General features: G+C 71.6%; 53 protein-coding genes (2 of these 53 only partly in view). 29 read left to right on the plus strand and 24 right to left on the minus strand.

Annotated features, from left to right (window positions below; translation table 11 throughout):
* Positions 1-182 carry the end of a YobF C-terminal domain-containing protein gene (locus J5X75_RS07990; protein WP_307797976.1) on the plus strand. 733 nt of this gene lie to the left of the window's left edge, so the window shows 182 of its 915 coding nt (coding positions 734-915); its start codon lies beyond the left edge, outside the window; it ends in the stop codon at positions 180-182.
* A gap of 7 nt (positions 183-189) precedes the next feature.
* On the opposite strand, the gene J5X75_RS07995 is transcribed toward J5X75_RS07990, so the two are convergent.
* From J5X75_RS07995 to J5X75_RS08040, 10 genes are all read right to left on the minus strand, one after another.
* Positions 190-1,026, minus strand: coding sequence for an LLM class flavin-dependent oxidoreductase (locus tag J5X75_RS07995; protein ID WP_208466667.1), 837 nt, complete (start codon positions 1,024-1,026; stop codon positions 190-192).
* Positions 1,027-1,144: 118 nt separating this feature from the next.
* Entirely contained in the window at positions 1,145-1,489 is a 345-nt protein-coding gene (locus J5X75_RS08000) for a VOC family protein (protein WP_208466668.1), read from the minus strand.
* Positions 1,489-2,268 (minus strand): MerR family transcriptional regulator, encoded by a 780-nt coding sequence (locus tag J5X75_RS08005; protein WP_208466669.1) that lies wholly within the window; start codon positions 2,266-2,268, stop codon positions 1,489-1,491. Before J5X75_RS08005 ends, J5X75_RS08000 begins: the two co-directional genes overlap by 1 nt.
* Positions 2,269-2,325: 57 nt before the next feature.
* Positions 2,326-3,042, minus strand: a complete 717-nt coding sequence (locus tag J5X75_RS08010) for an ABC transporter ATP-binding protein (protein WP_208466670.1) — start codon at positions 3,040-3,042, stop codon at positions 2,326-2,328.
* The gene (locus tag J5X75_RS08015; RefSeq protein ID WP_208466671.1) at positions 3,015-3,836 is read right to left on the minus strand and encodes an ABC transporter permease; all 822 of its coding nucleotides are present in this window, start codon (positions 3,834-3,836) and stop codon (positions 3,015-3,017) included. The genes J5X75_RS08010 and J5X75_RS08015 overlap by 28 nt, the downstream gene beginning before the upstream one ends.
* A complete protein-coding gene (locus tag J5X75_RS08020) occupies positions 3,833-4,783 on the minus strand; it encodes an aliphatic sulfonate ABC transporter substrate-binding protein (RefSeq protein ID WP_208466672.1) in 951 nt (316 codons plus the stop codon). Before J5X75_RS08020 ends, J5X75_RS08015 begins: the two co-directional genes overlap by 4 nt.
* 15 nt (positions 4,784-4,798) lie before the next feature.
* A complete protein-coding gene (locus tag J5X75_RS08025; protein ID WP_208466673.1) occupies positions 4,799-5,308 on the minus strand; it encodes a flavin reductase family protein in 510 nt (169 codons plus the stop codon).
* Complete coding sequence (locus J5X75_RS08030; RefSeq protein WP_208466674.1) at positions 5,305-6,459, minus strand: LLM class flavin-dependent oxidoreductase; 1,155 nt, start codon at positions 6,457-6,459, stop codon at positions 5,305-5,307. Before J5X75_RS08030 ends, J5X75_RS08025 begins: the two co-directional genes overlap by 4 nt.
* Before the next feature lie 92 nt (positions 6,460-6,551).
* On the minus strand, positions 6,552-7,448 hold the full coding sequence (locus tag J5X75_RS08035; protein WP_307797977.1) for a LysR family transcriptional regulator: 897 nt from the start codon (positions 7,446-7,448) through the stop codon (positions 6,552-6,554).
* A gap of 65 nt (positions 7,449-7,513) precedes the next feature.
* Positions 7,514-9,013 carry a M1 family metallopeptidase gene (locus J5X75_RS08040; protein WP_208466675.1) on the minus strand — a complete coding sequence of 500 codons (1,500 nt, stop codon included), beginning with the start codon at positions 9,011-9,013 and terminating at the stop codon, positions 7,514-7,516.
* A gap of 134 nt (positions 9,014-9,147) precedes the next feature.
* Between J5X75_RS08040 and J5X75_RS08045 the strand changes: the two genes are divergently transcribed.
* The 3 genes from J5X75_RS08045 (at position 9,148) to J5X75_RS08055 (ending at position 13,384) form a co-directional block, all read left to right on the plus strand.
* Positions 9,148-10,908, plus strand: a complete 1,761-nt coding sequence (locus J5X75_RS08045) for a hypothetical protein (protein WP_307797978.1) — start codon at positions 9,148-9,150, stop codon at positions 10,906-10,908.
* Between the two features lie 9 nt (positions 10,909-10,917).
* Entirely contained in the window at positions 10,918-11,973 is a 1,056-nt protein-coding gene (locus J5X75_RS08050; protein WP_208466676.1) for an NYN domain-containing protein, read from the plus strand.
* Between the two features lie 187 nt (positions 11,974-12,160).
* Entirely contained in the window at positions 12,161-13,384 is a 1,224-nt protein-coding gene (locus tag J5X75_RS08055) for a sensor domain-containing phosphodiesterase (protein ID WP_208466677.1), read from the plus strand.
* On the opposite strand, the gene J5X75_RS08060 is transcribed toward J5X75_RS08055, so the two are convergent.
* Both J5X75_RS08060 and J5X75_RS08065 read right to left on the minus strand, forming a co-directional pair.
* Entirely contained in the window at positions 13,324-15,132 is a 1,809-nt protein-coding gene (locus tag J5X75_RS08060) for an amino acid adenylation domain-containing protein (RefSeq protein ID WP_208466678.1), read from the minus strand. The two genes, J5X75_RS08055 and J5X75_RS08060, sit on opposite strands and share 61 nt — an antisense overlap.
* A gap of 256 nt (positions 15,133-15,388) precedes the next feature.
* Positions 15,389-16,582, minus strand: a complete 1,194-nt coding sequence (locus J5X75_RS08065; protein WP_238487520.1) for a right-handed parallel beta-helix repeat-containing protein — start codon at positions 16,580-16,582, stop codon at positions 15,389-15,391.
* A 283-nt stretch (positions 16,583-16,865) separates the two neighbouring features.
* On the opposite strand from J5X75_RS08065, the gene J5X75_RS08070 reads away from it, so the two are divergent.
* Genes J5X75_RS08070 through J5X75_RS08085 form a run of 4 tightly spaced genes read left to right on the plus strand, consistent with a single transcriptional unit; the run spans position 16,866 to position 20,796 of the window.
* A complete protein-coding gene (locus J5X75_RS08070; protein ID WP_208466679.1) occupies positions 16,866-18,416 on the plus strand; it encodes a pectate lyase family protein in 1,551 nt (516 codons plus the stop codon).
* Positions 18,416-19,336: a pectate lyase family protein gene (locus J5X75_RS08075; protein WP_208466680.1), complete on the plus strand. Its 921-nt coding sequence runs from the start codon at positions 18,416-18,418 to the stop codon at positions 19,334-19,336. The genes J5X75_RS08070 and J5X75_RS08075 overlap by 1 nt, the downstream gene beginning before the upstream one ends.
* A complete protein-coding gene (locus J5X75_RS08080; protein ID WP_208466681.1) occupies positions 19,336-20,256 on the plus strand; it encodes a pectate lyase family protein in 921 nt (306 codons plus the stop codon). Before J5X75_RS08075 ends, J5X75_RS08080 begins: the two co-directional genes overlap by 1 nt.
* Positions 20,257-20,265: 9 nt before the next feature.
* Positions 20,266-20,796 carry a hypothetical protein gene (locus J5X75_RS08085; protein ID WP_208466682.1) on the plus strand — a complete coding sequence of 177 codons (531 nt, stop codon included), beginning with the start codon at positions 20,266-20,268 and terminating at the stop codon, positions 20,794-20,796.
* Positions 20,797-20,803: 7 nt separating this feature from the next.
* Here the strand turns inward: J5X75_RS08085 and J5X75_RS08090 are convergent, their stop codons facing one another.
* Positions 20,804-21,460, minus strand: a complete 657-nt coding sequence (locus J5X75_RS08090) for a class I SAM-dependent DNA methyltransferase (protein ID WP_307797979.1) — start codon at positions 21,458-21,460, stop codon at positions 20,804-20,806.
* Between the two features lie 210 nt (positions 21,461-21,670).
* Here J5X75_RS08090 and J5X75_RS08095 point away from each other — a divergent pair, with 210 nt between their 5' ends.
* Complete coding sequence (locus J5X75_RS08095; RefSeq protein WP_208466683.1) at positions 21,671-23,326, plus strand: HEAT repeat domain-containing protein; 1,656 nt, start codon at positions 21,671-21,673, stop codon at positions 23,324-23,326.
* Positions 23,327-23,342: 16 nt separating this feature from the next.
* Here J5X75_RS08095 and J5X75_RS08100 read toward each other — a convergent pair whose 3' ends face one another.
* Both J5X75_RS08100 and J5X75_RS45895 read right to left on the minus strand, forming a co-directional pair.
* Positions 23,343-24,995 (minus strand): tetratricopeptide repeat protein, encoded by a 1,653-nt coding sequence (locus J5X75_RS08100; protein WP_208466684.1) that lies wholly within the window; start codon positions 24,993-24,995, stop codon positions 23,343-23,345.
* A gap of 7 nt (positions 24,996-25,002) precedes the next feature.
* Positions 25,003-27,201: a DUF4132 domain-containing protein gene (locus tag J5X75_RS45895; RefSeq protein WP_208466685.1), complete on the minus strand. Its 2,199-nt coding sequence runs from the start codon at positions 27,199-27,201 to the stop codon at positions 25,003-25,005.
* A gap of 355 nt (positions 27,202-27,556) precedes the next feature.
* Here J5X75_RS45895 and J5X75_RS08110 point away from each other — a divergent pair, with 355 nt between their 5' ends.
* The 4 genes from J5X75_RS08110 (at position 27,557) to J5X75_RS08125 (ending at position 30,020) form a co-directional block, all read left to right on the plus strand.
* A complete protein-coding gene (locus J5X75_RS08110; RefSeq protein WP_208466686.1) occupies positions 27,557-28,303 on the plus strand; it encodes a class I SAM-dependent methyltransferase in 747 nt (248 codons plus the stop codon).
* Positions 28,304-28,310: 7 nt separating this feature from the next.
* Positions 28,311-28,859: a hypothetical protein gene (locus J5X75_RS08115; protein ID WP_208466687.1), complete on the plus strand. Its 549-nt coding sequence runs from the start codon at positions 28,311-28,313 to the stop codon at positions 28,857-28,859.
* A gap of 146 nt (positions 28,860-29,005) precedes the next feature.
* The gene (locus J5X75_RS08120; protein ID WP_208466688.1) at positions 29,006-29,449 is read left to right on the plus strand and encodes a hypothetical protein; all 444 of its coding nucleotides are present in this window, start codon (positions 29,006-29,008) and stop codon (positions 29,447-29,449) included.
* A 175-nt stretch (positions 29,450-29,624) separates the two neighbouring features.
* A complete protein-coding gene (locus J5X75_RS08125) occupies positions 29,625-30,020 on the plus strand; it encodes a DUF6188 family protein (RefSeq protein ID WP_208466689.1) in 396 nt (131 codons plus the stop codon).
* A 31-nt stretch (positions 30,021-30,051) separates the two neighbouring features.
* Here the strand turns inward: J5X75_RS08125 and J5X75_RS08130 are convergent, their stop codons facing one another.
* The 5 genes from J5X75_RS08130 to J5X75_RS08150 all read right to left on the minus strand — a co-directional run bounded on the left by J5X75_RS08130 (position 30,052) and on the right by J5X75_RS08150 (position 34,536).
* Entirely contained in the window at positions 30,052-31,023 is a 972-nt protein-coding gene (locus J5X75_RS08130) for an NAD-dependent epimerase/dehydratase family protein (protein ID WP_307797980.1), read from the minus strand.
* Entirely contained in the window at positions 31,014-31,484 is a 471-nt protein-coding gene (locus tag J5X75_RS08135; protein WP_208466691.1) for a hypothetical protein, read from the minus strand. Before J5X75_RS08135 ends, J5X75_RS08130 begins: the two co-directional genes overlap by 10 nt.
* Complete coding sequence (locus tag J5X75_RS08140; RefSeq protein WP_208466692.1) at positions 31,471-32,694, minus strand: multidrug effflux MFS transporter; 1,224 nt, start codon at positions 32,692-32,694, stop codon at positions 31,471-31,473. Before J5X75_RS08140 ends, J5X75_RS08135 begins: the two co-directional genes overlap by 14 nt.
* 195 nt (positions 32,695-32,889) lie before the next feature.
* Positions 32,890-33,084 carry a hypothetical protein gene (locus tag J5X75_RS08145; RefSeq protein WP_208466693.1) on the minus strand — a complete coding sequence of 65 codons (195 nt, stop codon included), beginning with the start codon at positions 33,082-33,084 and terminating at the stop codon, positions 32,890-32,892.
* A 93-nt stretch (positions 33,085-33,177) separates the two neighbouring features.
* The gene (locus J5X75_RS08150) at positions 33,178-34,536 is read right to left on the minus strand and encodes a PQQ-dependent sugar dehydrogenase (protein ID WP_208466694.1); all 1,359 of its coding nucleotides are present in this window, start codon (positions 34,534-34,536) and stop codon (positions 33,178-33,180) included.
* Between the two features lie 195 nt (positions 34,537-34,731).
* Here J5X75_RS08150 and J5X75_RS08155 point away from each other — a divergent pair, with 195 nt between their 5' ends.
* Positions 34,732-35,154, plus strand: coding sequence for a hypothetical protein (locus J5X75_RS08155; RefSeq protein WP_208466695.1), 423 nt, complete (start codon positions 34,732-34,734; stop codon positions 35,152-35,154).
* Positions 35,155-35,203: 49 nt separating this feature from the next.
* Here J5X75_RS08155 and J5X75_RS08160 read toward each other — a convergent pair whose 3' ends face one another.
* Positions 35,204-35,449 carry a hypothetical protein gene (locus J5X75_RS08160; RefSeq protein WP_208466696.1) on the minus strand — a complete coding sequence of 82 codons (246 nt, stop codon included), beginning with the start codon at positions 35,447-35,449 and terminating at the stop codon, positions 35,204-35,206.
* A gap of 105 nt (positions 35,450-35,554) precedes the next feature.
* Positions 35,555-36,739, minus strand: coding sequence for a cytochrome P450 (locus J5X75_RS08165; RefSeq protein WP_208466697.1), 1,185 nt, complete (start codon positions 36,737-36,739; stop codon positions 35,555-35,557).
* A 119-nt stretch (positions 36,740-36,858) separates the two neighbouring features.
* On the opposite strand from J5X75_RS08165, the gene J5X75_RS08170 reads away from it, so the two are divergent.
* The 8 genes from J5X75_RS08170 (at position 36,859) to J5X75_RS08205 (ending at position 44,754) form a co-directional block, all read left to right on the plus strand.
* Positions 36,859-39,162 carry a hypothetical protein gene (locus J5X75_RS08170; protein ID WP_208466698.1) on the plus strand — a complete coding sequence of 768 codons (2,304 nt, stop codon included), beginning with the start codon at positions 36,859-36,861 and terminating at the stop codon, positions 39,160-39,162.
* A 57-nt stretch (positions 39,163-39,219) separates the two neighbouring features.
* Positions 39,220-39,789: a hypothetical protein gene (locus J5X75_RS08175; RefSeq protein WP_208466699.1), complete on the plus strand. Its 570-nt coding sequence runs from the start codon at positions 39,220-39,222 to the stop codon at positions 39,787-39,789.
* 23 nt (positions 39,790-39,812) lie between these two features.
* On the plus strand, positions 39,813-41,135 hold the full coding sequence (locus J5X75_RS08180; RefSeq protein WP_208466700.1) for an SMI1/KNR4 family protein: 1,323 nt from the start codon (positions 39,813-39,815) through the stop codon (positions 41,133-41,135).
* Positions 41,136-41,322: 187 nt separating this feature from the next.
* Positions 41,323-42,090 carry an SDR family oxidoreductase gene (locus J5X75_RS08185; RefSeq protein WP_307797981.1) on the plus strand — a complete coding sequence of 256 codons (768 nt, stop codon included), beginning with the start codon at positions 41,323-41,325 and terminating at the stop codon, positions 42,088-42,090.
* Between the two features lie 5 nt (positions 42,091-42,095).
* Positions 42,096-42,365: a hypothetical protein gene (locus J5X75_RS08190; protein ID WP_208466701.1), complete on the plus strand. Its 270-nt coding sequence runs from the start codon at positions 42,096-42,098 to the stop codon at positions 42,363-42,365.
* 88 nt (positions 42,366-42,453) lie between these two features.
* On the plus strand, positions 42,454-43,068 hold the full coding sequence (locus J5X75_RS08195) for a DUF2306 domain-containing protein (protein WP_208466702.1): 615 nt from the start codon (positions 42,454-42,456) through the stop codon (positions 43,066-43,068).
* A 49-nt stretch (positions 43,069-43,117) separates the two neighbouring features.
* On the plus strand, positions 43,118-44,029 hold the full coding sequence (locus tag J5X75_RS08200) for an SRPBCC family protein (RefSeq protein WP_238487521.1): 912 nt from the start codon (positions 43,118-43,120) through the stop codon (positions 44,027-44,029).
* Positions 44,026-44,754, plus strand: a complete 729-nt coding sequence (locus J5X75_RS08205) for a DUF4166 domain-containing protein (RefSeq protein ID WP_208466703.1) — start codon at positions 44,026-44,028, stop codon at positions 44,752-44,754. The genes J5X75_RS08200 and J5X75_RS08205 overlap by 4 nt, the downstream gene beginning before the upstream one ends.
* A gap of 112 nt (positions 44,755-44,866) precedes the next feature.
* Here the strand turns inward: J5X75_RS08205 and J5X75_RS08210 are convergent, their stop codons facing one another.
* Positions 44,867-46,954: an MMPL family transporter gene (locus J5X75_RS08210; protein ID WP_307797982.1), complete on the minus strand. Its 2,088-nt coding sequence runs from the start codon at positions 46,952-46,954 to the stop codon at positions 44,867-44,869.
* A gap of 219 nt (positions 46,955-47,173) precedes the next feature.
* Here J5X75_RS08210 and J5X75_RS08215 point away from each other — a divergent pair, with 219 nt between their 5' ends.
* Entirely contained in the window at positions 47,174-50,632 is a 3,459-nt protein-coding gene (locus J5X75_RS08215) for a PQQ-dependent sugar dehydrogenase (protein WP_208466705.1), read from the plus strand.
* A gap of 31 nt (positions 50,633-50,663) precedes the next feature.
* Positions 50,664-50,861 (plus strand): LuxR C-terminal-related transcriptional regulator, encoded by a 198-nt coding sequence (locus J5X75_RS08220; RefSeq protein ID WP_208466706.1) that lies wholly within the window; start codon positions 50,664-50,666, stop codon positions 50,859-50,861.
* Positions 50,862-50,993: 132 nt separating this feature from the next.
* On the opposite strand, the gene J5X75_RS08225 is transcribed toward J5X75_RS08220, so the two are convergent.
* Positions 50,994-51,350, minus strand: coding sequence for a hypothetical protein (locus J5X75_RS08225; RefSeq protein WP_208466707.1), 357 nt, complete (start codon positions 51,348-51,350; stop codon positions 50,994-50,996).
* Between the two features lie 16 nt (positions 51,351-51,366).
* Here J5X75_RS08225 and J5X75_RS08230 point away from each other — a divergent pair, with 16 nt between their 5' ends.
* The 5 genes from J5X75_RS08230 to J5X75_RS08250 form a co-directional block, all read left to right on the plus strand.
* On the plus strand, positions 51,367-51,726 hold the full coding sequence (locus tag J5X75_RS08230) for a GAF domain-containing protein (RefSeq protein ID WP_208466708.1): 360 nt from the start codon (positions 51,367-51,369) through the stop codon (positions 51,724-51,726).
* Positions 51,727-52,127: 401 nt separating this feature from the next.
* On the plus strand, positions 52,128-55,115 hold the full coding sequence (locus J5X75_RS08235) for an AfsR/SARP family transcriptional regulator (RefSeq protein ID WP_208466709.1): 2,988 nt from the start codon (positions 52,128-52,130) through the stop codon (positions 55,113-55,115).
* Positions 55,116-55,137: 22 nt separating this feature from the next.
* On the plus strand, positions 55,138-56,007 hold the full coding sequence (locus J5X75_RS08240) for an NAD-dependent epimerase/dehydratase family protein (RefSeq protein WP_208466710.1): 870 nt from the start codon (positions 55,138-55,140) through the stop codon (positions 56,005-56,007).
* The gene (locus J5X75_RS08245) at positions 56,000-57,136 is read left to right on the plus strand and encodes a glycosyltransferase family 4 protein (protein WP_307797983.1); all 1,137 of its coding nucleotides are present in this window, start codon (positions 56,000-56,002) and stop codon (positions 57,134-57,136) included. The genes J5X75_RS08240 and J5X75_RS08245 overlap by 8 nt, the downstream gene beginning before the upstream one ends.
* Before the next feature lie 13 nt (positions 57,137-57,149).
* Positions 57,150-57,433: the beginning of a hypothetical protein gene (locus tag J5X75_RS08250; RefSeq protein ID WP_208466711.1), read on the plus strand. Its footprint extends 421 nt past the window's final position; 284 of the gene's 705 nt are visible here — the first part of the coding sequence; its start codon is at positions 57,150-57,152; its stop codon lies off the right edge, out of view.

Here is a 57,433-nt window from a genome sequence, read left to right on the forward strand (position 1 = left end):
CCGATGCGGCCGCCGTGCTCACCCGGCTCGGCCACCCCGCGGCCGCCGCGGTCGCCACCCGGCAGGCGCGGCTGGTCGGAGCGCTCCAGCGGGACATCGTGGCCGGCGACATGAAGCCCGCCGCCGCGACGTTGCGGCTGCTGGCGCCGACCTATGCGGAGCTGGCCGAGGCGTTGTCCTGACCGGGCGTCAGAACACGATGCCGGCCAGGGCCTCCACCTGGGCGGGATCCTCGCCGTAGCAGTAGAACACCAGCTCGTCGGCGCCGAAGTCGCGGTAGGCGGCCACCGTGTCGGCGATCTGGGCCGGATCGGAGAGCGGCCGCCCCCAGTCGGAGCGGCCGGTGAAGGCGTAGTAGCCGGCGATGGCCCGGCTCGCCTGTTCGACGGTGGCGGCCGGGCCGACGGCCACGTTGATCTGGCAGACCAGACGTGGCCGGCCGGCCCGGCCGGCCGCCTCCCATTCCTCGTTGACCGCCTCCACGAGCGGGCCCGCCCAGGTGAGCGGGGCGGCGCAGAGGAAGCCGTCGGCGTGTGCCGCGATGCGCCGCAGCGCGGGACGGGCGAAGCCGCCGATGAGGATCTGCGGGCCGGTCGGGGTGAGCGGGCGCGGCCCGATGGGCGAGCCGCCGTACGGCTGACCCTGCCAGATGCGGCGGAGGGCGGGCAGCTGTTCGTCGAGTGCCCGCCCGCGCCGGTTCAGCGGGGTGCCGGCGGCCAGGTGGTCGTCCTCCCGCCCGCCGACACCGATGCCGAGCACGAACCGCCCACCGGACATCCGGTCGAGGGTGGCGACCTGCTTGGCCAGCAGGGCGGTCTGCCGCAGCGGGCCGAGCAGCACCTCGGTCTGCAACCGGATGCGGGTGGTCGCGCCGGCCAGGGCGGCCAGCGTGATCAGCGGTTCGGGATTGTCGAAGGTGAGACGGTCCAGCAGGGCGAGGCTGTCGAAGCGGTGGGCTTCCGCCGACCGGGCCCAGTCGAGCAGGCGGGCCGGTGCGCTGATGGGAAGGCCGAGGCCGAAATCCATGGAACTCTCCGTGCGGTAGGCAGCGAACATCGAGTCGCCACCTCCTCCCCGCGCTTCGGGCGGAGTCCCTGGCCCGTCTGCGACGTGTCTCCTGGGCCGGGAAGCGGAGTTCCGGTGACTATACCCTGGCCACGCAGAACTCGTTGCCCGACGGATCACGCAGCACCGTCCAGCGGACGCCGTACTCGTCGTGGTCGCCCTCGTGGGTCGCGCCGAGATCGAGCAACCGCTTGACCTCCGCCTCGTGGTCGTCCGAGGAGAAGTCGAGATGGCAGCGGTTCTTCGCCGCCTTCGATTCGCCGACCTGCAAGAACATCAGAGTGGGGCCGGCGTCCGCGGACCCGATGGTGGCGTGGAACCGGTTGGCGCCGTCGTCGACCGGCCGGTCCAGCGCGCGCGACCAGAATCCGGCCAGCTCGGCGGCGTCGGCGCAGTCGAATGTGATGTTCTCCAGCTTGAGCATCATTCCTCCGTCAGGTGTAGTGGCCAGCAGATCTCGGTGCGATAGGCGTCCTCGGTCACCCCGTCGCCCGGCCCGAGCAGGTAGGACTCCCGGACCGGCCCGGCGATGGCCAGCCCGGTCCCGGCCAGCCAGGCGCCCAGCGACCGGTAGCCGGTGACCATCTCCCGGTACGGGCCGGTGAACTCGGTGACCGCGAACCGTCCGCCCGGCAGCAGGGTCGGCCCGTCCGCGGCGGGCATGTAGGCGGTCACCGGCACCGGCTCGTCCCGGTACTCGGCCGGGAACACGGCGCCCGGCGGCCCCACCGCGGTGACGGCCGTGAGCTGCCGGTACGCCTCGCCGAGGAACCCGGCGAAGTCGTTCTCGGCCACCTCCCGGGTGATGGTGAACGCGCGGACCGGCGGCAGGATCCGCTCGGTGACCGCCGCCGGGGTCACCATCTCCGGCGCGTCCAACAGCTCACCGGTGGTGCGCAGCACCCGTTCCACGTGGGCCGCCCGGTCCAGCATCCGGTCCCGGTGCTCGGCCAGCAGCCGCCGGGTGACCTCCGGATCCCGGGCGGCCAGGATCTCCCGGATCGCGGCCAGCGGCACATCCAGCTCCCGCAGGTGCCGGATCACCGCCGCGTCCCCGAACTGGGCGACCCGGTAGCCGCGGTACCCGGTGCGCGGGTCGACCACGGCCGGTTCCAACAGCCCCGACTCGTGGTAGGCCCGCAGTGTGTTAGCCGAGATCAGCGTCGCCCGGGAGAACGCGCCGATCGGCAGGAGTCCGTCCATGCCGCCCAGTCTCGACCTTCACCCGGGGCGAAGGTCAAACACCGGAGAAGGCGGCTTTCAGACGGCCGGCACGCCGAGCCGGTCGAGCAGGTGCCGCCGCAGCCCGCCGAAGCCGGGATCGTCCTGGTGGCGCGGGCGGGGAAGGCCGATCGGCAGCTCCTCGGCGATCCGCCCGCCCTCGAGGACGAGGGCCCGGTCGGCCAGCAGCAGCGCCTCGTCCACGTCGTGGGTGACCAGCAGGGCGGCGAAACCGTGCCGGTCCCGCAGGCGTTGCAGCAGCTGTTGCATCCGCAGCCGGGTCAGCGCGTCGAGGGCGCCGAACGGCTCGTCCAGCAGCAGCAGTTCCGGCTCGCGGACCAGGGCGCGGGCGACCGCCACCCGCTGGGACTGGCCGCCGGACAGTTCGGCCGGCCAGGCGTCACCGCGGTCGCCGAGGCCCACCTCGGTGAGGGCGGCGAGCGCACGGGCCCGGGCGCCCGCGCCGGGCAGGCCGAGCGCCACGTTGTCGGCGACCCGTTTCCACGGCAGCAGCCGGTGTTCCTGGAAGACGACGCCGTAGTGGTCGGGGACGACGATGTCGCCGGTGGCCTCCGGATCGAGGCCGGCCAGTGCGCGCAGCAGGGTGCTCTTGCCGGAGCCGCTGCCGCCGAGCAGCGCGACCACCTCGCCGCGGCCGACGGTGAGGTCGGCGCCGTCCAGGACGACCGCGTCGCCGAAGGCCCGGCGCAGGCCGGTGACCCGTACCGTCAGGTCGCCTGCAGGCCGCGTCGCCATGCGAGGGTCCTCCGTTCCGCGATCCGGATCAGGGTGTCGGAGAGCAGGCCGAGAACCGCGTAGACGAGCAGGCCGAAGACGACCACGTCGGTCTGCGCGAACTCGCGGGCCTCCATCATCAGGAAGCCGATGCCGGTCTGGGCGTTGACCTGCTCGCCGACGACCAGGCTGAGCCATCCGGCGCCGATCGCCAGCCGCAGCCCGAGGAACAGCGACGGCAGGGCGCCGGGCAGGACCACGTGCCGCAGCCGCTCCCACTGGTTGAGCCCACAGGTCTTGGCGGCCTCGACGAGTCGCTGGTCGATGTCGCGGATCCCGGCGTACGTGTTGAAGTAGAGCGGGAAGAAGCTGCCCAGCGCGACCAGGCTGATCTTCAGCTCCTCGCCGATGCCGACCCAGATGATCAGCAGTGGCACGAGTCCGAGGTGAGGCAGCATTCTGGCCATCTGCACGGGCGGGTCGATGGCGTTGTCGCCGACGCGCAGCAGGGCGGCGGTGGCGGCCAGCGCCACGGCCAGGGTGCCGCCGATCAGCAGTCCGACGGCGGCCCGGGTCAGCGAGTCGAGCAGGTGTTCGCTGAGCTGTCCCTCGGTGGCCAGCCGCCAGCCGGTTCGCGCGACCAGGCTGGGGGCGGGCACCTTCTCCTCGGGCAGGACGCCGGTGCGGGCGGCGGTCTCCCAGACCGCCAGCAGCACGAGCGGACTGATCAGCCGGTGCCAGCGCCGCGGCCCGCGGGTGCGCCGCCGCAGCGGTGTCCGGCTGCGCAGGGCGGGCGGGTCGGCGACCGCGGTCACAGCAGGGCCTCGTTGAACTGCTCGTCGATGCGTTCGGCGATCTTGACCTGGACCGGGATGAGGCCGAGCTTGGTGAAACCGTCGGCGATGGCCTGGAGCTCGGCGCCGATCTCCGGGGTGATCGGGGCGAGCGGTTTGGCGCTGCGGGCCAGGGCGCGGGTGGTGGTCGGTTCGTCGATCTTCAGCTCGGGGGAGAGGATCTTCGCGCGTTCGGCCGGGTTGGCGATGCCCCAGTCGGTGGTGGCCCGGTATTTGGCGAGGAACGTGCGGATCAGGTCGGTCTTGCCGGTGACCGCCTCCGGGGCGGCCAGCAGGTATTCGCGGTTGTTGGCGAGGTTGGTGGCGTCCGCCAGGATCTGGACACCGGGCTGTTCGGCGAGCGCGAAGTACGGGTCCCAGATGATCCACGCGTCGACCTGACCGGCGTCGAAGGCGGGGCGGCCCTCGGCGGGTTTCAGGTACTTCACGTTGATGTCGTCGATCGTCAGGTTGGCCTGTTCGAGCAACTTGACGAGTAGCCAGTTCACGTTGGAACCCTTGTTGAGCGCCACCGTCTTGCCCTTGAGGTCGGCGAACGTCTTGTACCCCTTGTCGGCCTTGACCAGCACGGCTTCACCCTGGGGGACCGGCTCGCTGGTACCGATGATCTTGAAGTTGATCTTGCCGGCGGCGGCGAAGATGGGCGGCGCCTCGCCGGTCTGGCCGATGTCGATGGCGCCGGCCTTGAGCGCCTCGGTGAGCGCCGGCCCGCTCTCGAACAGTGACCATTCCGCGTCGGGTGCGTCCCCGCGCGCCTTGGACAGGCTCAGCCCGCCGAAACGCTGGTAGCCGATGCGCAGCTTCCCGGGGGCGCTGTCGGCGCTCGCGCCGGATTCCGTCCCGCCGCAGCCGGCGAGAAACGCGGCGCCGGCGGCGCCGATCAGGAGACGACGGCGAGAGGTGGGCATGGGGAGATCTCCTTTTCAGCGGTACGGGGAAACGCGCCCGAATCCGGAACGGTGGAACACGAGTGGCCCGCCGTTCTGGTCCGTGCTGTGGTCGGCGGCGTGCAGGCGCAGAAGCACGATGGTGTGGTCGCCGGCCGTCACCTCGCGGTAGATGGAGCAGTCGAACCGGGCGAGCCCGTCGTCGATGGTCACCGCGCCGGTGCCGGTGGCCGACACGGCCGCGCCGTCGAACCGGTGCTCGACCGGCCCGGCGAGCCGCCGGCACAGCTCGCCGTGGTGGGCCGCCAGCACGGTGACCCCGAGGTGGCCCGCCCGGCGCAGGTCGGGCCACGTCTTCGAGGAGTTGGCGATGGACACCGACACCAGTGGCGGCTCCAGGCTCACCGAGGTGAACGAGCTGGCGGCCAGGCCCACCAGGATCCCGTCGACGGCCGCGGCAACGGCCACCACGCCACTGGGGAAGACCCCGAACGCCTGACGTAGGCGTACCGGATCGAGGTCCTGATCGGTGGTGAAGGAGGTCACCGCACGGCTCGTCCCACGGCGGCGAACGGCACGGTGGGGCTGCTGCGGCGGCGTGGCCGTTCGTCCTTCCACAGCCCGCGTTCGGCCAGGATCGGCAGGACGCCCTCGCCGAACCAGTAGGCGCCCTCCAGATGCGGGTACGCCGACAGCACGAACTCCTCGATGCCGAGCGCCGCGTATTCGGCGATCCGGTCGGCGACCTGCTCGTGGCTGCCGACCAGGGCGGTGCCGGCGCCGCCGCGGACCAGGCCGACCCCGGCCCACACGTTGGGGTAGATCTCCAGGTCGGTGGTCGTGCCGTCATGCAGGTCCAGCATCCGTTTCTGGCCCTCCGACTCGGACAGCCGCAGCCCGGCCTGGACCTTGGCGATCGTCTCCGGCGAGATCCCGGCGAGCAGCCGGGCGGCCTCGGCCCACGCCTCCTCGGCGGTGTCGCGGGTGATGGTGTGCATCCGGATGCCGAACCGGACCGTCCGGCCCTGCTCGGCGGCCAGACCGCGAATCCAGGCGATCTTCTCGGCCACCGCGGCGGGCGGCTCACCCCAGGTGAGGTAGACGTCGGCGTGTTTGGCCGCGACGATCCCGGCGGCCGGCGACGAACCGCCGAAGTAGATGTCCGGAACCGGATCGGGGATCTGGCTGAGGGTGGCCGCGTCGACCGACAGGTGCTCGCCCCGGAAATCGACGGTCTCACCGGCCCACAGCCGGCGCACGATCGTCAGGAACTCGTCGCAGCGGCGGTAGCGGGCGTCCTTGTCCAGGAAGTCGCCGTACATCCGCTGCTCGTGACTCTCCCCGCCGGTGACGACGTTGAGCAGCAACCGGCCGCCGGACATGTTCTGGAAGGTTCCGGCCATCTGCGCGGCCAGGAACGGGGAGACCACGCCGGGCCGGAAGGCGACCAGGAACTTGAGGCGCTCGGTGGTCTGGCTGAGCATCGCGGTGCTCAGCCAGGCGTCCTCGCACCAGGCGCCGGTCGGGGTGAGGGCGGCGGTGAAGCCGTTGTCCTCGGCGGCGCGGGCCACCTGGGTGAGGTAGGCGACGTCGGCGGGACGGCCGGAGCCGCCGGCGGCCACGCCGTGGCCGCCGCCGACGACATGCCGTCCGTCGCCGCCGTTGGTGGGCAGGAACCAGTGGAACGTGAGAGACATGCGAGCCCTTTCAACGCAATACCTATAGGCTCGCTAGATTTTGTGGGTCAGGCAAGTCCGGCGGTGACCGGAGACGCCGAACACCCCTTCGGCTACGTCGAACGGGCGAGCCGCACGATGGTCTCCTCGAAGTCCAGGATCGCCGGCGGCACCCGGTCGAACCGGCGCCGCAACAGCACCATCGTCACCGGCGGCACCTCCTCGGCCAGCGGCCGCAGGGTGATCAGCCCGGCCTGTTCGAGGGGGTCGCCGGCGATGCTGTAGTCCGGCAGGATGGCCGGGCCGGTGCCGCTGGCCACCAGCGACTTGCCCATCTCGGCGCCGTCCGCCGAATAGGTCTCCGGCGGCGGATCGCCATCGAACAGCCGCTGCGCGAGCCGGTGCATCAGATATCCCGGCCGCATCCCCACGAAGGCGCGGGCACGCAGGTCGTCGACGCTGATCCGGGCCTTGGCGGCGAGCGGGTCGTCGGTGCGGCAGCAGACCGCCGGCGTCCCGTGCAGCAGCGTCGTCCGGTGTAGGGCCGCCGGGAGGTCGTCACCCGGGAAGACGTTCACCAGGCCGACGTCGAGGCGGCCCTCCAGCAGGCCCTCCTCGATCTCCGGCTGGAACATCGTGGCGACGTCCACCGACGTGTTCGGGTGCCCGGCGCCGAACTCGCGGACCGTCGGCACCAGCAGCACCGACGTGCCGGCGTTGACCGTGCCGACCCGGATCGCCCGGCTGGTCCGTGCGTGATCGCGGGCGGCCGCCTTGAGTTGCGTCACCCCGGCCAGAATCTCGGTCATCAACGGCAACAGGTCACGGCCCTCGCGGCTCACGCGCGCCCCGGACCGGTGGCGCTCCAGCAGGGGTACGCCGAGTTCGCGCTCCAGGGTGCTGATCGCCTCACTGAGCGCCGACTGTGACACGTGCAGGTGCTCCCCGGCGCGGCGCAGAGACCCGTGACGAATCACCGCCGTCAGGTACTCCAGCTGTTCGAACCGCACCGCCTCGACCCTACCCGGCCACCCGGCGGCGGCCGCCGCCGGACGAGGGCGGCGGCCGCGTGTCCCTAGTGGTGGTGTGCCTGCTCGTGGGCGGCGGAGATGGCGGCCCACGACTTCGGCTCGGACGGGACGCTCAGCGTGGTGACGCCCAGGTCGGGGCGGCCCGGGGTGTAGAGCCACGTCGCCAGGAACGCGTCCAGGTCCACGCCGGAGATCTTCTCGGCCAGCGCCTGGAACTCCGGCGTGGTGCCGTCGCCGTCGCGGTTGGTGCCGGTCCACGCCTGGAGGATGGCGAAGAAGGCCTCGTCGCCGACCAGTTTGCGCAGGTGGTGGACGGTGAGCGCGCCACGGTCGTAGACCGCGCTGTGGAACAGCCGAGTGGGGCCGGGGTCGCCGGGCAGCACCTGCCAGAACGGGTCGTCCGCCGGGTGGGCGACCGAGTAGACGTAGTCGGCGATCTCGTCGGCGGTGCCCTCGTTCTGGTCCTCCGACCACAGCCACTGGGCGTACGACGCGAAGCCCTCGTTGAGCCAGATGTCCTTCCACTGGCCGAGCGCCACCGAGTCGCCGAACCACTGGTGCGCCAGTTCGTGGACCACGAGGGAGTTGTTGGTGCCGCGGGTGAACGAGACGCCGTCGTACACCGGACGGGTCTGGGTCTCCAGGGCGAAGCCCTGATCGTTGATGCCGGTGACCACGCCGCCGCGGGCGGTGAACGCGTAGGGGCCGAACTTCCCGGCCGCCCAGTCGATGATCTCGTCGGTGCGCTCCACGCTGGCCCGGGCGGCGGCCGCGGTGGTCGCGTCGAGGCGGGTGTCGTACGCCGTGACGATCGGGCTGCCGTCGGCGGAGGTGTCCCGGTACGTGTCGAAGTCACCGATCGCCAGGAATGTCAGATAGGTGGCCTGCGGCCGCTCCTGCCGCCACGACCAGCGGTCCCAGCCCACGAGCGCCTGCTGGGCCCACCGGGTCGGGGTGCCGTTGGAGATCACCTCGACGCCGTCCGGAACGAGCACCGACACGTCGAAACTGGCCTTGTCGGTGGGGTGGTCGTTGCTCGGGTACCACCACCAGGCGATCTCCGGCTCGTTGACGGCGAGCGCGCCGTCCGCCGTACGGTTCCACGAGGTGAAGCCGGACGCCACGACCTGTGACGGGATGTCGTCGTACTGCACCACGACGGTCACCTGGCTGCCCTTGCTGATCGGGCGGGCCGGGGTGACGACCAGTTCGTGGTCGCCCTGCCGGGTGAAGGTGGCCGCCCGGTTGTTGACCCGCACCGACTGGGTGGCCAGGGCGAAGTCCAGGTTGAAGGCGGACAGGTCCTGGGTGGCGGTGGCGAGAATCGTGGTGGTGCCGGTCAGACGGTCGGTGTCCGGGTAGTAGCGCAGGCGAATGTCGTAGTGGCCGACGTCGTAACCGCCGTTGCCGTACTCCGGGTAGTAGACGTCGCCGATGCCGGGGCTGCCGGGGGTGGGGGCGGCCTGAGCGCCGGCCTGGACGCCGAGGACGACGGTGAGGACGGCCGCGGTGACGGCGACGGTCCTGCTGAGCATGGGTCTCATGCGGGCAACGTACCAATGCATTTAAAACAATCAATAAACGTGATCCTGGGAACGGGAGGCGTTCCCGGACCGCGGCACCGTGATCATCGTGCGTGAGGCGATCGGGTTCTGACCCGTCACACCCGGCGGGGGACGTGGCCGACCGCCCGGAGCGGGCCGCTAACCTCGGGATTATCGAGGACGACCTGCGCCTGCTGCGCGCCTACGAGCCGGTGGCCCGGTTCACCGAAGGGGAGTACTTCTTCCCGGTTTCGGTCGAACGGTACGTGGGCCGCGCCAGCCTGTGGCGTGCCCGGCCCGGCAGCGGCCTGCAGCAGGAGGCGCCCCCGGGCGGGCTCACCCTGGATCGGCTGCCCGCCGACGGCGGCTACTCGCTGTCCGGCATCGGCGCCGGCGACCGGCACGCGCACATCCCGCTCCGGGAACGCCCACCCCACCTGCGCCGGTCCAGCCGGCTCGCCTCGGTCGGCCCGACCGCCCGCCTGGTCGACGCCATCAACCGGTTCTCCCTGCTGTTCCGCGGCAGCGTGCCCGGCGGCAGCGCCGCCCAGTCCTTCCTGCTGCAACGCGACCATCTCCGGCCGGACCAGCCCACCTACTACGGCCGGGTGCTGCGCGACGACCCGTGGATCGTCTGCCAGTACTGGTTTTTCTACAGCTTCAACAACTGGCGGTCGGCGTTCGGCGGCGTCAACGAGCACGAGGCCGACTGGGAACAGGTCACCGTCTACCTCGACGGCACCGTCACCGGCCCGGACGGGCTGCCGCCGCCCCGTTGGGTGGTCTTCTCCGCCCACGAGGAGACCGGCGACGACCTGCGGCGCCGCTGGGACGACCCGGACCTCACGGTCCACGCCGGCCGGCACCCGGTGGTGTTCGTCGGCGCCGGCTCGCACTCCGGCGCCTACCTGCCCGGCGACTACCTGGTCACGGTCAAGCCGCCGAAACTGCGCGGCCTGGTCGGGGCACTGCGCTGGTCGGCCCGGCTGTTCGCGCCCTGGCACCACCACCATCCGTCGGTCGGCATCCCGTACGTCGACTACGCCCGCGGCGACGGCCGCGCCGTCGGCCCCGGCCACGACGAATCGTGGCACCCGATCCTCATCGGCGACGACACCCCGTGGGTCCGCGGCTTCCGCGGCCTGTGGGGCCGCGACACCCGTGACCGGCTCGGCGGCGAACGCGGCCCGGCCGGGCCCCGCTACAGCCGCGACGGCACGGTCCGGCAGCCCTGGGCCGACCCGGTCGGCTGGGCCGGCCTCGCGAAGGTCGCTCCCAATCCGGAGGCCGAACGCAAACTCGCCGAGATCCGCCTGCAACGCGACCACGACCGCCTCACCGCACTCGACGACCAGATCACCGCCCTGCGGCAGGAACTCGCCATCGCCGCGGCCGGGCTCCCGGCCGGCTCGGCCGAGGTCCGCGGCCTGCTCCCGGACGAACGCCGGCTGCTCAACCTGCGCATGGAACACACCCGCCTCGCCGACGAACTGGCCGGCGCCGCCACCGCCGCACCGCTGACCGACCACCCGCACGCCCACCTGCTGCACCGGCGCGTCCCGCTGGAACCCGCCACCGGCCTCCGTGGCCGGATCATGTCGTGGTGGGCGGTTCTGAGCACCCCGCTGATCCTCGGCGCGCTCGGCGCCCTCGCCTTCCCGTTGGGCACCGGGGGAAGCGACATCGCCCTGGCCCTCCTGCTCGGCCTGCTCGCCGTGGAAGGCCTGGTCCGCGGCAAGTTCCTGGCGGTCCTGCTGCGCCTGATCCTGGCGGCCGCCGCGATCGGGGCACTGGTCCTGCTGTGGCTCGACGGCCGCTACGTCGTCACCTTCGTCTTCTTCGCCGCGGCGCTGCTGGTCCTGCTGGTCAACGTGCGCGAGGCGATGCGCAGATAGGCTCGCGGTGTGGACCAAGAAGAACGCATCGCCCTGTTCCTGGACTACGAGAACCTGGCGATCGGCGCCCGTGATCACCTCGGCGGCATGACCTTCGATCTGCGGCCGGTCACCGACGCCCTGGCCGAGCGCGGCCGGGTGGTGGTGCGCAAGGCGTACGCCGACTGGTCCTACTTCGACGAGGACCGCCGCCTGCTGACCCGCTCGCACGTCGAGCTCATCGACATCCCGCAGAAGATGGGCGCCTCCCGCAAGAACGCCGCCGACATCAAGATGGTCGTCGACGCCCTGGAACTCGCCTTCGAACGCGCCTACATCTCGACGTTCGTCCTCTGCACCGGCGACAGCGACTTCACCCCGCTCGTCCACAAGCTGCGCGAACTCAACAAGCGGGTGATCGGCGTCGGCGTCGAGCGCACCACCTCGGCGCTGCTGCCGCCCGCCTGTGACGAGTTCCTGTTCTACGACCACCTCGAAGGTGTCGAGATCCCGGTGCCCGCCGCTTCGCGTACCCGCCCGGCTCCCGCCAAGACCGTCACCAGGCCGGAACCCGCGCCGGTCCCGGAAACCGTCATCGACACTCCCGCCCGCGACCCGGAGTCGCTGGCCACGCTGGTCGCCCAGACCGTCTCCGGCCTGCAGCGCAGCGCCAGCGGCACGGTCACCGCCTCCACCCTCAAACGCACCCTGCTGCGCAAGGACCCGACGTTCAGCGAGGCCGACTACGGCTTCCGCGCCTTCGGCGAACTGCTGCGCCACCTCGCCGGCCGCAACGTCATCGAACTCGGCGACGGCCAGGCCAAGGGCGACCCGGAGGTCGCCCTGCCCGAACACGGCGACCGTGAGGCCGCGTTCGGCCTGCTCAAGTCGGTGGTCATCGACGCCGGGCCGGTCGCCCTCTCCGGAATCAAGAACCGGGTGCGCAAGCTCGCCCCCGACTTCAGCGAGAAGAAGCTCGGCTACCGCAGCTTCCTGCAGTTCGCCAAGGCCGCCGCCACCGCCGGCGCCATCGACCTGGCGTGGAACCCCGACATCGACGACTACCTCCTGACAAAACCCCATTGATCGTACGGGCGAAAAAGCCCCCAACCGCAAGGAAACCGCCCCGCCCGCGCCGCGCGGGCTTTCCGCGACGTCCCAGCCGTGACGCGCCCGCCGGGCGTGAGCGGCCCGTCGCCCGAGGATCCGCTCAGCAGGCGCGGTGAGCCCTCAAACGGTCGGCCCGGATGCCGATGAGACAGGTGTGAGTGTCATGCCCACGGGTCAGGTTCTGTCTGACGTCCTGCTCGACGTGCACTGCGTCTATCAGCCGTTCGTGGATGTCGACACCGGGGCGGTGCTGGCGTTCGAGGCGCTGATGCGCGGCCCCGAGGGAACACCCCTGCAATCGCCGATCGCGCTGCTGGAGGCGGCCCGCGCCGCCGGACGGCTGGCCGACCTGGAACGGGCCTCGCTGCTCGCCTCGCTGGGCGACGCCGCGCGGATGTCCGGTGGGCGGCCGGTGACGCTCTTCGTCAACCTGGAGCCCAGCACGCTGACGCAGCGGCTCGACGTCGTCCTCGAAGCGCTCGAGACGCGGGCCCAGCACGTGCAGTTGGTCGTCGAGATCACCGAGCGGGCGCTGTCCGAAGACCTCCCCGGGGTGCTGGCCGGGGCCGAGCGGCTGCGGGCCGCGGGCTGCGCCATCGCCCTCGACGACGTCGGTGTGAATCCGGCGTCGCTCGCCTTCATCCCGCTGCTGCGGCCGAAGGTGGTCAAGCTCGACCTCAAACTGCTGCGCACGGTCAAGGACCCGGCCACCGTCGCCGTCGCGGGGGCGGTCCGGGCGTACGCCGAGGAGGTCGGCGCCGAGGTCGTCGCCGAGGGCATCGAGACGCCGGAGGACCTCACCCGGGCGCTGGTGCTCGGGGCCACCCTGGGGCAGGGCTGGCTGTGGAGCCGGGGTGCGCGCGAATTCCCGCCGTCGACCTTCCGGCCCGAGCGGTTCACGCCCCAGCCGATCGGTGCGGCGTTGCAGAAGACGCCGTACGCGCTGCTCGACGGCAAACGCCGGACCCGGCACGCGCCGAAGCATCTGCTCGCGCCGCTGTCGACGACGCTGGAGCTGATGGCTCTCGAGGCCGCCGTGCCGCCGGTGCTGCTGGCGGCAATCGAGCACGTGCGGCACTTCCAGCCATCGATGCTGCACCGGTTCGCCGACCTGGCGGCCCGGCTGCCGTTCGTCGCCGCACTCGGCGTCGACATGCCGCCGGAGCCGGCGCCCGGGGTGCGCGGCGCCGCCCTGCACCCGCGGGATCCGCTGGCCAGCGAGTGGACCGTCGTGGTGCTGGGCGCGCACACCTCGGCCGCGCTGATAGCCCGTGACCTGGGGGACACCGGGCCGGATCCGGACCGTCAGTACGAGTTCGTCGTCACCTACGACCGGGCTCTGGTGACCGGGGCCGCCCACTCGATGGTGGGACGCCTCACCGGCTGACGCTCTGCCGCCGTCGTCCAGCCGTGGCGCCACGACGTCCAGGCCGACGCCGGCCTGGACGGGTTCGTGGCCGGCCTGGACGGGTTCGTGGCCGGCCTGGACGGGTTCGCGGTTGGCTGGGACGGGTTTGTGGCTGGCTGGGACGGGTTCGCGGTTGGCTGGGACGGGTTCGCGGTTGGCTGGGACGGGTTCGCGGTTGGCTGGGACGGGTTCGCGGTTGGCTGGGACGGGTTCGCGGTTGGCTGGGACGGGTTCGTGGCCGGCCGGAGCCGGTGACGCCGGGCTCCGGCGCGGGCGGCCGCCGCGTTCGCCTCGCGGCGCAGGCTGTCCCGGGCGTCGGCGGCGAGTTGCGCGTCGTGCCAGGCGGTCGCCTCGGCGGCGGCGGCCCACCGGTACAGCTGATCACGGACGGCGGCGACCGCCCGGCTCAGGACCAGCTCCTGGTCGACGGGGTGCAGTCGCGGATTCCAGCCGCCCTCGCCGGAGGCCAGATCGGCCAGCACCGTGGCGGGCAGGTCACCGCGCTCGACGGCGGCCGCGGCGGCACGGTGCAGGAAGCGGGCGCGGTCGGCGTACTCGGCGACGGTGCGCCGGGTGCGCGGTGTCCGGAACGCGGCGGCCGCGCTGACTCGCGCCAGCCGCTGTTCGGCGTCCTGCCAGCTCTGCCAGGCCTCGGCGGCGGCCCGATCGGTCTGCCGCCAGTGCTCCCGCCAGCGGTCGGCGGCCTCGGCGGCGCGGGAAGCCGCGACCAGCAACTCGGCGGCGTAACGCTGGGCCTCGACCGCCTCGGCGTGCCATCGGGCGAGAGCCTCCCGGCGACGGCGCACCGCCGGGATCCGGGCCGCCAGCGGGTGGAGACGCCGCCACGCGCCCTGACCGGCGGCTGCCAGCAGGCCGGGAATCCGGGGCGGGAACAGGCGCAGCCAGCGTGCCGTCCGGGCGCGGGCCGTCCGGATCCGTGGGGGAAGCTCGCGAAGACGCCGCGCCGCCCGGCGGCGGGCCGTGGCCGGCAATCCGGCGATGTGTGTCAGGGACCGAAGTAGATGCTGTCGTGCCTGGCGGCCGGTCGTGGCCGGCAATCCGGCGATGTGTGTCAGGGACCGAAGTAGATGCTGTCGTGCCTGGCGGCCGGTCGTGGCCGGCAATCCGGCGATGTGCGGCAAGTCGAGATGCAGATGCCGTCGTGCCCGGCGGCCGGTGGTGGCTGGCAATCCGGCGATGTGTGTCAGGGACCGAAGTAGATGCTGTCGTGCCTGGTGGCCGGTGGTGGCTGGCACTTCGGCGATGTGCGGCAGGTGCAGGTGCCGGTGCAGATGCAGACGTGCCTGGTGGCCGGTGGTGGCCGGCAATCCGGCGATGTGCGGCAGGTCGAGATGCAGATGCTGTCGTGCCTCGCGGCCGCTCGTAGCCGGCGCCTCCGCGACCCGCTCCCCGGCACTGCGGCGGACTGCGGTCGCGGTGCTGCGGCGGGGGACGGTCGCGGCGCGGCGGGGAGCGGTCGCGGCGCCGCGGCGGACTGTGGTCGCGGCTCTCGGAAGAAGCGTGGCCGGTCGGCGGCTCGGGGTCACCGGCACGGACAGGACACGATCGTGACCGCCGGCCAGGAACGCGGGGATGCCCGACAGCGAGCGGCGGAGGCGACGGCCGGCCACCAGGAAGAGCGGGGCCAGCGTCGACACCAGCGATGTCAGTCGGCGCGCGAACAACACGGACCATCGCGGCCAGGCGCGCGACAGGTCCTTGGGCATGTTCCCGACCGTACCCGCAGGCCGTGGCCACCTCATCCGCCCCAGAGGGTGATGTGAGGCTCTTTCGGCGCAGAAGTCGGGTGGCGCGAACCGCCTGAGCAAGCGATTCGCGCCACCGGGTAACGCGGTCGGCGGCGCGTATGCCCGCCGGGTGGCGGGAACCGGCTGGGCAAGCGGTTTGCGCCACCCGGTAACGCGGTCGGCGGCCCGTACACCCGGCTGATGGCGGCGGCGATGGGCCGCGCCGGAATCTCGCCTAGATCTTGGCGCCGACGGCGGAGCCGTTGGCCGGAACCAGGAAGGTGGACGACGGGATCGAGCCGTCGGCGGCGCGTGCCCCGGTGATCACCGACTGGTCGATGCTGAGCAGGGTCCAGGTGCCGCCGATGTTCCACGAGTTTCCGGAGGCGGTGGACGAACCGAGGGCGACCGCGGTGGCGTTGCCGACGGCCAGGTTGGCGGTCAGTCTCGAGGTGGAGCCACCGTCGACGTCGAAGCCGGTCTTCACGTTCTTCCAGGCGGTGCTGCGGTTGATCACGATGGCGCCGGTGTTGCCGTTGTCGGTGAAACCGTGCGCGGCGTTGCTGAACGCGAACGTGTTGCCGACCGTGTGCGCGGCCGCCGGGCCGGTGCCGCCGCTGCCGCCCAGCTTGAAGCCGTTGCCGTCGCCGGAGAAGTTCGGGATGCTCCAGCGGTTGTAGCCGTTGCCGTACGCCAGGCTGTTCTGGATCGTGACGGGCGAGGTGAAGGCCCACGCGTCGAAACCGTCGTCGACGTTGTTCCAGAGCCGGGCGCCGCGGACCACGTTGCCGGTGCCGGTGCCCTCCTTGATGCCGAGGCCGTCGGCGCTCTCGCCGTTCTTGCGCGGGTCCCGGTTGCCGTAGCTGTCCAGGTTCAGGATCAGGTTGTTGGCCGAGGAGCCCTGCAACTGGAAGCCGGTCTCGTAGTTGCTCCGGGTGACCAGCCGGTCGAACGTGTTGTTGTTGCAGCCGGCGCAGTAGATCCCGTACGGCCCGTTGGCGATTTCCAGGCGCACGAGCTTCCAGTACGACGCCTCCATGTGGATGGTGCCACGCTGCGCGGCGGGGATGGTGGAGCCGACCGCGCCCGGGGTGTAGCCGAGGGCCTCGCCGTCGATGATCACGCGTTCGCTGCCGTACGCGGTGAGGGTGTAGGGCGCGCTCGCCGTACCGCTCTTGGTGATCTGGATGTTGGTGGTCAGCGCGTAGGTGCCGCCGCGGACCGCGACGGTGCCGCCGGCCGGGACCAGACTTATCGCTTTCTGAATGGTGGCGAGCGGCGCGGACAGGGTGCCGGCGTTGCTGTCGCTGCCGTTCACCGCCACGTAGAGCGTGGTGGTGGCGGCCGACGCCGATGGGATTCCGGTGATGATTCCGGCGGTTAGCGCGATGCCCGCGACAGCCGTGGCCAGCACATTCCGGGATTTCATGGGGATCTCCTTTGCGGGAACGCGCCGACGTGGGGGAATGCGCTTTCCCGCCGGGAACCTACAGCAGGGTTCGAGGCGGGTCAATCCGTCATGGTTCGCAGTGGGTGCGACTGCAACATTCCTGCAAACGGAAAGCATTGACTGCCTCGGATGCGCGATTTTAGGGTCGGCCACAAGGTTTCGCGGAGGTTTCACAGCCGCGGACGGCGCATTCCCCGATGTGGCCGTCCACATCCCCTTGACGCTGTTTCCGCCACCCGTCCCCGTTCCCCCGGGAGTAGCCATGCGCAAGATCGGATGGCTCGTGGGCGGTGCCGCGGTCACCGTGCTCGCCAGCGCGGTGATCGGCGGCCCCGCCCGGGCCGACGCCCTGTTCACCGATGATTTCGACGACGGCAGCGCCGACGGCTGGAGCCGTAACGGCGGCGCCTGGTCGATCGTCACCGACGGCACACCCGCCTACCAGCAGACCAGCGCCGGCACCAACGCCCGCGCGCTGGCCGGAACCACCACCTGGACCGACTACTCGGTGCGGGCACGGGTCAAACAGGTCGGCGCCGGCACCTCCGCCGGGGTGGCCGCCCGCGCCCAGTCCACCAGCCAGTACTACACCCTCGTGATCGCCGGCGGCGCGGCCCAGTTGCAGCGCGTGTCCGGCGGAACGGCCACCACCCTCGCCACCGCGGTCGTCGGCGGCGGCGCCGGGACATGGCGGACCCTGGCGCTCGACGTGCGGGGCAGCGCCCTCACCGGCTACGTCGACGGGGCCGCCGTGGTCCGGGCCGCCGACACCACGTTCACGCGTGGCAGGATCGGGCTCGTCACCTCGTACGCCGCCGCGGTCTTCGATGATGTCGCGGTCGACACCGCCGCGCCGGGCCCCGGCCCGTCGCCCACCTCGCCGTCACCGACCACCCCGCCGCCGCCCGGCGGATGCGCCGTCACCGGCGCGGCGACCGGCTTCGCGGCCGGCACCACCGGCGGCGCCGGCGGACCGACCGTCCAGGTCGACACCGCCGCCGAGTTGCTCTCCTCGATCGCCACGCCCGGCCCGCTCACCATCTGCGTCGTCGGCACGATCACGCTGCCCGCCGGCATGTACGACGTGACCAGCGACAAGTCGATCGTCGGCGTCGGCGCCACCGCGGGCATCACCGGTGGCGGATTCAACATCGGACTCCCGGTTTCGGACGTCACCTCGCCGCCCGCCGACGCGGTGCACAACGTGATTGTCCAGAACTTGACGTTCCGCAATGCCAGTGACGACTCGATCAACGTACAGATGTACTCGCATCACGTATGGATCGACCACAACGACCTGGCACAGGGCTACGACGGGCTGATCGACATCAAGCGCGGGTCGTCCCTGGTGACGGTGTCGTGGAACCACACCCACCACCACACCAAGAACATGCTGCTCGGCCACGACGACGCCAACGGCGCGCAGGACACTGGGCGGCTCAAGGTCACCTACCACCACAACTGGTTCGACGCGACACCACAGCGCAACCCGCGGGTCCGCTTCGGTGAGCCGGTGCACGTTTACAACAACTACTACTTCTACAACACCGACACCGGCGTGGCCTGCCAGAACACCGCCGGATGCCTGGTCGAGGGCAACTACTTCGAGGACGTCGAGGAGCCGGTCACCAACACGTACGCCGGGCCGTCCGGCCGCTGCGTGGCCCGCAACAACGTCTTCGTGGGGGAGTCCGGCACACCCGACTGCAGCGGCACCGTGCAGGAGCCGTCCGGCTACTACGGCTACACCCTGGACGACCCGAACCAGGTGAAGGCCATCGTCACCGCCGGCGCGGGTGTCGGGAGGCTCTGATGCACACGATTCTCGCCACGCTGCTGGCCTGGCCCGCCGTGTTGCTCGCGCCCACCGCCGCCGCCGACGGTTTCGCCGCCGGCACCACCGGAGGCGTGGCCGGGCCGACCGTCACCGTCACGACCGCCGCGCAACTGGCGCAGTACGCCGGGGCGAACACCCCGTACACGATCATGGTTTCCGGGCGGATCACGGCGAGCGGCATGATCACAGTGGTCGCGAACAAGAGCATCCTCGGCGTCGGATCCACCGCCGAGATCACCGGCGGCGGCCTGCAACTGGGCACCACCACCCGGCCCGGGAACAACGTGATCATCCGCAACATCCGGTTCAGCAACGCCTCGGACGACTCGGTCAGTGTCACGAACAAGGCGCACCACGTGTGGATCGACCACAACGAGTTCCTGCCGGGCTACGACGGATCGCTCGACATCAAGCGGCAGTCCACCAACGTGACCGTCTCCTGGAACCGGTTCCTCGGCACCGACAAGACGATGCTGCTGGGGCACTCCGACACGTACACCGCCGACGTCGGATATCTGCGGGCCACCTATCACCACAACTACTTCGAGGGCTCCAACCAGCGGCATCCGCGGGTGCGCTTCGGCGAGCCGGTGCACGTCTACAACAACTACTACAAGAACATCGGGCTGTACGGCATCGCGTCCACCGAGAACGCCGGTGTGGTGGCGGAGGGCAACTATTTCGAGAACGTGCCCTACCCGTGTCACTCCACCGGTGGGTACGCCGAAAGCGCCCCCGGCCGGCTGGTGCAGCGAGGCAACGCGTTCGTGAACTCCGGAGGCTGCGAGGCGGGCGGGTCCGTCACCGAACCGTCGGCGTTCTACTCGTACACGCTGGATCCGGCGTCGTCGGTGCCGTCGCTGGTCACCGCCGGCGCCGGAGTGGGGAGGCTGTGATGCACGGGATCCTGTCCGCGCTGCTGCTCTCGTCGAGCCTGTTCGTGGCGGCGCCCGCCTCGGCCGCCGACGGTTTCGCCACCGGGACCACCGGCGGGGTGGGCGGGGCCACCGTCACCGTCGACACCACCGACGAGCTGCTCGACGCCATCGACACGGTGGGCCCGCTGATCATCCAGGTGTCCGGCACGATCGCCATCACCAGCAAACAGGGGGTACGCCCGAACAAGACGATCGTCGGCCTCGGCACGAACGCGACGATCACCGGCGGCGGGTTCGACATGTACCGGTCGTACAACGTCATCATTCGCAACATGACATTCGTCGACGCCGAGGATGACGCGATCAATGTTGGTCAACAGTCACATCACGTATGGATCGACCACAACACGTTCATCCGCCCGGTCGACGGGTCGATCGACATCGTGCGCGGCGCCGACTACGTCACCGTGTCGTGGAACCACTTCGCCGGCACCGACAAGAGCATGCTGATCGGCCACTCCGACGGGGCGTCCGGCACCGACGTCGGCCATCTGAGGGTCACCATCCACCACAACTGGTTCGACGGGTCGCGACAGCGGCATCCGCGGGTGCGCTTCGGTGAGCCGGTGCACGTCTACAACAACTACTTCAACGGCAACGAGCTGTACGGGGTGGCGTCCACGATGAACGCCGGCGTGGTCGTGGAGGCCAACAGTTTCAACGCGGTGCCGTACCCGTGCTACTCCACCGGCGGTTACGCCGACAGCGGTCCGGGCCGCCTGGTCCAGCGGGCCAACGTGTTCACCGCCTCCGGCGCGTGCCAGGCCGGCGGGACGGTGGTGGAGCCGGGCAGCTACTACCCGTACACCCTGGATCCGGCCTCGGCGGTGCCGTCCCTGGTGCAGGCCGGAGCGGGAGCCGGCAAGATCGTTCCCTAGGATCGAGCCATGTCGCTCTACTGGGATCCGACCACCGCCCTGACGCCGGAGGACCAGACCGGCTGGTACGGGCGGTGGCCGGATCTTCACTGGGCCAACGTCCCCGGGCCGGTCTGGACCGGCGATACCGACAAATGCTGGACCGGGCGGCTGCACGCCCCCGCCAACATCCTCTACGGCGGCGAATACTTCACCGAGTTCGTCTACCGCCAGCCACGGACGCCAGCCGAGATGACGGCGGTCGTCACGGCCGCGTCCGAGGACCCTCTCGGCGGGTACGGATTCGACGGCGACGACCGATGGACACCCGAGACCGTACGCGGGTGGTGGCGCGACCGGGGCCGTGTCACCACCCACGTGGCGGAGTTGATCCGGGGCTGGGATGCGAGCGACTGCCACCTGGATCGCGAGGCGGCCGGGGGTGCCCGGGAGTTCCAGGACTACCTGACCGGCTCGCTCGCCCGGGACCTGCGGGTCTACCTGTTCTGGCTGCTGGAGAGGCGATCACCGCTGCCCGGCGAGCACCTACCCGACCTGTGACGGCCGGTCAGGCGGGCGCCTGGAACAGGACCGAGGACTGGCCGTCGCGTTCGTCGGGGCGCGGCTGCCGCACCATGCGCGCCACCTCCCGCAGGCCGGCCGCCTCCGCGCGGGCCGCGACCTCGCCGGCCGTGTAGTTGTAGCGCTCCAGGTCGACGTCGTAGCCCATGCCACGGTAGATCTCGCCGACGTCGCGGCTGCCCCGGCCGTGCTGGAAGCCGACGAGCAGGTGCCCGCCCGGCCGCAGCACCCGCGCCGCCTCGGCGAAGATCCGGTCCTGGCCGGACGGCGGCGTGTGGATGATCGAATACCACAGCACGACGCCCGGGAAGGCGTCGTCCGGAAACGGCAGATCGGTCAGCGACGCCACCGAGAAGGTCAGCTCGGGACTCTCCTTGCGGGCCCGGGCGATCATGCCGGGGGAGAGGTCGACCCCCTCGGCCAGAAGGCCGCGGCCGGTCAGATACCGGCTCAGCCGGCCCGGGCCGCACCCCGCGTCGAGAATCCGCGGGTCACCGCCGGCGATCACCGCGGCGGCGAAGGCGTCGACCATCGCCAGATCGAGCGGATGCTCGGCGCTGGTGTCCGGAAAATAGTCGGCGTACGCGTCCGCGACCGTGTTGTAGGCCTGCTCCACACCGCGATAGTCCACTGGGTCCGTCACGCCGGGCATCATCGCACCGTCGGGGCCCGACTTGCCTGCCGGATCGGTTTCGGCGAAGATCGCTTTCATGACCAGCGGAAAGGGCGCCGCGCGCCCCGTCGAGTGAACGTCCCGGCTCCGGCAGACGGCTGGAGATGGCTGGAAGCGGGCCTCCGAACCGGCGACGTCCTGAATCCCGGTGACGACGCGCGGGAACACGTCGTCTACTTCGTGCGGGCCGACCGTGACGGGCTGATGACGCACCGCCTGCTGACGTTCGTGGCCGAGGGCCGGGCACGAATACGTCGTGTCGCCCTGGAACTGCTGGATCAGCTCTGCTTCCCGCCCTCCGATTGGCCCCTGGTGGCCGATGCCGCCGAACGGGCCCTCGACGACGTGGACCCCTCGGTTCGGCTCGCTGCGGCGAGGCTTCTGGTGAAGGCCGCCGAACCCGCTCGTGCCATGTCGGCCTTCAACGATTCGGCAGATCCGATCGTCCGGACCGCCCTGATGGAGGTGATGCCCTGGCAGCGGATCCGGCGACATCGAGCAATCCTGGAGCGTCTGCGGACGGATCCGGTAGCGGCCATCCGGTTTCTGGCCAACATCGCGCTGCTCGGCCGCGACGAGTCACCGGTGCGGGACGCCGCGATCCGAGCCGACCTCGAAGCCTCGATCGCGGCCCTGAACACGCCGGGCTCCGCCGGGCAGCGGTGGGCGTGGGCGCTGGCGGGCGTCGACCGGGAGGAGGACTGTTGTCTTTTCGCGGAACGGTTGACGGATTCGGCCGGGAGCGAGAGCGTCAGGCTCGAAGGCGTCCGGATGGCGGCGGCGGCGATGTGTGAGTGGCGCGCCGCGCCCGCCCGGGTGACGCCGATGCTGATCCGCATCCTGCAGGAGGAACCTTCCGGCGTACGGGCGGCGGCACTGGACGCGCTGGCCGCCTCGGTAACCGCGTCCCGGCTGGCGGCGGACGAACTCGCGGCGCTGGCGGACGACCCGCACCTGGGCGCGACGGCCGCCACCGCCCTGGGCAGCGCCGGCGACCACCGTGCGATGCCTCATCTGGTTCGGCTGCTGCTCGCCGACAGTGATCAGCCCCGCCTGACCGAGGCATTCCGGGTCCTCGCCAGGGCGGGCGCCGATCCGGAGGCGCCGGTCACCGCCGCCCGGCGGATTCTCGCCACGCATCCGCACCACTCGGAACCGGAGCGAGCGATGCGGGTGCTGGCCGCGTTCGGCCCAGGGGCGGCCGCCGCGGTCCCGGAACTGATCGTCCGGCTCCAGCAGGCGGTGAACGACACCCCGGACTGGGCCATGTGTGTCCTGGGCCGGATCGGCCCGGCAGCCGCCGCGGCGATCCCGTACCTGCGCGAGTATCCGATACAGGCCGCCACACACGCCCTCCTCGAGATCACCTTGGACCGGGCACCGGCCGATCGGAGTCTCGCCAACTGTCCGGAGCGGCTTCTTCGCCACGGCCGCTTCGCGATGGATCTGCTGAACTGGCTCGCCGGGAACGGTGGGCTCACAGCCCGCCAGCACCGGCAGCTGCGAAGCCTGTTCGAGACACCCGGATCCACCCGGGTGGCAACGGCCGGCGCGCTATGGCTCCACGAAGGCCCGGCAGCGGCCGAAGAGCTGCTGGAGGTACTGCCGGAGTACCTGTCCGACGACCGGTACGCGCTCGCGGCGCTGAGGGTGCTGACCGCCATGGGACCGCATGCGGGCCCGATCCTCGACCGGCTGGACCGATTCGTGGCCGCACGGCAGCGGACGCGCTTCCATAGCGGCGCCCGCGATGCCGCTGCCATGCGGATGGACGAGGCGTTGGTGACCGAGGCGATGGCCCTCCGGCAGCGACTCGGGAGGATCACCACTTGCTGAGGCCCGGGCCACCCGGTCAGGACCGGGCCTCCATGCCGTTCGCGACGGTCAGGAGGCGGTCGGCCAGGGCGGGATCGGCGGCCCGCACCGCGGTGAGGTCGGTCCGGGTGTCGAGCTGTTGTGTCCACAGGACCGCCCGGCCCACCTCCAGCAGGCGCAGCGCACGTTCGGGGTCGCCGGCCGCGCAGGCGCAGGCCGCCGCATTGTCGGTCAGCTGCCGCCCGCTGAGCAGCAGCGACTCGCGGCTGGCCCGGTTCAGGCCGCGCCAGGCGAGCCGGGGCAACAGGTCGACGGCGGCCGCGAACCCGTCGGCGGCGTCCGCCCAGTCGGCCATCGCCGCGGCGCTGCGGCCCCAGTTGTGGGCCGCCTTCACCCGTTCCGCGACCGGGGCGGACCAGACCGCGACACCCTCGTACGCCGTGTCCCGCGCCCGCCGGCCGTCCGGTTCCCGATGGGACAGAGCGTGGCGCGATTGCAGGGCGGCGCTGAGATTCGACAGGTACATGACGCGGTCGGCGTGGCCGTCCGGGGTGCCGTCGACGGCCGCCTCGAACAGGCGCACCGCCTCGTCGAGATCCTCGGCCGCGCCGGTGGCGTCGAACCGGTGACCCAGCGCGAGGCCGAGGTTGGAGTCGTACCCGGGAAGTTCCGGATCGTCCGGCGGCAGCAACGTGATCGCCTCCCGCAGCGCCTCGATCGCCTCGGTGAGATCCGGCAGCCGCCGGTGTGCCTCGAAACGGATCTGGAGGACCACGCCGAGGTTGCTGAGCAGCTCGGCCCGGCCCAGCAGGGTCGTGTCCGCGCCGCCGGGGAACGCGGTCGCGGCCCGGCAGGCGTCGACCGCCGCGTCCAAATCCGCCGGGTTCCGTAAGCGGTCGTACCGGCCCCGCAACGCGACTCCGAGCGCCGACAGGGTGGTGGGACGTACCGGGTGGCGGCGCCGCAACGCGGCGAGCGACCGCCGGAGCACCTCGATCGCCTCGTTCGCGTCGTCCAGTTCGCCGAGGTGGCCGAACCGGATCGTCAGCAGGTTGCCCAGCGCGGACAGGACGACGCCGCGGACCAGGCGCCGGCGGCGCCGGGGCAGCCGCTCCAGCACGTCACGTTTCAGGTCGATCGCCTCGTTGAGGAACCGGATGTCGCCACTGCGCTCGAACCGTTCACGCAGCCGGCCGGCGAGCAGGTCATGAGTGGCGAAGTCCGGCATTCGCGCCAGCCGGTCGCGCAGCAGTGGGAGCTCGAAATCGATCCGTTCGAGTTCGGGGGTCTCGCCGATGCCGTCGACCCGGGCCGCAGCGCCGTCCCAGCGGTCGCGGGGGATCTCGTCGATGTCGCGGCGCGCCCGCTCCGGCACGATCTGGTCGCCCTGCCGGTGCAGCAGCAGCTCGGAGAAGTGGTCGAGAGCGGCCGCGTGGTCGTCGGTCAGCGACGGGTCGGCCAGATGGCGGCACCAGTGCAGCCATCCGGACAGGGCCAGCAGCTCCCACTCGGCGGGCCCACCGCCGCCCTCCCAGAGGGCGGCGTAGACGCCGGCCAGCCACAGCCGCCGGACCTCCCCGACCGCTTCCGAGGTCAGCACGGCCGCGGTGTCCCCGGACCGGCGATAGGCGCCGATCCGGGCCGCGATCGTCCCGGCCAGAGCGAGGGCCTGCTCGGACGCGGTCGGCATGGGCGGGTCAACCTCTCAGGGCATACAACTCCACCAGGGCCTCGGACAGGGCGACCGGATCACAGTCACCGAACGGGATCCGCCGTGCGGCCCCGAAGTGATCCGATGGCGCTTCGTCGACCCAGATCTCGGTGATCCGGTGCTCACTAACCGGATCGTACGACGAGGTCGACACCGGCTTGTCCAACTCGGCCAGCAGGGTCAGCCCGCCGGGCAGTTCGGTCCACAGCCGGGTGTACGGCGTGTACGAGGTGCCGTGCCCCTCACCGTGCCAGCGGCCGTTGACCGGCTCGTCGAACCGGTCGTTGCGCACCGGCCCGAACCCGGGCAGGCTGGTCGCCGCGCGCTCGGCCGCGGTGAGCACCACCGCAGGCCGGTTCACCTGCGGGAACGGCTGCATGATCTCGTAGTCGGCGAAAACCCGTGCCCACGCCGTCAGATCGTCACCGAGTTCCGCCGGGTGCACGATGCGCACCCGGGCGTCGCCGTCGAGGGTCACCGTGTCGTCGTCGAGGTCGGCGAGAGTGCCGTCCTCGGCGACCCGCACGGCCCGGATCAGCCGGTCGCCGGCGTCGTACTCGCCCCACAGCAGCCGGCGCGCGATCGGGCCGAGGATCGGGTGCGGCAGCAGGAAGCCGGGCAGATCGCGGGCCGGCCGCGCGTAGCGGGCGAACATGTCGCGTTCCAGGCGGACGAGCTGAACCGCCGCGGCCGCCCGCAGATCCTTCTTGAACTGCAGGAACCACGGGTACGCCTCGGGTTTGGTGTCCCGGACGCCGGGCTTGGGCGGCCGGGCCAGCAGTTTCCCGGTCGGCCCCTGCACGAAGGCGGTCAGGTGCTCGTCGGTGACCACCGGGAACGAGCGCGGCCCGTAGTCCAGCGTGATCCCGGCATCCAGGCCGAGCGTCGGCGCCAGCCGGTCGGCGACCTGCGCCACGGTCATGCCGCGGCCGGCGGCCACCTGGGCGAGATACACGCGGAGCCGGTCGTTGCGGGACCCCCGCGACATGCGCTGTTCGATCGCCAGCAGATGCCGCATCGCCGCGTCCGAACCGATCGCGCACAGCACCGCGTACCCCTCGATGGCCCGCTGGTGGCGGCTGTCCTGCGGCCAGGCGCGCACCTTGGGCGCCAGGTAGTCGACCGTGGCGTCGTCGCCGAGGTGCGCCTGCGCGACCACCACCCACGCCTCCGACGGCGGCAGGCCACCGGAGATCCACGCCTCCATCAGCGCCCGCCCGAATTCCGCCAGACTCGGCCGGTCACACCCGGCGATCAGCTTCTCCACCTCAGGATCGGGTGGCGCCACCATCGGCTGCGCGGCCTCCCACGACTCGACCACCATGGGCCGGCCGAAGGGCCCCTCCGGATCGCCGGGCGCCGGCTCCGGCGGATCCGCCAGCCGCGACGAGGTCAGCGCCAGAATCAGGCGGCCGGTGTCCTCGACCGACATGATCCCGCCGTCGGCGAGTGAAATCTTCGGCAGATCGCCGAGATTCAGCCACGACGGAACCTTCGCCCTCCGTGCGGCTCGCGCCGGCGTCGAAAACAGCGGGGGTACGGGAGTGAGCACACCGTCGTCCGGCCCCACCAGGGCGATGACCGCGGCGTGCACGCTCGCCCCGTACCCCTCGGCGGTGGTGATCAGCATCGGACCGTGACCGATCGACGCCAGATAGCGCACCGCGTCCTCGGCGTTGCGCCGGCCCGCGCCGGCCCGCCCGATCGTGGCCGGAACCAGCGCCCGCGCCGCGGTTTCGACATGGCGCTCCAGCCACAGCCGCGCCCACAACCGGGCCGATCCGAGGTGGCGCAGCCATCCCGCCACGAGACGCGCCGGCTCCGGACCGCGGAACGGCAGCATCAGCACGCCCATCTGGTCGGCGGAGTGGGCCGTTCCCGCCACGGCGAGCGGCAGCGCGTCCACCCCCAGCCGGGCCACCGCGACCCGGCTCAGGTCGATCCGTTGCGGCACCCGGTAACGCAGCTCGTCGGTCTTGCCGAGCAGCTTGCGCGCGGTCGCCTCCGGGCCCTCGGCGAGCAGCCACGACACCTGCCGGGCCGGCAGATCGGTGAAGTCTCCGGCGGCGTCCACCGCGTCGGCCCAGCCGGGCTGCTCGGGCCCGTGGCCCAGCGCCGCGATCCGCGACAGCCAGCGCTCCCGCTCGCCGTCCTCCCACGCCATGACCGTCGCTTCGTCCGTCACCGGCACACCCCCGTGCTCCTACACATGTCTGTAGCCGGAGACCGTATCCGAGCGCCGCTCAGGCCGCGGCGGCGGAGGAGCGGGCGTGATGCCGGCCGGTCGGCGGCATCAGCGTCCGGGTGCCGTTCGGGTTGCGGCGGTGGGGGAGGAGCGGGCGTGGTGTCGGCCGGTCGGCGATATCAGGGGTCTGGGTGTCGCTCGGGTTGCGGGGGCGGTGGCGGGGAGTGGGTGTGGTGTCGGCCGGTTGGCGGGATCAGCGTCCGGGTGCCGCTCGGGACGCGGCGGCGGAGGAACAACGGCTGGCGGGAGTCTGTTCATGGCGATCTTCCTGGCCGCAGGCCGATACCGTCTCGATATGGAGATGTCTCGATCATTCGGTGCGGCGGCGACCGCGTACGCCCTGCACCGCCCCGACTACGCGCGGGCCGCCGTCGAGTGGGCCCTCTCACCCGCGCCGGGCCGGCGGGTGCTCGACCTCGGCGCCGGGACCGGAAAGCTCGCCGCGGTCCTGGCCGCGATGGGCGCCGAGGTCACCGCGGTCGAACCCGATCCCGCCATGCTGGCCGAGCTGCGGCGTACGCTGCCGGATCTCCGGGCGCTGCCGGGCAGCGCCGAGGCGATCCCGCTGCCGGACGGATCCGCCGACGCGGTGCTGGCCGGAAACGCCCTGCACTGGTTCGACATGGACACCGCCGGGCCGGAGATCACCCGGGTCCTCGCGCCGGGCGGTGTCCTCGCCGGACTGTGGAACGTCGTCGACGACCGGGTCGACTGGGTCGCCGGTCTGGCGAGAATCAGCGGCAGCGCCGCCATCGGGCCACGGGACACTCCGGACAGCTGGCGTGCCGAGGCCGCGCGCCTGCGGTTGCCCGGTTTCGGTGTGCCCGAGCAGGCCGCGTTCCCGCACGGGCAGCGCCGCACGGCCGACTCGCTGGTCGCGACGCTGGCCACCCGGGCCGGGATGCTCGTCATGCCGCCGGGGGAGCGGGAGGCCTCACTCGACCGGATCCGGGCCTATCTGGCGAGCCGCCCGGAGACCGCGGACGGCGAGTTCACCCTTCCGATGCTGACCTGTGTGCTCCGCAGTTCCCCGGTGACATGATCATCGGATGTCGAATCTGACCGACTACTTCGCGGCGCCCACCGACGGGGTGGCGGCCACCGCCGCGGAGTACACCGAGGGCCGGCCGGGGCTGCTCGATCTCACGCCGCAGGACGTGGCGGCCGGTAAAGCGCTGTACAGGCAGAATCCCGTGCTGGGAGCGATGCCCCGGGTACGGACCGCGGCCTCCGGGACACTCGTGGTGCAGAGCAAGAATGTCGAGCCCGCTCTTTCGATGGCCCAGCTCGAGGAGATTCTGACCGGCCGAATGCGGCGCGTCATCAAGGACGACCCCCGGTGGGCCGCACTGATCGGTCCGGCCCGGCCCGAGGACGTCGCCGGCGCCGGGGTCGTCTCCCTCACCGACTCGCTCCGCGACGCTCTGGCCGGACTGGACGCCCCGGCGATCCGGGAGGCGGCCCGGCGGTGGGGCGAGGCCGAGGAGTTCGCGGATGCGGACACCAGTGGTCTCGCGCCGTTTCTCACGGCGCTCGCCGATCTCGCCGCCCGCGCGCTGACCGGCGGCGAGCACCTCTACTGCCGGGTCGTTTTCTGACCGGCCCGGTAGGGAGGCCGACAACTGGCACTGAATCGCCGGGTGACGTTCTATGTAGACGTCGTGGGCCGTGGTGAATACCGGTTCGGGCCGGGGTTGTTGATCATCTACCCTCGGAGGGATTTCGGAGCAACGAGAGCGGAACGATGCGTAAGCAATTGACGACAGTGGCGGCGCTCCTGGCGGTGTGTGTGCTGGCCGGGTGCACGGGCGGCAGCGGGACGCCGAAGTCCTCGAAGACGACGAAGCCGGGCTCGAAGACGACCACCCGGACCACCGTGAAGACGACCACGAAGGCGAGCCCCAGCCCGGTCGTGACGGCCAGCGGTCCGAGCCGGTTCGTCATCGTGGTCAAGCAGGAGCTACCGGAGATCGCCAAGGACCGCACCGACCAGGACATTCAGGCGATCTCGGACACCGCGTGCGCGGCGCTCGCCGCCGGTGATCCCGCGGACGAGATCGTCGCGGTGACCCGCTCGCTGGGCACCCTCGACGCCGAGGCGACCGACCAGGCCACCGCCCGCGAGCTGATCAAGCTGGCGATCGACAGCGACTGCCTGAACCAGGCACCCCGCGTCGACGAGTTCTGATCAACTCCCGAAGAAGCCGCCGTGACGGAGACGGCCCGCACCGCCGAGCGCCGCCCCCGGCGGACGTCGAGCGGCGAGTGACTTCGCGAGCACCACGGGTCCTTCTTCCCTCCGAGCTGCCCTGATCCGGGCGGCTTAAGGTTCTCTTATGGAAGTCCCGGCTACGGTCGGCGCCATGGCGGTCATGACATCCCTGAACCTGGCGGCGCTGACCGGGCAGCGGCTCACCGGCGTGCTGCTCGGGACGGTCGTCTCCCTGCGGTTCACCGGAGGCGTGAAGGTGCTGTTCGAGGGTGCCGCCCACCTCGACGGGCACGGCCGGCACACCGGCTTCCGGCCCGGCGACGACGCGGCCGAAGCCCTCGTGATGCTGCTCGGTGACGTGGTCCGGGATGCGGACACCGGTGACCGCGGAGAGCTGCGGATCGGTTTCAGCAGTGGGGCGCGGCTGGTGGTCGACGCCGACGTGGACGCCGAGTCGTGGGCGGTCGCCGAGGCCGGCGGCCGGCTGATCGTCTGCCTGGCCAACGGGGAACTGGCCGTCTGGGATCAGGCCGGCGTCACTCCCTGATCCCGCTTGGGTGCAGGCCGGCGTTGTGGGTTCAGGCCGGAACCAGGCCCTGTTCCCGCAGCCAGCGGCCGGTGCGGGCCATGCCCTCGCTGAGATCCACCCGCGGCTGGTAGCCGAGCAGTCGGCGGGCCTTGTCGATCGAGTACGTACCGGTCCGGGCGAAGTACCGCATCGACGTCGCGTTCACCTCGGTCGGCCCGGTGGCCAACCGGATGGCGGCCCCCATCAGTCCGGCCACGGCCACCGCCACCGGTGTGGGCGCCACGATCGGGCCGCGCTTGCCGAGCATCCGGTAGTAGTGGCCGAAGAACTCCCGGCACGGCACCCCGGCGCCACCGGTCAGCGTGAACACCTGACCGGCGGCCTCCGGTTTGCCGGCGGCCAGCAGCACCCCGTCGACCAGGTCGTCGATGTAGACCGGGCTGAAGACGCCGTTGCCGCCGGCCGGCAGCAGGAACCGGTTCTTGCGGATCAGCTCGACCGGCAGAATCGTCCACGGCCGGGAGCCGGGCCCGTAGACGTCGCCGGGCCGCACGACGGTCACCGCGATCCGGCCCTCGGCGTGCGCCTGCAACACCACCTGCTCGCCGGCGATCTTCGTGTCCACGTACGGGTTGCCGTCCGTCCGGACCGGATGGTCCTCGCTCACGCCGTCGGGGAAGCCCAGGTCGGAGAAGGCCCGGATGGACGAGAACTGCACGAACCGGGTCGCGCCGGCGCGGACCGCCGCGTCCAGGACGTGCCGCGTTCCGGCCACGTTGACCCGCCACTGCTCGTCCATGCCGACCGCGTTCGAGACCACGGCCGCCGTGTGGACGACCAGATCGGCCCCGGCGACGGCGTCCTGCCAGTCGCCCTCGTCGCCGACGTCCCCGGCGATCACACCGGTGGCCTCGTCGGCATGCAGGTCCACGCCGGTGACCGTGTCGCCGCGGGCCCGCAGCCGGGCGGCCAATGCGCGCGCGATGAACCCGTTGGCGCCGGTGATGAAGACTACGGACACCCGATCTCCCGGACGGTCGTCACGATCCCCGTGTTCCGCGACCACTCGGTGTGGAAGCGCACGCATATCGTGAACGACTCCGAGTCGGTCGGCTGCCCCAGCGCGCTGCCCTGGCCGGTCTGGACGACCCGGACGTCGATCTCGCCGGCGGTCTCCCCGTCGTCCGGGACGCCGCGGGCGACCTCCTGCCGCAGTACCGTGCCGCCCGCCCCGAAGTGGCTGGTGACCCGGCTGATCAGGGCCTCGCCCAGCTTGCCCGGGGCGGGATTCTCCACCTCGAGCCCTCGGATGATCTCCTGGCCCTCGGCCTTCAGCAGCTGGTCGTGGGCGTCCTTCTCGGCGGACTCGGCGTAGAGCAGCGCGTTTCTCAGCAGGTTGCCGCCCAGCAGGCAGCCGCCGATGAGGGTGAGCGCGCCGACGGCCCAGAGCCAGGAATTGCGGCGTTTCTCAGCTATGGGCATGGATCGTTTCTAGCGCATCGGTGCGACGGTCCCTCGACACCACCAGCATCAGCAGGAAGGCGGCCGCGAAGAAGCCGCTCATGGCGATCGCCATCGGCGTCAACGTGTCGTGGCCGAACACCCCGGTCAGTGGCGTGACCAGGGCGGCGGTGAGGAAGGTGAGGCCGCCCTGCAACGCCGAGGCGGTGCCGGCCGCCCGGCGCCCGGCCTCCTGCGCCAGCGCGGTGGTCGCCGGGATCGAGAAGCCCATACCGGCGACCACCGTGCACAGCAGCGCCCACGGTACGGCCAGCGGCACCGTCTCCGGGCCGATGACCGCCACCACCGGCAATCCGGCCGCGCCGAGCGTCGACACGGTGATGCCGACCGCCCGCAGCCGGACCGCGCCGGCCCGCACCACCAGGGCCCGGAACATCAGGCTGAACGCGGCCATCCCGGCGGCGTTCGACGCGAAGATGATCGTGTACTGGGTGGGGCTCAGGTCGTACACCGAGCGCAGCACGAACGACGACCCGCCGATGTAGGTGAAGAAGCCGGCCCCGGCCAGGCACTGCAACGCCACGTGCCGCATGAAACCCCCGTCGCGGGCCAGGTCGGCCATCCGTACGCCCAGCGCCCGCAGTCCGGCCGGATGCCGGCGCTCCGGCGGCAGCGTCTCGGTCACGCCCAGCGCCACCGCCAGAGCCATCAACCCGCCGAGTACGGTCAGGGCCGCGAACACGGTCCGCCAGGTGCCGTGCGCCAGGATCGCGCCACCGATCGCCGGCGCGATCACCGGCCCGAAGAAGGTGACCGACGAGATCGCGCCGAACGTGGCGGCCGCCCGGTCCCCGCGGTAGGTGTCGGTGACCACGGCCCGGCCCAGCGCCACCCCACCGCCGGCGACGAAGCCCTGCAACAGGCGGGCCGCCACCAGCACCCCGCCGGTCGGGCTCAGCCCACACACCGCCGACAGCGCCGCGAACAGCACCGCGCAGCCGAGCAGCAACCGCCGCCGGCCGAACGAGTCGCTCAGCGGCCCGATCAGGAGCTGCCCCGCCGCCAGGCCGACGATGAACGCGGTCAACGTCAGCTGTGCCACCGTCGCACTGGTCTCCAGCGTGCTCTGCAGCTCAGGCAGCGCCGCGATGTACGTGTCGGTGGCGAACGGGCCGACTCCCATGACCAGGATCAGCGCGACCAGTGCGGGCCGCCGGGGCGGGGTGGACAAGGCGGTTCCCTCCTGACCGGTGGCACAGCACCACCGGACGGGGTGAAGTCTGCCCAATCGGGCGCCGGTGCGCTGTGATCGGCCGTACGTTCTGGACGGAAACTGTGTGGCCGGTAGGAATAGCGTGTGCACTTCCGTCGATCGTTGACAGGCGTGTTCCGCATTCATACCGTTCTTGCGGTAACCGGGGTCGATTCACGGGGGGTTCGAATGTCCACGATAGTGCGGCACGCCATCGCCTTCCTCGGCGTACATCTGACCGGTTTCGATGGACCGGCGCTGAGCAGCTCGGATGTCCGAAAGCCGGACGACCGCGGATATGATTTCGATTTTGATTTCGAGGACGGCGACGACGACCGCGAGTTCGAGTGCGACGAATTCGGTCTTCATTTCCCGCGTCCCTGACGGATGCCGCTGTGGCGGTGCTGTGAATCAGCCGGGAATTGTATGTGGGTCCCGCTGAGCGCGTGCCTGATGCGGCGGTCAGGGGGCGGCGACCCGGTAGACGGCGCCCGCGTGGTCGTCGCTGACGTAAAGGGCGCCGTCCGGGCCCTGGACCGCCATCACCGGGCGGCCCCACCGGGAGCCGTCCTCGTTCTGGAAACCGGTGAGCAGCGTCTGCTGCGGGCCCAGCGTCCCGTTGCGCCAGGCGAAGAACGACACCTCCGGCGGGCGGGGCGGGTTCCGGTTCCACGAGCCGTGGATGCCGGCCAGCGCACCCGGACCGTAGGCGCCGGCCAGCCCCGGTGAGGTGGCGAAACTCAGGCCTAGCGGGGCCGAGTGCGCGCCCATGCCCTGTTCCACCGGCGCCAGTTTCGAGCAGTCCAGCTTCGCGCCGTCCGGGTTGGTCTGGAAGTCCCGCACGAACGGCCGGCCGGTGTAACTGAGCGCCGAGTCCGGGTCGCCGGGGGAGACGTCGGGTTCCGAGTTGCAGTACGGCCAGCCCAGCTCCCGGCCCTGCGTCAGGCGGGCCAGCTGCTCCATCGGGTGGTCGTTGACATACGACTGCATCACCTCGCCCTGGTCCGGGTCGCCGTCACCGTTGTAGTCCCGGTCGTACGGGAACTCGATGTTGTCCCGATGATTGACCGCCGTCCACACCGCCCCGTCCGGGTCGACGGCCAGCCCGGTCCCGTTGCGGACGCCCCGCGCGAACACGGTCGGCGTTCCGCCGGCGGCCGGCGCTTTCAGGACGGTCGCCCGCTCCGGGGTGGCGTCGCGGTCCTCGGCCGAGATGTTGCCGGTCGACCCGACCGAGATGTAGATGGTCCCGTCCTTGCCGACGGCGACGCTCTTCAGCGCGTGCGAATAGGCTCCGCGCAGCTCCGGGCTCTTGTCGTCGGGCAGCCCGCCGACCACCACCCGCTCCTCCGAGACAACCCCGTTCCGGTACGTGTACGCGTTGACCTGGTCGCTTTCGGCCACATAGAGCGTGTCGCCGGAGAACGCCAGCCCGTGCGGCTGATTCAGCCCGCTGAGCAGCGTCTCTTGTCGTGGCGTCGGGCCGCCCGGCACGAGCGCGACGACGTCGCCGAACTCGGGCCGCGACACCAGCAGCCGCCGGTCCGGTGTCCAGGCGAGCAGCCGTGCGCTGGGGATCCGCGCCCACACGCTGACCGTCCAGCCGGGCGGCGCCTGCACTGTCCGTTTCTCGTCGAACGGTGCCGTTCCGGCCCCGTCGAGGACCCGCACGTCGGTGGCCGTCAGCTCCGGCACCCGCGCCACGGCCGACGACGGCGGCGGCACGGTCGGCCGGGTGGCCGCGACCGGCTCCTCCGCCGAACAGCCGGCCAGAGCGGCCATCAGACCCAAACCCACGACACCCCGCGTGATCGTCCTCATCGGCCCAGCCTATCGACGGTTGCGATCCGGGTTGCCGGCGACGAGACGTGCTGCTCGAGCTGCGCTCAGCCCGGGTGGCACCCGGGCTGAGCGCGCGACTCGCGGCCGGCCGCCGCGATCGTGACCGTTTTCCGGTACGACCGTGACGGATCGTATGCTACGAAGCGTAACCATCATGATCATCGGGGCTGGAAAATGAGTGACCTGCTCAAGACGCACATCGAGAACGTGCTCGAAGCCAACTACGCCATCGTCTCCAAGACCCTGCAGCGTGTCGAGGAACTCGAGGCGCAGGGGCGGCGCGTCATCATCGGCGGCCAGATCGGCGAGGACGCCTGGGACATCATCGACTGGCGCACCAACGAGATCCTCGCCGCCGGCACCGACGGTCTGAGTGGCTACGCGGCCGCCGGCAACGACCTCGACCCGCAGGGCACGTGGATCCACCTCGACCAGATCCTCGAGGACGAGGAGCTCACCTACGTCGAGACGCCCGGTCTCCCGGAGGGTCTGGCCGCCACGATCGAGGACTGGGCCCTGACCGGCGACCCCGAGGAGATCGCCGGCTTCATCGGCTGGCCCCTGGAGAAGGTCGAGGAGTACCAGGCCGAGGCGTGACGGTTTCGCGAATCGGCCACCGTGGTGCGAACCTGGACCGATGCGTCTCCTAGTCCTCGGCGCCGCGTGCCTCGTTCTGCTGCTGGCGCTGCTGGTCCTGGCTCTCGGCATCGCCTCGGCCCTGGGCCTGATCGAGTTGCGGTTCGGCGCCCCGTCCTGACGCCTGCCGGGTGAGCAGTTCCGCGTCGCCCTCCCGCCCGGCCAGGCGGCCCGTCTCGCGCGACTGCTCGCCGGTCATGCCGGGCGCCAGCCGCAGCGCCTCGTGGACGCCGTCGCCGCGTCCGTGATCCAGCATGCGCAGGAACCAGCGGACCGCCTGGACCGGATCGCGTCACACCCAGGCCGCCGGCGGCACCATCTTCCGGGAGATCTCGCCGCCCGGGACCCGGGGTGGACCGGTTCATCCGGTGGTGATCGGGAGGGTGGCGTAGCCGCGCAGCACCAGGCGGTCACGGTGTTCCGGGACACCGGCCAGCGCCAGGCCGGGGAGGGTGGCCAGAAGCAGGGGGAACGCCACCTGCGCCTCCAGGCGGGCCAGCGGGGCGCCCAGACAGTAGTGGGCGCCGCCGCCGAACGAGACCGGCTGGACGTTGGGCCGGTCGGGGTCGAACCGGTGCGGATCGGGATAGCGCGCCGGGTCGCGGTTGGCGGAGCCGAGCAGCAGTGTCAGCGCCGAGCCGGCCGGCAGCTTCCGGCCGTCCAGTTCCACCGCCGCCGAGGTGAACCGGGACGCCAACTGCACCGGCGAGTCGTACCGGAGCATCTCCTCGACGAACGCCGGCGCGAGGCCCGGATCGGAGCGCAACCGGCTGGCCAGATCGGGATGGTCCAACAGGATCCGCAGCCCGGTGCCCAGCAGGTTGGTGGTGGTCTCGAAGCCGGCGACCAGCAGCAGCACCAGGTTGGCCAGCAGCTCGCTCCCGGTCAGGCCGGATCCGGCGGCGGCGAGCGCGCTGGTCAGATCCTCCCGCGGATGGCGCTGCCGTTCGGCGATCAGGCCGATGAAGTAGTTCTCCAGTTCGCGCGCGGCGGCGTCGGCGGCCCGCATCTCCTCCTCGGTGCTGATCGGCTCCAGCACCACCGTCAGGTCGGCGGCCTGGCGCCGGAACCACGGCATGTCGGTGTCCGGAACACCGAGCAACGCGCAGATCACGCCGATCGGCAGAGGGTAGGCGAACGCCGTCATGAAGTCCGTCTCGTCCGGCATCGCCTCGATCAGCTCCCCGGCCTGACGGGTGATCACGTCCCGCATCGCGGCGACCCGGCGGGCGGTGAACGTGGACGCGGCCGCCCGGCGCACCCGGGTGTGGTCCGGCGGATTGTTCTGCAACATGGACTGCACGATCGCGGCGACGCCCCGGTTCTCCTGCCAGTCCGGCCAGAACTCGTCGTAATCGCCGGCGTCGGACACCCGCATGCCGGGATCCCGCAGGATCCGGCTGGTCAGCTCGTGGGTGGTGACGAACCAGCGATCGTCGATCGCCTGAAAGATCGGCGCGTGGCCGCGGAGCACGTCATAGGCGGGATACGGATCCTGCCGTCCCTCGGCGGAGAAGAGTGAGGTCATCGCGCTCTGGAAATCCATGCCGCCCATCATGGTGCGGGCGCGCCAGAGCGTCGACGGCGCGGCGGCGAACCATGTCGCGGTACGCCGCGCTGCGCAGCGGACTACCCGGAGCGGTGCCCGGCCGCCAGGATGGCGGGATGACGGATTCGCCGCGCCTCATCGAGCGCCTTCGCCGGCGGATCCGTGCCTATGTCGACGACGGCGACCGGCTGGGTCTGTTCGAGCCACGGGTGAACGCCGATCTGGCCGAACTGCACGCGATCTGCATGAGTAACGCCGAGGCGGTGCCGGTGGAGGTCGTGGAGACGCTGGGCTGGCTGCACTGGACGCGCTGGCAGGCGATGCCCGATCAGCGGGATTTCGACATCGCGCGTGCCCTGTTCACCGAAATTCGCGACACGTTCCCCGAGCTGATCCCGCCCGAGTTTCGAAACCCGGACCGGGCGCGCTGGCCGTACGCCGGCGCCCGCATCCTCGACGACCTCGCTCCCGACGCCGACCCGGCCCACCTCGGCACCGCGATCGAACTGCTGGAGCAGGGTCTCGCCGCCGTCCCTGCCGACGACCCGCATCGTGGCGTGCATCTGATGAACCTGGCGAACGGGTACGTCATGCGGTTCGACCGGGCCGGCGTTCCCGGCGACCTCGACCTGGCGGTCGGGGCGGCCATGGCGGCGTTGCGCACCGGCAGCTTCGCCGACGTCGGGGCCGACGCGTTCCGGGGAACTCTCGCATTCGCCATCGGCCGCCGCTACGAGCTGTACCGGCGCGACGACGATCTGGACAAACTCATCGACGTGAGCCGGGCCCGGTGGCAGACCGCCGCACCCGGCGATCCGGCCCGGTTCCACCGGGCGGCAACCCTGTGCGAGGCCCTGTACAACAGGTATCACGCGGCCCGGCGGCCGTCCGATCTGGATGAGGCGATCGCCGTGCGGCGCGCCGAGATCACCCGTGACCCGGCAAGCTTCGGTGCGGCGACCGCGGCGTTTCTCGCCGCGGCGACGACCGAACCGGATCGCCGGGACCGCGCCCTGTTCCTGTCGCGTCTCGGCACCGCGCTGACCTATCGATACACCGTCGGCGGTGTCGACGCCGACCTGGCCGACGCGATCGTCGTCCTCCGCGCCTCCGTCGAGACGGCGATTGAACGCCCGGACGGGCTCCGCGGCCTCGCGATCACGCTGCGCATGCGGTTCCTGACCGAGGGGGATCCCGCCGACCTGGACGAATCGGTCCGGTTGGCGCGGCGGGCGGGTGCCGGTCTCGGGCCCGGCGATCCGGGGTACGGGACCGGGCTGGCGGTGCTGAGCCAGTCCCTGCGGCACCGGTTCGAACACACCGGCCGCCTCGCTGATCTCGACGAGGCGGTGGCCATCGGGCGGACCGCGATCGGAAATCTGCCGGACGACGAGCCGGAGCGGGTGCTCTGCGCCGTGAACCTGCTCAGCGCTCTACGGTCCCGTGCCATCCAGCGAGGCGAACTCACCGACCTGCACGAGGCGGTCGAGATCGGCCGCACCACGCTGTCCCCGCTGCCGGACGGGCATCCGCACCGGCCGTTGTGCCTGTCGAACCTCGCGCTCGCACTGCTGGACCGGTTCGACGCCGTCGCCGATCGGGCCGACATCGACGAAGCCGTCCGGTACGGCCGCGCCGCCGCCGAAACGGTCAACCCGACCGACCCCGACCGCCAGGCCTACTTCTTCGGCCTCGCCCGCATCCTGCGGACCCGGCACCAGGACACCGAGCAGCCCGCCGATCTGCACGACGCCGTCGCGGCCGCCCGAACCGCCGTGGCCCTGGCCGGAACGGACCTGCCCACCCGTCTGTACGCGCTCGGTGAGCTGAGTCTGGTCCTTTACGAACGGTGGCGCGCGACCGGCGTCGAGGCGGATCTGGACGAGGCGGCCGGTTTCGCCAGGCTCGCCATCGATGCCTGTCCGCCCGGCAACCCCAACCGGGCCGGCTACCTCTACCTCCTCGGCCGGGTGCTCCAGGCCCGGGAACAGGTGGACAGTGCCGTCGATGTGTGGCGAGACTCCGTCGAGACCGCTTCCGGGCCGCCACGCAACCGCATCGCGGCGGCCCGCGCCTGGGGCGCCGCGGCGGCGGGCCGGCAGCACTGGCCGTCCGCCCGGTCCGGCTACGCCGCGGCGGTGTCGCTCATCCCGCTCCAGACATGGCGCGGCATCAACCGGGCCAGCCAGGAGCGCATGCTCGCCGACTGGGCCGGGCTGGGCGCCGACGCGGCGGCGTGCGCCGTGCACACCGGGCCGCCCGGCGAGGCAGCCCAGCTGCTGGAGATGGGCCGGGGCGTGCTGTGGGGGCAGCTGCTGGAGACACGTGCGGCACTGACCGATTCGCTCCGAGAACAGGCCCCTGACCTGGTCGAACGGCTGGACACCGTCCGCGCCGCCCTGGACCGGCCGCTCCAGTAGGGCAGCCGCCAGTCATGATCATGGCGGGAACCCGAGGGCGTCGGGCATGATCTACCGGTGTCCGCCGAGAAGAACTCCTCCACGAGGCCGGCCCGTGCCGACACCTGCGTGCTGCCGTTGAACCGGCGGCGGCGCCTGCAGCGAGGCCTCTTCCGGTTCGGTGTCGCCCTCACCGTTCCCGGCGTGATCGTGCTGGTCGTGCTGGCGATTACCGGCGCCGGGCAGCTCGTGTACCTGCTCGCGCCGGGTTTCCTGGCCGTGCTGACCGTGCCGTTCGGCATCGCCTGGATCGCCCGCCCGAACCGGCTGCCGAAGGCGGATCCGGTGCTCGACCGGACCGGCATCAGGCTCAGCGCGGACGGCCGGACGCTGCGCCGGGACGTCGTGCTCCCCTGGGACCGGGTGAAGACCCTGACGATCGTTTTCCGTACCCTCACCGTGGACCCGGTGGCATGGCCGGATCTCGGCGGCGACGACGAGGCCGAACGCGGACGCTGGGCGAAGCGGGAACGGAAGCGTCAGAGCCGGCCCGCCCTTCAATACGGCCTGGCCAAGGGACTCCCGTCCAGGGAACAGCTGCGTGACGTGGTGGCCGATCTGAGCGGCGGACGGGTCGGCCTGCACTGAGACCCACACCTTGGGCTCGGCGGATGAACAACACCGCGCTGCGGCAGCCGGAGCTCTGGCGCCCGCTCGTGTCCGCGCTGCGTGGCGGTGCGCCGGCGGGCACGCGGCAGATCGAGTTCCGCGGCACCGTCCATCCCGGTTCGTACGGCGGCTCGATCCTCGACGACGGCGAATCGCGCCATGGTGGCCGTTCTGTCATGGACGCGCTGGAACCGCTGACCGCTCTCGTCGACGGTCGCGGCGTCGCCCTCCGCGCCCTCGTGACCGCCGCGGGGGACGCCGAGGTGGACATCGTGGCGGGCGCGTGCCCGGTGTCGTTCGGGATGGGCAGCGCGATCCTGGAAACGGTGCTGCTCGTCGACAGGGCGGACCCTGAGCCGTACCGGCGGGCACCCGTCCGTCACGACGGGGTGACGACGTCGCCGAACGCCGACCCGGAGGCGGTGCGGGCGCTGGTACAGCGGTTACTGCCCGGCGCGCCGGCCGCGAGCCCGGCGGCGCTGGCGGCCGCCGAGTCCTCGCTGGGTGCCGCACTGCCCGCGGACGTGCGGGCACTGTATCTGTCGGCCGGCGCCGGCGACCTGGTGCTTCCGGCGGACCCGGACCTGTTCTACGGCATGAGCATCATCGCGCTCGATGACGCCGCGGCCCGGGAGTATCTGGAGCCGCGGTCCCGGTACGGGTCCTGGTCGGACGGCGCGATCGAGGTCGTCGCACCGGATCCGGCCGAGCGGGTGCAGCCGTTGGCCGCCTCACCGGCATGGTTCGCCGTCGGCGACGACTTCGGCGGCAATCTCCTCGTCGTCGATCTGGAACCCGGCCCACGCGGACACGTCGGGCAGGTCCTCTACGTGGACCACGAGATCCCCGCGGGCGCCCGCTGGCTCGCGCCGTCGCTGACCGAACTGCTCACCGGCCGGCCGAGCGAACCGGCCGACCCGAGCTCGGAGGACGGCCTGCTCGTCCGGGTCGGCCCGCGCGGCCGGACTGTCGCCGATGTCCGCCCGGGCGCCGAGGTGGTGGTCGTCAGCGCCGCGCCGGAGCCGACGGACCTGTCCGGTCTCGCCGGCCACGAGACGATGCGGACCCTGGTGGTCAGCCACTCCGCCACGGTCACGAACCTGGACGTGGTCACCACGTTGCCGTCGTTGGAGTACCTGGAACTCGGCACCACGAGCTGGCGACAGCTCTTGCGCGCCGACCGGGTGCCGCCGACCCTGCTGGCGGCCGGGATGCAGGGTCGCGCGGACTGGGACACGACCGTCGAGGTCGTCGACGCGCTGTTGGCTCTCTGGGGCCGCCCCCGCCTCGACGTGACACGTGTCCGGTTGCCCTCGGCCGGCTAGGCTCCCGCGCCGCCGTCGCTGCGATCTCCCGTCCTGCCGGCGGCCGTAGCGGCGGTCCTGGGCGTTCTGGCCACCGTCATCATCCTGGCGTTCTGACGTGGTGAGGCTCATGTTCGCGTGCCTGCCCCACGTGGACCGATCGAGAAACCGTTTGCGCGGTTCGCGCCGGAGTGTGAAGGATGCGCCTGTGACGAATCCTGAGCAGAATCGGCCAACCGCACTCATCACCGGGGTCGGCCGCACCGTCGGGATCGGCGCCGGCATCGCCGCCCGTCTGGCCGCCACCGGGTGGAACATCGCCTTCACCTACTGGACGCCCTATGACGACCGGATGACGTGGGGCGCCGAGGAGGGCGCCACCGAGGCGATCACGAAAATCCTCACCGGGTACGGCGCGGCCGTCACCGCCATCGAGGCCGACCTCGCCGACCCGGCGGCGCCCGCCACGGTCTACGACGAGGCCGAGCACCGCCTCGGGCCGGTCACCGCCCTGGTGATGTGTCATGCCGAGTCGGTCGACTCCGGCCTGCTCGACACCACGGTGGAGAGCTTCGACCGGCATTTCGCCGTCAACACCCGGGCCAGTTGGCTGCTGATCCGGGAGCACGGGCGGCGGTACCACGGCCGCCACGGTGACGGCCGCGTCATCGCGCTGACCAGTGATCACACGGTGGGGAACCTGCCGTACGGGGCGAGCAAGGGCGCGCTCGACCGGATCACCCGGGCCGCCGCCCACGAGCTGGCGCACCTCGGGATCAGCTGCAACGTGATCAATCCCGGTCCGATCGACACCGGCTGGATGTCCGACGAGGGCCGCGACCTGCTGCTGCGGCAGACGCCGCTCGGCCGCCTCGGCACCCCGCGCGACACCGCCGACCTGGTCGCCTTCCTCTGCTCGCCGGAGGGTCAGTGGATCAACGGCCAGTTGCTGCACAGCAACGGCGGATTCGCCTGACGTCGATGTTCCCTTTCCGATGCCCGGGTTGCGCGGCCCGGATGGCGGTCGACGATGCCGAGCGCGTCGGCGAACGCTGCGGCGTGTGTGCGACCGCGCGGATGTGGGAGTCGCTGCCGCCGGAGATCCAGGAGACGATCGACACGGCGATCCGTCGCGGCAACATGCCCGGTCTTTTCGCCATGCGCCAGGCGTTGCCGTCGTTCCGGATACCGCAGGCCCTGGACCTCCTCGTGTTCCGGCATGCCGCGCTGGGCATGGACGGATCGGTCTGAAGTACGGGATCCGGCCGGGACTTCAGCACGGGCCGGTTCCGGACCTCGCTCCGATGAACCGGCGCGTCTCCGTCGCGACGATGGGCGCATGCGGACATCGAACTGGCTCGTTCCTGGCGGGTTACTGCTTCTCGCCGCGGTTCCCGGGATCGCCGGGAGCCTGCGGTTGGCCGAATTCGCGGGTGGCGCCCAGGTGCTGCCGGACAGCGAGCGGATCACCTCGGCGCCGCTGCCGGTCATCGTGCACATCGTCAGCGTCCTGGTGTTCAGCGTGCTCGGCGCGTTCCAGTTCGCACCCGGGTTGCGACGGCGGCGCGCCTGGCATCGGGTGGCCGGGCGGATCGTCGTCCCGGCCGGTCTGGTCGCCGCGGCCAGTGGGCTGTGGCTGAGCCTGTTCCTGCCACGTTCGCCGATCGACGGCGACGCCACCGCCGCCGTCCGGGTCGTGGTCGTCGTCTACATGGCGGTGTCCCTGAGTCTCGGGCTGGCGGCCGTGCTGCGGCGGGATTTCGCCCGGCACCGGGCCTGGATGATCCGCGGTTACGCGATCGGGATGGGGGCCGGTACGCAGGCGTTCACCCAGGGGTTCTGGCTGGTCGCGGCCGGGCCGCTGACGATGTGGGGCAAGACCGGGACGCTGGCCGCCGGCTGGTTGATCAACATCGTGGTGGCGGAGCTGGTGATCCGGCGAACACGGTCTTGAGCGTCTGCTCAAAAATGCTAGGGTTTGAGCACTCGCTCAAAGGGGTGCCGTGGCCAGGATTCATGTCGAGACGATCATCAGAGCGCCGCTGGACGAGGTCTGGGACGCGACCCAGGACCATCGGCGCCACGCCCGGTGGGACGTGCGGTTCGGCCGCATCGACCCGGTGCCGGGCAGCGTTCCGGCGGCGTTCACCTACGCCACGGCGGTGCTGCCCGGTGTCGAGATCGCCGGGCACGGCGTGCACAGCGGGGAGCGGCGGCAGGCCGACGGCTCCGCCACGTCGGCGCTGCGATTCGGCTCCGCCGACCCTCGATCGTTGATCCGGGACGGGTCGGGCTACTGGCGCTACGTTCCGGTTTCCGGTGGGGTGCGCTTCCTGACGGGGTACGCCTATCGCACCCGCTGGGGGCGCACCGGCCGTCTGGTCGACCTGGTCTTCGGCCCGGTCTTCGGGTGGGCCACCGCCTGGTCGTTCGATCGGCTGCGGCTGTGGCTGGACCACGGTGTGTCCCCGGAGAGCGCCCGCCGCCGGGCTCTCGCCGAACTGTCGTCGCGCGCCGCCCTGATCGCCGCCGCCGTCACGTTCGACGGCCGCCCACTCGTCGTCCTGCTCGCGCTGGGGTTGGCGCTCGGCGTACCCCCGCATCGGCACACGCCCGCCGCACGACGATGCCGGCGCCGGCCCACCAAGGCCGACCCGTTCGACAGGCGTGCCCCGCTGGAAAGCCGCGTGGGGCTCGATTCGGGTGGTCCGCTGGAAAGCCGTGCGGGGTTCGATTCGGGTGGTCCGCTGGAAAGCCGTGCGGGGTTCGATTCGGGTGGTCCGCTGGAAAGCCGTGCGGGGCTCGATTCGGGTGGTCCGCTGGAAAGCCGTCGCGGGAGTGGATCCCGTGGCCCGCGAGGTCGGCGTGAACCGCTCATGATGAGTGGCCCGGCCGGAGAGGGCGACCCGCGATGACCTCGGTCTTCGAGCACGCCCTGCGTGCGGATTTCGGGCGGCTGCACCCACGGCTGCAACGGCGCTTCGGCGTCGACGGCGACCGTGACCAGGGCTGCGTCGGCACCGGCGTGATGGACCGGGTGTGGCGCGGTGGCGCTTTCACGGTGCCGTTCCTGCAATGCGGCACGCTGCGGCACATCCTGTTCCCGGAGACCGGCACCGGCATTCCGTTCACCATCGAGAACTACGCCTACCCGGACACGTTCGGCCGGCCCACGCTGACGTTCGTGCGGACCTTCCAGGTGCGGCCGCACCGGCGCCGCCGGTTCGACGCGACGATGGTGTACGACGGCGGCCGCGACACCGTGATCGACTACCTCGGCACCACCCAGCATCTGGCCGTCGACCTGGACGTGTCCGTCGACACCCGGGGTGGCCTGCGGATCCGCAGCGGGCCGCAGACGCTCCGCGGCGGGGTGCGCTGCCCGTCGGCGGTGACCGGCGAGGCCGAGGTGCACGAGTGGTGGGACGAGCGGGCCGAACGGTTCCGGATCCGGGTGACCGTCACGAACCGGCGGTTCGGGCCGCTGTTCGGTTACCACGGCAGTTTCACGGCGGCCTACGTCCCAGGCGGTTCGCCGGTTCCGGCCGCCGTCCGCCCGTTGCGGGAGAATCCGCGCGGCGGCCGGTTCCGGCCACCGGCTCTCGTACGGTCGCTGGGTCCAGATCAACCGGCCGCATGACCACGGCGGCACCGTCCGGCGGGCCGCCACCCCGGTCGTACCGGTCGGTCGCCGTCTCCCGGACCGGCCCGGGGGAGCTGAGCCTGACCCGCCGCTGACATCGAGGTTCGCGTCAGGAGACGGCCGCCGGGGCGACCGCGGCGGCGGGCTCCGTGCGTGGAGCGAACCAGCGGTCGTGCAGCCGGCGCAGCGGGGCCGGCGCCCACCAGTTCCCGTCGCCGAGCAGGCTCATGACGGCGGGCAGCAGCAGGCCGCGGACCACCGTGACGTCGAGCAGCAGCGCCACCGTCATGGCGAAACCGATCTCCTTGACCGGGATCAGATCGCCGAGCAGGAAGCCGAGGAACACCACGCCGATGCAGAGGGCGGCGGCGGTGACCACCGGGCCGGACTTCGTGATGCCGGCGAGGACCGCCCGGTCGCCCGGATGGCGATCCCGCTCCTCCGTGATCCGGGCGAGCAGGAACACCTCGTAGTCCATCGACAGCCCGAACACGAACACGAACAGCAGAACCGGTGTGGTGACGTCGATCGCGCCCCACGAGTCGAAGCCGAGCAGCGCGTCACCGACACCCCACTGGAACACGACGACCAGCGTGCCGAGCGTGGCGAGCAGGACCAGCGCGTTCATCAGCAGCGCCTTGACCGGGATCACCAGCGAGCCGGTCAGCACGAACAGCAACGCCACTGTGGAGAGCAGCACGATCAGCAGGGCGATCGGGAAGCGGGCCGTGACCGAGTCGCGGTGGTCGACGAGTTCCGCGGCGGCGCCTCCGACCAGCACCGGGAACGAGGGGTCCAGGGCCCGGATGGCGCGCACCGCGTCGCGGGCCGGCTGACCCGCGGTCTCGCCCTCCGTCGTGACGTCGATGACGGCCACCGGCCCGGTGATGTCGGGACGCGGCTGGATCCGCAGCACACCGTCGACCGTGTTGAGCGCGTTCAGATAGTCGCGGACGGCGGCGCCGGCCGGGTCGGCCTCCACGACCACGACGATGGGTTCGGCCTGACCGCCACGGAAGTCGCGCTGCACCGCTTCCTGCAGCTTGTGGGCCTGGGCCGAGGCGGGTAGCGCGCGGGCATCGGAGTTCTCCAGGTTGACCGCGAACAGGAACGGCGCCGACAGTGCGAGCAGGCCGGCCGTGACAGCGATCGCGACCGGCCCCGGCCGGAGCTGGGCGAATGCGGCGAGGCGGGCGAGCATGCCCGGCCCGGCGGCGGTGCGGCGAGCCGACGGCACGGGGATGCGGCTCTGCGCGACGGCGATCAGCGCCGGTACGGCGGTCAGCCCGGCCGCGGTGCCGAGGAGCACCGCGATCGCGCCGCCGAGCGCCATCGCGCCGAGCAGCGGTTCGGCGAACGCGGACAGGCCGACCATCGTCACGGCGACGGCGAGTCCGGAGATCAGCACGGTACGTCCGGCGGTCGCGGTGGTGCGGGCGAGCAGTTCCGCCACGGGCGCCTCGGGCGCGGCGTCGCGTTCCGCACGGAACCGGGCGATCACCAGGAGCGCGTAGTCGACGGCGAGCCCGATGCCGAGCAGGGTGACCACGTTGACGGTGAATTCGCTGACCTCGGTGAACGCGGTCAGCCCGGCCAGGCCGAGCAGTGTCACCGCCACGGTGGCCAGCGCGGCGGCGAGCGGGATCAGGCCGGCGACGAGACCGCCGAGGATCAGGACCAACACGATCAGCAGTACGACCAGCGCGACCGACTCGCCGAAGGCGGTGTCCGCGACGGCCTGGTCGGCGAACGCGCGTTCGGCCAGCTTCTCGCCGCCGACCAGCACCTCGGGCGCGTCGATGCGGTGCAGCGCGGACGCGACCGCATCCTCCACCCGTTCCCGCCGGTCGTCCGGCAGGCCCTCGTCCAGCTCGACGCGGATCATCGATCGCCGGTTGTCGGCACCGATCTGCCCGCCCGGAGCGCCGTACAGGTCCTCGACCGCCCGGACGCCGTCCATCGCGCGGATCTCGCCGGCGATCGCCGTGACGCCGGCGACCAGTGCCGGGTCCCACACGTCGCGCCCGCCCACGACGGCGACGATCATCGGGCCCTCGGGCTGCAACCGGTCGACCCGCAGCTCCGCGAGCCGCGACTCGGCGTCCGGCCGCAAGCTGCCGGTCGCGGCGAGCCGGTCGAAGACCGATCCGCCCAGAATCAGCCCGGCGGTGATCAGCACCAGCCAGACGCCGAGCACCACCCATCGGCGGCGAGCGCACCGACGACCCGAGTCCAGCCAACATCATCGGGACATGCAAGCACGAACGCCGTGACTCCATCGACGTGCATCAGCCGGATGTACGGGCAGTTGTGGCCGGTCGGCGGGCGGTCGAGTCGGACAGCCGACGGCTGGAGCAATCCGCATCCCATTAGGCTGCGTCAATATTCGGCGTGATTCCACTGTGGGGGGAGAAGCATGCCCGTGCTTCGGCGTGCACTCAATGGATTCGTCGCGCTGGCGACCGTGGTGGCGGTGTCGTCGTTCGTCGGCGCACCGGCCGCGACCGCGGTCGTGCTGCCGGCCGGCTTCCAGGAACAGATCGTCTTCAGCGGCCTGAGCTCCCCCGTCGGCCTGGAGTTCGCGCAGGACGGGCGCATCTTCGTCGCCGAGAAGGGCGGCCGGATCAAGGTCTTCGACGACCTCGCCGACACGACCCCCACGGTCTTCGCCGACCTGTCTGCCAACGTGCACAACCAGTGGGACCGCGGCCTGCTCGGCATGGCGCTGGCACCCGACTTCCCCGCCGACCCGTACGTCTACGTGCTCTACACCTACGACGCGCCGCCCGGCCGGAACGCCCCGGTCTGGAACGACGTCTGCGCCAACGCCAACGACGGTCGTTGCGTGGTCACCGGCCGGCTCTCCCGGCTGCGGGCCGCCGGCAACACGATGACCGGCACCGAGCAGGTGCTGCTGCACGACTGGTGTCAGCAGTTCCCCAGCCACTCGATCGGTGACCTCGCGTTCGGCGCCGACGGGATGCTCTACGTCGCCGCCGGTGACGGTGCGAGCTTCAGCGCTGTCGATTACGGTCAGTTCCCCTCCGGGGCGCCGACCAACCCGTGCGCCGACCCGGTCAACGAGGGCGGGGCGATGCGGGCGCAGGACCTCCGCACGGCGGCCGACGAGACCCAGTTGGACGGTACGCTGCTGCGGCTCGACCCGGCGACCGGCGCCGCGGCGCCCGGTAACCCGAACATCGGCTCCGACGACCCGGACACCCGCCGGATCGTCGCCAACGGTCTGCGCAATCCGTACCGGATCACCATGCGGCCCGGCACCAGCGAGACCTGGATCTCCGACACCGGGTGGACCACGTGGGAGGAGGTCAACCGGGTCGCCGACCCGACCGCGGGCGTGACCAACTTCGGCTGGCCGTGCTGGGAGGGCAACGCCCGGCAGCCCGGGTACGACAACGCCAACCTGCCGGTCTGCGAGGCCCTCTACACGGCACCGGCCGGCACGCACACCGCGCCGTTCGTCGCCTGGAACCACTCCAGCAAGCTCGTCGCGGGCGAGACCTGCCCGACCGGCAGCTCGTCGTCGACCGGCGTGGCGTTCTACCCGACGGCCGACGGTCCGTACCCGGCCGCGTACCGCGGCGCGGTCTTCTTCGCCGACTACTCGCGCCGATGCATCTGGGCCTCGCTGCCGTCCACGCCCGGTGCCCTGCCCGACCCGGCGAACCTGCGGACCTTCGTGTCCGACGCGGCCAGCCCGGTCGATCTCGAGGTCGGCCCCGGCGGTGAGCTCTACTACGCCGACCTGGGCGGCACCATCCGGCGGGTGCGTTACTTCCCGGGCAACCAGCCGCCGACCGCGGTCATCGACGCGACCCCGACGCAGGGCCCGGCGCCGCTGACCGTGACGTTCAACGGCACCGGCTCCACCGACCCGGACCCGGCCGACGAGGGGCGTCTGCGGTACGCCTGGGACTTCACCGACGACGGGGTGACCGACTCGACCTCGGCGACGGCGACGTTCACGTACACCACGGCCGGCACGTACACCGCGCGGCTGACGGTGACCGACACCCTGAACGTCACCCACACCAGCACGATCGCCGTCACACCCGGCAACGAGGCGCCGACCGCGATCATCGACACGCCGACCGTGGGCACGACCTGGAAGGTCGGCGACACGATCGGCTTCACCGGCCACGCCACCGACCCGCAGCAGGGCACCCTGAACGCGTCCCGCCTCGACTGGGACCTGGTCATGCACCACTGCTCGGCACCGGACAACTGCCACGAGCACGCCATCCGTAGCTGGACCGGCGTGGCGTCCGGATCGTTCGAGGCGCCGGACCACGAGTACCCGTCCTACCTGGAGCTCGAGCTCGTGGCCACCGACCAGGAGGGCCTGACGCACGCCGTGTCGCGCCGGCTCGACCCGAAGACGGTCGACCTGACGTTCGACACCGTGCCGTCCGGCCTGCAGCTCACCGTCGGCCCGGCGTCCGGCACCACGCCGTTCACGCGGACCGTGATCCAGGGTTCGGCCAACTCGGTGTCCGCGCCGTCGCCGCAGGGCTCCTCGACGTTCGCGTCCTGGTCCGACGACGGATCGCAGAGCCACGTCATCACCGCGCCCACGGCCGCGGCGACGTACACCGCGACCTACACGACAGCCCCGGTGCGGCAGCGGATCGGCCACACGGCGGTCGGTGCGTCACTGGACAGCGGCGACATGAACCACATGAACGGCTCGCGATTCGTCACCGGGGCCGACCCGGCGCCGGTCACGTCCATGTCGGTCTACCTGAAGGCCGTGCAGGCGGCGCCGAACAACCAGTACCAGCTCGCCGTCTACGCCGACGCGAACGGCTCGCCCGGCGCCCGAGTGGCCACCAGCGCGCCGGGCACGCTGACCGCGAACTCGTGGAACACCAGCCCGATCACGGCGACACTGGCGCCGAACACGGCCTACTGGCTCATGTACAACACCAACGGCGACAACAACATGAGCTACGACGCCGGCATGGCCGACCAGGGTGCGTGGAGCGCCGCCACGGCGTTCGGCACCTGGCCGGCGACGTTCGGCCCGGCCAGCCGGTGGAACGCGAAGTTCTCCATCTACGCGACCACCGGTGCCGACACCACGGCACCCCGGGTGACCGCCACGACCCCATCCGACGGCGCCACCGGGGTGGCCGGGAACGCGCCGATCACCGTGCGGTTCAGCGAGGGCCTGGCGACCGGCACCGTCACGGCGGCGAACCTGGAGCTGCGCGGCCCGGGCGGCACGCTGGTTGACCGGACCGTCACCTATGATGCGGCCGAGCAGGCGGCGACGATCACGCCGTCCGCGGCACTGGCCGCCGCCACCCGGTACACGGTCACCGTCCGGACCCGCGTGACCGACGAGGCGGGCAACGCGCTCGCGACCGATCACCCGTTCTCGTTCACCACGGCCGACCCGAGTGCTCCGCGGTTCGGGTACGACCAGGTGGGCGGCTCCCTGGATGCCGGCGACATGAACTACATGAACGGCTCGAGGTTCGTCAACGGCACGTCCGCGCTGACGATCAGCCAGATCTCGGTCCACCTCAAGAGTGTTCAGGCCGCGCCGGCCGACCTGTACCAGGTGGCGCTCTACACCGACGCCAACGGTTCACCCGGCACGCTGGTCGCGTCGAGCACGTCCGGCACGCTGACCGCGAACTCGTGGAACAGCCGTCCGGTCGCCGCGACACTGGCGCCGAACACGGCGTACTGGCTCATGTACAACACCAACGGTGACAACAACATGAGCTACGACACCGGCAGCGCCAACCAGGGCGCCTGGAGCGCGTCGCGCCCGTTCGGAACCTGGCCGGCATCGTTCGGCACGTCGTCGCGCTGGACCGCGAAGTTCTCGATCTACGCCTCGTGACGCTGATCGGCCCCCGATGAGCAAGCCTGGCTTGCAGGATGATGCGGCGAGGTCTGCAGCTTCTCCACTCGCGGCCGCGGTCGCGGACGGCAAGCCGAACGCTCAGATCGCGGCCGAGCTGCATCTCACCGTCCCCACGGTCAAGGGCTACATCAGCACCATCCTGGCCAAGACAGCGACCACCAACCGGGTCCAGCTGGCCCTGGTCGTCCAGGCCGCACACCTCTGAGGCCAGGGCGTGGGCTCGGCGTCGGTGTGTGGCAGCGCGGCGAGGGTGAGCACGGTCGCGGCCACCGAGCCGGTGAGGGTGGGGATGCGGACGCTCGCGGTCACGGCGGTCCGGGCCGCCTGAGGAGTAGCCTCAAGTGCCGGCACCTTGCTGCCGGCCGAGGTGGTGACCATCATGGTTCGGTCCGGTGGCCCGGCGGCGTCCGCGGAAGGCCACCACAGCCGGGTGAATCGAGAACCGGTAGAGCGAGGGTGGGAGGCCCGCGCCCGGCTGCGACGTGTGCAGCAGGGCTTGATCGATGCGGAGATGCGTGCCAGCCGCCGCGTCATCCTCGCCGGGTTCCGTCACCGGTTGCGCACCGACCCGCAGACCCTTGTCGCGCAGGACTTCCTGATGCTGGCCGACCGGTCCGTGGTGCTCACGGCGATCGTCATCGCCGCCGGGTCGGTCACCGACGCCCGTGACCTCCCGGGTTCCGGATCTGCGCACGGGCCTTCTGCACATCGTGCGCCATCACGGCCTCACGCCGGCGTTCCTGCGATGCTTCGCGGCCGTGCCGCCGGCCTGGGGCACGGCGCCGGCCACCGGCGAGCCGGTCCTGATCGGCGATGTCACCACCAGCCCGATCTTCGCCGGGCAGCCGGCCCTGGCGGTGATGCTCGCCGCCGGTTTCCGCTCCGTGCACTCCTACCCGTTGCGTGACGAGCACGGTGCCCTGCTGGGCATGCTGTCGCTGTACTACCGCGCCGCCGGCCGTCACCCCGGCCAGGGGCGCCTCGCCTGGGCCGCGACCCGGGCCCTGACCGAGGTGAGGTCGACGTCCTCGCCGTCGCCGGCGCCTCCCGCGACGTGCCCCGTCACCTGATCGCCGGGGCCGGCCACCCCATTCGTGCCGTGCTCGAGCGCCTCGACCCCGACGACCTCGGGGCCGAGCCACGGTGCGGCGCGGCCGGCCGGTTTCGGCCAGCCGCTCGCCGTGGTGAGGCCCGTGATATGCGGTACGCCGACCACGGGTTCCGGTCTGGCGCATGGCTGCCTGCCTCGTGATCCGGATGCCTACCCAGTTCGCCGGAGGTCGCCGGCGAAATGGGCCCCCGATGATTCCGGCTCCGGTCCGCGTCGCAGGTCATGCTTCGGTGTGGTGTGGACTTCGCTCGCGCGTACCCATGCTGACCGATGCCGTCCTCGTTTCGTCCTCGATCGATCCCTCGTGGCCGGTCTGCCTTTCGTAGACTGCTCCGGAGCTGATGCGGGCGGGGAGGCGGCATGGAGTTCGGGATCCTCGGGCCGCTCGAAGTCCGGCAGGACGACAGGCGGATAGCGATCGGCGGGACCAAACAGCGGCGGGTTGTCGCGACCCTGGTTCTGCATGCCGGCCGGGTGGTTTCGCTGGACCAGTTGACCGACGCCGTGTGGGACGGTGAACCCCCGGTCACGGCCCGTAAGCAGATCCAGAACGCGGTGTCGGCGCTGCGGCGTACACCGGTGGGCGCGGTGCTGGCGGCGGTGGGCCCCGGGTATGTGCTACGCGTCCCGGATGAGCAGGTGGATGCCGGCAGATTCGAACGATGCCTGGCCGAGGCGCATGCGGCCCGAGCCCGCCGCGATCTGACGTACGCGGCCGAGACGTTGCGGGCCGGGTTGGCGATCTGGCGTGGTCCCGCTCTCGCGGGCGTCGGGGGCAGAACCGCGGTGACTGCCGCGGGACAGCTCGAGGAGAGACGGTTGTCGGCCGTCATCGCGTGGGCCGAGATCTCTCTCGAGCTGGGATCGCATGGCGCCGTCGCCGATGGGCTGAGCGCCGAACTCGATCGATACCCGCTGTGTGAGCCGCTGGCCGGTCTGCTGATGCTGGCGCTGTACCGTGCCGGGCGTGCCGCCGAGTCGTTGGTGTGCTACCAGCGGATTCGCCGCACGATCGCGGAGGAGCTGGGGGTGGACCCGGGTCCTGAGCTACAGAGCCGGTATCACGGGATCCTGGCCGCCGACCCGGCGCTGGATCACCGGCCCGGGGCTTCGGCGCCACGCAACCATCTGCCCCGGGACATCGGGCATTTCACCGGCCGCCTGGCCGAACTGGAGCGGCTGATGTCCGTTGCGGCCCGTGGCGGCGTGACGGTCATCCAGGCCATCGACGGAATGTCCGGGGTCGGCAAGACGGCCATGGCGGTGCATGCGGCACACCGGCTCGCCGGACGGTTCGGTGACGGCCAGCTGTTCATAGATCTGCACGGGCACACCGCCGGCCGTGATCCCTTGACCGCCGACGAGGCCCTCGACGTGCTGCTGCGCGCCGTCGGCGTGCCCGACGCCCGGATCCCGAAGAGCCTGGACGAGAAGGCCGCGACGTGGCGGGGTGAGCTGGCCGGCCGGCGTGTCCTGGTGGTCCTCGACAATGCGTTGAACACCGCCCAGGTCACGCCGCTTCTGCCGGGGTCGGCCAGTTGCGCCGTCATGATCACCAGCAGGCGCCGGTTGACCGGACTGAACAGTACGGAGGTGATGTCGCTGGACACGCTGCCCCCGGACGACGCCGTCGCCTTGTTCCGTGCGATCGCCGGACCGGACCGTTGCGCGGCCGAACCAGCGGCAGTCGCCGCGATAGTCCGGCTCTGCGGCCATCTGCCTCTGGCGATAAGCATCGCCGCCGCTCGGCTGCGGGCACGTCCGGCATGGACGTTGCTCGACCTGGTCGAGCGGCTGACCGGTGATCATAGTCGGACGAAGGTGCTCCAGTCGGACGACTGGGGCATCAATGCCGCTTTCGCGCTGTCGTATCAGCACCTCGCCGATGCTGAGCAGCGCATGTTCCGGTTGCTCGGCCTGCATCCGGGTGCCGACATCGATGTCTTCGCCGCGGCGGCGCTGGCCGGCCTTCCCGTGGACGAGGCCGAGCGCCTGCTCGATGCCCTCTGCGACATGCACCTGCTGACAGCGCATCTCCCCGGCCGGTACCGTCTGCATGATCTGGTGCGCGACTTCGCCCGGGCCGGCGTCGAAGCCGACGAGCCCGCATCGCGACGGTCGGCGGCATGCGACCGCCTCCTGGACTACTACCTGCATGTCACTCACATCGCCGCCGAGGTGGACAACCCCATGCGGCCCCGCCTCGGTGCCGGCCCTCGATACCGGCCGGCTGCCGCCCCCGACCTCTCCCGAACGTCGGAGGTTCGGTCGTGGGTCAACGCCGAACACGCCAACCTCCTGGCCGTCGCCCGGCTGGCGGCGCGGCACCGGGCCGGCGACGGTGGCTGGCAGCTTCCTCGCAACGTGGGATCGCTGCTGTACGAGAACGGCCAGCACTCAGCCAGCCTGGAGGTGTTCAGGATCGCGCTGGCGGCGTGTCCGCCCGGGACCCCGCCCGCGGTGAGGGCCGCCTGCCTGTTGGACGTCTCCCTGATGCACAAGGTGCTGGGCCAGTACCGGCTCGCACTCGACTTTCTCAACGAAGGCTCGGCCGATGCCGTTCGGTCCGGCGATCGCGACGGCATCGCCCGCTCGCTGATTCACAAGGCCGACCTGAGCAACCTCATCGGGTCGTTCGCCGATGCCGTCGCCTACGCCACCCGCAGCCTCGAGCTCTACCACGAGCAGGGCGACCTGTGGCGCGAAGCGGTGGCCTTGACGGTGCTGATGGATGCCCTGAGCCGGCTGGGGCGCGATCGTGAGGCGATCGAGGCCGCGGATCGGGCGGCCCTGCCTCTCGACGGCTTCGCGAACCTGCGACAGGCCGGCGTCGTTCTGAGCCGGCGAGGCACCGCCCACAGCCGGCTGGGCGAACACGACACCGCGATCCGGCTGCTTCGGCAGAGCGTGGAGCTCGCCCGGCAGGGCGAGGACCGGCGCTTCGAAGCCGACTACCTGCACCGGCTCGCCGAGGCGACGCGACGATCCGGCCGGCCGCACGCGGCACGGGAACACGCGGTTGAGGCACTCGCCATCCTCGACGACATCCCCGACCCGGTGGACCTGGCCGAGACGCACAACGTCCTGGGTGCGATCCACAGCGACATCCATGAGTACGAGGTCGCGCTCACGCACTACCGCCGAACGCTGGAGATCACGACGACTGTCGAATACCGCGTGGCGAGGGCGCACGCACACGACGGGACCAGCCGGTGCCTGACGGCGCTGGGCCACCCGGACGCACACCTGCACCGGCGACACGCTCTGGCGATCTACTCCGAACTCGCCGTCCCGGACGCCGATGCCGCCCGGCCGGGTTCCGGCTCCCGGGCCGCTGCCGGCGGGTGACCCACCGGCTAGAGTGCCGCGTGTGCGGGTTGTGGTGACGGGGGCGTCCGGTTTCATCGGCGGGCATCTCGTGCACGCGCTCACCGGGCAGGGCCACGACGTGGTGCCGGTCGACGTGAACGGCCCGGACCGATGCGATCTCGCCACCGACGACCTGACCGCGCTGGCCGGGGCCGATGCGGTTCTGCACCTCGCCGGCCGGCCCGGGGTGCGGGCGTCGTGGGGTGACGGCGCGGCGGCCACCTGGCGGGACAACGTCACCGCCACCGAACGCCTGCTGGCCGCCTGTGCGGCCACCCGGCCCCGCTTCGTGCTGGCGTCGAGCTCCTCGGTGTACGGCAGCGCCGACCGCCCGTGCGCCGAGGACGACCCGATCGACCCGCGCAGCCCGTACGCCGCCTCGAAAGCCGAAGCGGAACGGCTCGCGCACGAGGCCGCGGCGGACGGCCTGCCGGTCGTCGTCCTGCGCTACTTCTCGGTGTACGGGCCCGGACAGCGCCCGGACATGGCGTTCCACCGGTTCATCGAGGCGGCCCTCGACGGCTCGCCCGTCCCGCTGTACGGCGACGGCGCCCAGAGCCGTTCGTTCACCTATGTCGCCGACGTCGTCGACGCGACCGTCCGCGCCGCCGGGACGCCGCTGCCGCCGGGGACCGTCCTGAACATCGGCCACCCCACGACGACCAGCCTGCGCGACGCCCTCGACCGCATCGGCGGGCTGCTCGGCACCCCGGCGCCGACCGTTCCGAAGGACGTCGCGCCCGGTGACGTGGCCCGCACCTGGGCCGGCACCGATCGCGCCGCCGAACTGCTCGGCTGGACGGCGACGACCGGCCTGGACGAGGGCCTGGCCGCACAGATCGACTGGCATCGGGGGAGACGCCGTGCATAGGGCCGCGTATCTGGCTTTCGACCGGTTCCCGTCGGCCAAGGGCTCGGCCGTGCACATCCGGCACATGGCGGCCGAGCTGTTCGACCGGTACGGCGGCGGCCTGCTCTGCGTGCTGGGTGGTGGCGAGTTGCCCGCCTACCAACGGGAAGGCGGCGTGGAGATCGTCCGGTTCACCGACGTGGTGCCGAACCTGCTGGACCGGGCCGAGGCGTTCTCCCGCTGGGCCGCCGACCGGCTCGCACCGCACCGCGACACCCTGGAGATCTGCCACGTCCGCGACCCGTGGGGTGCGCTGCCCGCCCTGTCCACCGGCGCCCGGCTGGTCTACGAGGCGAACGGGCTGCCGTCGATCGAACTGCCGTACGCGTGGCCGCTGGCCGCACCCAGCACCCTTGCCAAGATCCGTGAACGGGAGGAGCGCTGTCTCCAGGAGGCGGACGCGGTGGTCGTACCGTCGCGGGTGATCGTGAAGGCGGTGACCGGCCGCGGCGCCGCGCCGGACCGCGTGCATCTCGTCCCGAACGGCGCCGACCCGGTGCCGGCCGACGTGCCGCGACCACCCACCGCGCCGGACCGTTACGTGATCTACGTGGGTGCGCTGCAACCGTGGCAGGGCGTCGACGTGCTGCTGCGCGCCTTCGCCCGGCTCGCCGACCGCACCGATCTGACCCTGGTCGTCTGCTCGTCGGTGTCCCCGGCGCGGGCCCGTCCGCTGCGCCGCCTCGGCGAACGCCTCGGTGTCCGGATCCAGTGGGAGCACCAGATTCCGCACGCCGACGTGGCCGCCTGGCTGGCGCACGCCGACCTGTCGGTGGCCCCGCTGACCGCCGGCCCCCGCAACCTCGACCAGGGATGCAGCCCGATCAAGGTGTGGGAGTCGATGGCGGCCGGAACCGCGGTGGTCGCCTCGGATCTGCCGGTGATCCGCGAGGTGCTCGGCGACCACGGCCGGCTCGTGCCGCCGGACCGGCCGGCCGAACTCGCCCGCGCCATCCGGGTGCTGCTGGAGTACCCGGACGCCTGCCGGGAACTGGGCGAGCGCGCCCGCCGCCACGTCGAGGCCGGGTTCACCTGGAAACACGCGCGCGCCAGGCTGGCCGACGTGTACGACCGGGTCGAGGCTCACTGATACGGTCCGGGTCATGTTCTGGCGCAAGCAGAAGGCGGCCATCGCGGGATTCCACCCGCTGCACCAGGCGCTGATCTTCGAACGGGGGTTCGCCGCGACCCATCCGGCCGCCGAGTGGAGTGCTCTGGCCGCCAGCCTGCACCGTCACGCCGGACTGATCCGCCGCTCCAAATGGGCGCTGCCGCACCGGGCGATCGACGTGTTTCTGCCACTGCTCGCCGCGGTCTGCGAGGACCTCGGGCCGAAGGGCGTCCTCGCGGTCACGGCCGACCTGCGCGGCATCCACGTCCCCGCCAA

The organism is Actinoplanes flavus (assembly GCF_017592555.1).
GTDB classification, from domain to species: Bacteria; Actinomycetota; Actinomycetes; order Mycobacteriales; family Micromonosporaceae; genus Actinoplanes; species Actinoplanes flavus.

Bases quoted from the DNA above. Each gene is read 5' to 3' on its own strand.
- J5X75_RS07995 (WP_208466667.1), bottom strand. From the start codon at position 1,026: ATGGATTTCGGCCTCGGCCTTCCCATCAGCGCACCGGCCCGCCTGCTC.
- J5X75_RS08000 (WP_208466668.1), bottom strand. From the start codon at position 1,489: ATGCTCAAGCTGGAGAACATCACATTCGACTGCGCCGACGCCGCCGAG.
- J5X75_RS08005 (WP_208466669.1), bottom strand. From the start codon at position 2,268: ATGGACGGACTCCTGCCGATCGGCGCGTTCTCCCGGGCGACGCTGATC.
- J5X75_RS08010 (WP_208466670.1), bottom strand. From the start codon at position 3,042: ATGGCGACGCGGCCTGCAGGCGACCTGACGGTACGGGTCACCGGCCTG.
- J5X75_RS08020 (WP_208466672.1), bottom strand. From the start codon at position 4,783: ATGCCCACCTCTCGCCGTCGTCTCCTGATCGGCGCCGCCGGCGCCGCG.
- J5X75_RS08030 (WP_208466674.1), bottom strand. From the start codon at position 6,459: ATGTCTCTCACGTTCCACTGGTTCCTGCCCACCAACGGCGGCGACGGA.
- J5X75_RS08040 (WP_208466675.1), bottom strand. From the start codon at position 9,013: ATGAGACCCATGCTCAGCAGGACCGTCGCCGTCACCGCGGCCGTCCTC.
- J5X75_RS08055 (WP_208466677.1), top strand. From the start codon at position 12,161: ATGCCCACGGGTCAGGTTCTGTCTGACGTCCTGCTCGACGTGCACTGC.
- J5X75_RS08060 (WP_208466678.1), bottom strand. From the start codon at position 15,132: ATGCCCAAGGACCTGTCGCGCGCCTGGCCGCGATGGTCCGTGTTGTTC.
- J5X75_RS08065 (WP_238487520.1), bottom strand. From the start codon at position 16,582: ATGAAATCCCGGAATGTGCTGGCCACGGCTGTCGCGGGCATCGCGCTA.
- J5X75_RS08070 (WP_208466679.1), top strand. From the start codon at position 16,866: ATGCGCAAGATCGGATGGCTCGTGGGCGGTGCCGCGGTCACCGTGCTC.
- J5X75_RS08075 (WP_208466680.1), top strand. From the start codon at position 18,416: ATGCACACGATTCTCGCCACGCTGCTGGCCTGGCCCGCCGTGTTGCTC.
- J5X75_RS08080 (WP_208466681.1), top strand. From the start codon at position 19,336: ATGCACGGGATCCTGTCCGCGCTGCTGCTCTCGTCGAGCCTGTTCGTG.
- J5X75_RS08085 (WP_208466682.1), top strand. From the start codon at position 20,266: ATGTCGCTCTACTGGGATCCGACCACCGCCCTGACGCCGGAGGACCAG.
- J5X75_RS08100 (WP_208466684.1), bottom strand. From the start codon at position 24,995: ATGCCGACCGCGTCCGAGCAGGCCCTCGCTCTGGCCGGGACGATCGCG.
- J5X75_RS08110 (WP_208466686.1), top strand. From the start codon at position 27,557: ATGGAGATGTCTCGATCATTCGGTGCGGCGGCGACCGCGTACGCCCTG.
- J5X75_RS08115 (WP_208466687.1), top strand. From the start codon at position 28,311: ATGTCGAATCTGACCGACTACTTCGCGGCGCCCACCGACGGGGTGGCG.
- J5X75_RS08120 (WP_208466688.1), top strand. From the start codon at position 29,006: ATGCGTAAGCAATTGACGACAGTGGCGGCGCTCCTGGCGGTGTGTGTG.
- J5X75_RS08125 (WP_208466689.1), top strand. From the start codon at position 29,625: ATGGCGGTCATGACATCCCTGAACCTGGCGGCGCTGACCGGGCAGCGG.
- J5X75_RS08135 (WP_208466691.1), bottom strand. From the start codon at position 31,484: ATGCCCATAGCTGAGAAACGCCGCAATTCCTGGCTCTGGGCCGTCGGC.
- J5X75_RS08145 (WP_208466693.1), bottom strand. From the start codon at position 33,084: ATGAAGACCGAATTCGTCGCACTCGAACTCGCGGTCGTCGTCGCCGTC.
- J5X75_RS08150 (WP_208466694.1), bottom strand. From the start codon at position 34,536: ATGAGGACGATCACGCGGGGTGTCGTGGGTTTGGGTCTGATGGCCGCT.
- J5X75_RS08155 (WP_208466695.1), top strand. From the start codon at position 34,732: ATGAGTGACCTGCTCAAGACGCACATCGAGAACGTGCTCGAAGCCAAC.
- J5X75_RS08160 (WP_208466696.1), bottom strand. From the start codon at position 35,449: ATGCTGGATCACGGACGCGGCGACGGCGTCCACGAGGCGCTGCGGCTG.
- J5X75_RS08165 (WP_208466697.1), bottom strand. From the start codon at position 36,739: ATGGATTTCCAGAGCGCGATGACCTCACTCTTCTCCGCCGAGGGACGG.
- J5X75_RS08170 (WP_208466698.1), top strand. From the start codon at position 36,859: ATGACGGATTCGCCGCGCCTCATCGAGCGCCTTCGCCGGCGGATCCGT.
- J5X75_RS08180 (WP_208466700.1), top strand. From the start codon at position 39,813: ATGAACAACACCGCGCTGCGGCAGCCGGAGCTCTGGCGCCCGCTCGTG.
- J5X75_RS08190 (WP_208466701.1), top strand. From the start codon at position 42,096: ATGTTCCCTTTCCGATGCCCGGGTTGCGCGGCCCGGATGGCGGTCGAC.
- J5X75_RS08195 (WP_208466702.1), top strand. From the start codon at position 42,454: ATGCGGACATCGAACTGGCTCGTTCCTGGCGGGTTACTGCTTCTCGCC.
- J5X75_RS08205 (WP_208466703.1), top strand. From the start codon at position 44,026: ATGACCTCGGTCTTCGAGCACGCCCTGCGTGCGGATTTCGGGCGGCTG.
- J5X75_RS08215 (WP_208466705.1), top strand. From the start codon at position 47,174: ATGCCCGTGCTTCGGCGTGCACTCAATGGATTCGTCGCGCTGGCGACC.
- J5X75_RS08235 (WP_208466709.1), top strand. From the start codon at position 52,128: ATGGAGTTCGGGATCCTCGGGCCGCTCGAAGTCCGGCAGGACGACAGG.